This window comes from bacterium (genome assembly GCA_030685015.1).
In the GTDB taxonomy this organism is placed as follows: domain Bacteria; phylum CAIWAD01; class CAIWAD01; order CAIWAD01; family CAIWAD01; genus CAIWAD01.
Map to the genome: position 1 here is coordinate 1 of JAUXWS010000036.1, position 50,020 is coordinate 50,020.

Sequence of the window (50,020 nt, forward strand, 5' to 3'; positions counted from 1 at the left end):
GCGGGTGTCGCGCCGGGCGGGCGAGCTGTTGCCCCAGGTGGAGAGGTGGCCGGGGAGTGTCTGAGCCTACGAACAGGTGTCCGACCCATGGTCGGACACCTCGGCAAATGGTGCCGCCCCTGGAGGATGGTTCAGCGGCAGCGTAAGGTCAGAAGGATCCTGCCCTGGTGTCGCCCCTCTGCTTCACTTCATGGTAAGAGGCCAGGCTTTCCCGCATCGTGCCCATCCACGGCCCAATCACTCCCGCCGCAGCAGCGCCAGGACCTCCACGTGCTCCGTGCCCGGCATCATGTCCCAGGCGGTGAGGGACTCCAGGCGCCAGGCGGGATCCTGGCTGAGGGTCGCCAGATCGCGGGCGAGGGTGGCGGGATTGCAGGACAGGTAGGCGAGGGCGCGGGGCGGCCTCTGGTGCAGGTGGTCCAGCAGGGCGGGATCCAGCCCCTTGCGCGGAGGATCCACCAGGACCAGGTCCGGCTCGAAGAGTTCCAGGCTGGTCAGGCAGTCCTCCACCCGGCCACGCACCACCTCGATTTCGGCGCGGCCATCGGCGCGGGCCGCCTCCATGAGCGGGATCTGGCTGGCGTGCTCGCCCTCCAGCAGGAAGAGCGGCTCCGTGCGCGTCACCGAGAGGCCGATCGCCCCGCAGCCGCAGTAGAGGTCCGCCACCCGCGGCGGGGCGCCCCCCTCCGCCGCCCGGGCGCGGATCCAGTCCCGCAGGTCGGCCAGGATGAGGCGGAAGACCTCCAGGTTGGCCTGCAGGAAGCAGGTGGCGCTCACGGCCACGGGTGTCTCCAGGAAGAGGCAGGGCACCGACCACTGTCCCTCCAGCAGCTGCGTGTGGGGACCCAGCACGGCGTTGCCCCGCCCCGGATTGAGGTTCTGTGTCACGCAAAGCAGCGCCGGGAAGGCGGCGCGCAGCTCGCGGGCGAGGATGAGCAGTTTCTCCTGCCAGGCGCCCTCGGCCTGGGGCGTGACGAAACAGCAGAGCATGCGCCCGTCGGGCAGCACGCGCAGCAGCAGGTGGCGCAGGAAGCCCTTGGCGCGGCCCTCGTGGTAGACGGGGAGGCCGAGGCGCCCCACCGCCTCCGCGATGAAGGCGATGGGCGGGCCGAGGGCGGGGTGGTGCTCGCGGCAATGACCCAGATCAATCAGCTGATGGCTGCCCGGCCGGTAGATGCCCAGCGCCGCCCGGCGGGCCGCCTTGTCCCAGCCGAAGACCAGCTTGACCGTGTTGCGGTAGCCCTCCCGCGCCGGGGCGGGCCGCAGCTCCACGCGCTCCAGGTCCAGGCTGGCGCCCGGCCGTGTCGTGGCGCCCAACTCCCGGCGCAGCAGGCGGGTCTTGGCGGCCAGCTCTTCGTCGTAGGTCACGCCAGCGAAGGGGCCGGCGGCGCAGTGGGGACAGGCGGGTGTGGATGCGGGCGTCATGGGACCAAGGTAGGGTGAATCAGCGTGGGCGGCGAATGGCGGGCGCGGATGGGCGGTGCATCCTGTCACCCCAGCGGAAGCCGGGGTCCCGTGGGCGGGCCCTTGTCGAGACCTTCGCCACATGGCGGCTGGACATCCATGGACCAGGCGCCGCGCGGCGCCTGGCCCGCATGGTTCCGCCTTCCAGGGTGCGCGTGGGCATGCACGTGGGATGGCCCATGGGGTCCCAGCTTTCGCTGGGATGACATCAAGCGCGGCGGCGCTCCTGGCGCGGCTCCATGCTGGGCGTCGTGTTCAACTGCGGCGTGGCCGCCTCCTGGGGCTGGCGCGGGGTGAGGCGCGGACGGCGCTCGCCGCGAATGGAAGCCGGCGTCACCAGCACCTCGGCCACGTCCTCGCGCCCGGGCAGGTCGAACATCACGTCCATCAGGCACTGCTCGACGATGCCGCGCAGGGCGCGGGCGCCCGTCTTGCGCTTTTGGGCGTAGCGCACCACCTCGCGCAGGGCATCCTTGGAGAAGACCAGCTTCTGGTTCTCCATGGCGAAGAGGCGCTCGTACTGGCGGACGATGGCGTTGCGCGGCTCGGTCAGGATCTGGAGCAGGGCCTCCTCGGACAGCTCGTCCAGCGCCGTGACCACGGGCAGGCGGCCGATCAGCTCGGGGATGAGGCCGTACCTGAGCAAGTCCTCGAACTCCACCCGGCGCAGCACCTCGCCCACGCTCTTGCCCTCCAGCGCGCCGGCGCTGGCGCCGAAACCGATCTGGTTGCGGCCCAGGCGTTGCCGGATGATGGAGTCCAGGTTGTCGAAGGCGCCGCCGCAGATGAAGAGGATGTTCTTCGTGTTGATGTTGATCAGCTTCTGCTCGGGATGCTTGCGCCCGCCCTCCGGCGGGACGGAGGCGATGGTGCCCTCCAGCATCTTGAGCAGAGCCTGCTGCACGCCTTCGCCCGAGACGTCCCGCGTGATGGAGGCGCTGCCCTCCTTGCGGGCGATCTTGTCGATCTCGTCGATGTAGACGATGCCCATCTCGGCCGCCTGCACGTCGTAGTTGGCGGCGTGGAGCAGGCGCACCAGGATGTTCTCCACGTCCTCGCCCACGTAGCCGGCCTCGGTCAGCACGGTGGCGTCGGCGATGGTGAAGGGCACCTGGAGGAAGTGGGCCAGGGTCTGGGCGAGAAGGGTCTTGCCCGTGCCAGTGGGGCCGATGAGCAGGATGTTGGTCTTCTGCAGCTCCACGTCGTCGGTGACATCCTGGCTGCGCACCCGCTTGTAGTGGTTGTAGACCGCCACCGAAAGGGCGCGCTTGGCATCCTCCTGGCCGATCACGTACTCGTCCAGGCGGGCCTTGATCTCCTTGGGGGTGCCGAAGTTCTCCAGGGCGGGACGCTTGCCGCGGCCCAGGTTGCGTCGGACGATCTGCTGCGAGGCCTCGACGCACTCGTTGCAGATGTTGACGTTGGGACCCTGGATCATGATCTGCACTTCGTGGCTGGTCCGCCCGCAGAAGGAGCAGATGGCGATGGGGTCCTTGCGGCGCCGCTCGTCGGACATGGCTATTCCTTGTCCTTGTCCTTGCGGATGATGTGCGTGTAGGACTTGAAGACCTCGTCCACCAAGCCGTACTGCATGGCCTCGGTGGCGGACATGAAGTAGTCGCGGTCCGTGTCCTGGGCGATGACGTCCAGCTCCTTGCCCGTGTGCCGGGCGAGGATCTCGTTCAGCTTCCCCCGCATGAGGAGGATTTCCTTGGCCTGGATCTCGATGTCGGCGGCCTGGCCGTAGGCGCCGCCCGAGGGCTGGTGGATCATGATGCGGCTGTTGGGCAGGGAGATGCGTTTGCCGGGAGCCCCGGCCGCCAGCAGGAGGGCGCCCATCGAGGCGGCCATGCCGATGCAGATGGTCGACACCTTGGGTTTGATGTACTGCATGGTGTCGTAAATGGCCAGGCCGGCGCTGACGCTGCCACCCGGGCTGTTGATGTAGAGGTTGACGTCCTTCTCCGGGTCCTCGGCGGCCAGGAAAAGGAGCTGGGCCACCACCAGGTTGGCGATGTGGTCGTTGATGGCCGTGCCCAGGAAGACGATGCGCTCCTTGAGCAGGCGGGAATAGATGTCAAAGGCGCGCTCGCCGCGCCCCGTGGTCTCGATGACGGTCGGAATCAGCACTCAGGCCTCCGCTGGCTTCAGTGGGGACAGGATCAGCCCTGCGCCCCGTCCTCGTCGCTGATCTGGGCATGCTGGCGCAGGAAGCCCATCAGCTTGCGCTCCTGCAGCTCCCCGAAAAGGCGGTCGAGGGCGTTGGCCCTCTTCAGCTGCAACCGGGCGGCTTTGGGATCCTGCCCGGCCGAGGCGGCCAGGCGGGCGATCTCGGCGTCCAGCTCCTCGGGCGTCACCTCCAGCTTCTCGGCGCGGATGAGGGCCGTGCTCACCAGGCTCCAGGCCAGGTTGCGCGTCACCTCCTCGCGGTAGCTGCGGCGCACGATCTCCTCGTCGATGGGGTTGTCCGTGCCCTGGCGCGCCCGCTCGATGATGCTGTCGAGCTGCTGGGCGATCATCTTCTCCGGCACCTCCACCGGGTTCCGCTCCATGACGGCGGCGATGAGGCGCTGGTCCACCGTCTGGTCCAGGGCGCGGTCCAGCTGCCGGCGCAGGTCCTCGCGCACCCGCTCCTTCAGCTCGTCCAGCGTCTCGAAACCGGGCGGCACCTCCTTGGCGAACTCGTCGTCCAGCTCGGCCAGCAGGGGGCGCTTGATCTCGTGGACGAGCACGCGGTAGTACTCGACCTTGCCCGCCACCTCGGGATCGGGGTCGTCGGCGGGATTGGTGATGTCGAAGAAGCGGGTCTCGCCCAGGTGGACGCCGGACATCTTGCCGTCGAACTCAGCCCCGTACTGGCCCTTGCCCAGCTCCACCTGGATGCCGCGGTAGAGTCGATCGGGCAGCTCGGTGCCGGCGGGGTCCGTCTCCTGGATGTCGCACAGCAGCTGGTCGCCCTCGGCGGCGCCGCCCTCCTCGACCGGAGCCCAGTTGGCGTACTCGTGGCGGAGCTGCTCCAGGGCCTTGGCCAAATCCTCGTCCTCCACGGCGCGCACCGGCCGCTTGACGGCAAGGTTCTTGAACTCCTTCGGCTCGACGCGGGGGGCCACCTCCACCACGGCGACGTAGGTGAAGTCCCCGCCCGGCTCGTGGTCCATCTTCTCGATGCTGCCCTGGTCCAGGGGCCGCAGCTGCTGCCCGGCCAGGGCCTCGGGGTAGCTTTCGCCCAGCAGATCGTTGAGCGCCTCGCCCAGGGCGCGGTCCCCCAGCATGCCCTTGAGCAGGGTGGCCGGCACCTTGCCCGGACGGAAACCCTTGAGCTGCGCGCGCGCGCCCAGCTCCTTCAGTTTCTTTTCCAGCTGCGCCTCAACCTTGTTGGCGGGAATGGTCACCGTCAGCTCGACCTTGGTCGCTTCCAGCTCTTTGATCGTGACTTGCACCTGACTCCTCTTGCACTTCGGTCCTGTCGACGGCGGCTCCCCGGTGGCCCGGTGGATGCGGGAAGGGGGATTTGAACCCCCACGCCCAAAGGACACAAGAACCTAAATCTTGCGCGTCTGCCAGTTCCGCCATTCCCGCAGTCTGCGGTCTGTTGGAGGCAGAAAGGTAGGAAGAGACCGCCCGCTATGAAAACCGTGGGCGGGCACCGGATGCCGGGCCCGCCCACCTGGGTCGCTGCGACTCTCCCCCCAGCAGCGGCGCGCCGCGGCATTCCGCCGCTGGCGGCGCCACAGCGGTCGGCGAAACCGACCGTGGCCGCAGCCGACCCGCGCCGTCGTCCCGGGAGGGCGGGATGGCGGCTGTTCCGGAGGGCGCTCCTTCCACGCCGCGGGCTCCGCCGGGTCGCCCCCAGTGTGCGGAAGGCCCGGGCGGCGCGCCGTGCGCGCCGTCACAGCAAGGATGTGGAGGATGACAGGATCAGCGGCGGCGGAGCAGGCTGTCCAGCTCGGCCTGCCAGAGCGGCAGGTCCTCGTCGCGCAGCAGGGGGCTGTAATTGCGTTGGCGGATCGTTGCGGCCTCCGACCATTCCGCCACGAGCAGGGCTTCGTCTGCATGGTCCAGGCCGGCCTGGCGCAGCCCGTCCGCCCCCCACAGGCTGCTGCCTCCCCAGAAGCCCATGCCGTCGTCGAAGCCGACCCGGTTGCAGAAAAGGATGGGCGTGGCCTGCATTTTGGCATGGGCGGACAGCAGCGTGTACCAGACGCGCCCGTTCTCGCCGCCGGGACTCTCCATCCAGCCTGGGGCGCTGGCGGGGCGGGGGGTCAGCCCGCGCAGGGGGCTGGCGGCGGGGGCGAGGAGCAGGCCGGCGCCGTCCTGGACCAGCAGAAGGGGGCCGGCGGCGTGCCACCAGTCGTTGCAGATCATCAGGCCCAGGCGGCCCAGGGGCGAGTCGAAGGCGCGGAAATGCCGGCCGCGGGCGAAGAAGCGGCCCTCCTCGAAGAGGCCGTAGGTGGGCAGGAAAACCTTGCGGTGGACATGGAGCAGGCGGCCCTCGGCGAAGAAGGCCTGGGCGTTGTGGACGAGGCCTTCCGCCGTGCCCTCGACGAAGCCGGCGCAGATGGCCAGCCGGCGGCTGGCCTCGAGCAGGGGCTGGAAGAAGGGGTCGCCGGCGGGCAGGGCCAGCTGGGCGGCCAGGTCGCGCAAGGCGTAGCCCGTGAGGGACAACTCGGGGAAGAGGAGCAGGTCGGCGCCCCGGCCGGCGGCCTCCTCGGCCCATTCCAGATGACGGCGGAGGTTGGCCTGAAGGTCGCCCAGCACCGGGTTGAACTGCGCCGCCGCCACGTTCACGGGAGTCGGTCCATCAGTTCCTCAGGGCTGTGGTGGGGGCCGGGATGCGGCCGCCGCGGCGGATGAAGACGCTGCTGTCCTGCGGACGCACCGGCATGATGGGCGCGCTGCCCAACAGGCCGCCCCAGTCCACCACCTCCCCCACCCGCATGCCGTGGACGGGGATGATGCGCAGGGCCGTCGTCTTGCCGTTGACCATGCCGATGGCCGCCTCGTCCGCCAGGATGGCGGAGAGGGTGGTGGCCGGCGTGTCGCCCGGCACGGCCAGCATGTCGAGGCCCACGCTGCAGACGCAGGTCATCGCCTCCAGCTTCTCGATGGAAAGGACGCCCTCCGCCGCGGCGCGGATCATGTTGGCGTCCTCGCTCACCGGGATGAAGGCGCCGCTCATGCCGCCCACGTAGGAGCTGGCCATCATGCCGCCCTTCTTCACCGCGTCGTTGAGCAGGGCGAGGGCCGCCGTCGAGCCGTGGGCCCCGATCCGCTCCAGGCCCATCTCCTCGAGGATGGCCCCCACGCTGTCGCCCTCGGCCGGGGTGGGCGCCAGGCTGATGTCCACCACACCGAAGGGCACGCCCTCCAGCCGGGCCACCTGGCGGCCCATCACCTCACCGGCGCGGGTGATCTTGAAGGCCATGCGCTTGATCGCCTCGGCCACCTGCACGAAGTCCGCCTCCGGCCCCAGCTCGCGGATGGCGCTGAGCACCACGCCCGGCCCCGAGATGCCCACGTTGAGGGTGATGTCCGGCTCCGAGATGCCGTGGAAGGCGCCGGCGATGAAGGGGTTGTCCTCCACCGCGTTGCAGAAGGCGACGAGCTTGGCGCAACCGATGCTCTTGGCGTCCTTGGTCAGTTCCGCGGTGCGCAGGATGATCTCGCCCATCAGGCGCACGGCGTCCATGTTGATGCCGGCCTTGGAGGAGCCGATGTTGACGCTGGAGCAGACGTGCCGGGTGGAGGCGAGGGCCTCGGGGATGGAGAGGATCAGCTCCTGCTCGCCGGGGGTCATGCCCTTGGAGACGAGGGCGCTGTAGCCGCCCAGGTAGTCCACGCCGCACTCCTCGGCCGCCTTGTCCAGCACCTTGGCCAGCTCGATGAAGTCCGCCGCCTTCATCTGCTCCCCGGGAATGGAGAGGGGCGTGATGGAGACCCGCTTGTTGGCGATGGTGATGCCCCAGCGCTCCTCCACCTCGCGGGCCGCCGCCACGTGGCGGGAGGCCAGGCGCGTGATCTTGTCGTAGATCTTGCGCTTCATCGTCTCCAGGCTGTCGCTGGCGCAGTCGCGCAGGCTGATGCCCAGGGTGACGGTGCGCACGTTGAAGTGCTCGCGCTCCGTCATCTGGACCGTCTGCAGGATCTCCTCGTGTGACCAAGCCATCCCTAAACCCGGTGCATGCTGGTGAAGACGTCCTCGTGCTGGGCCAGCACGCGCACGCCCAACTTCTCCCCCACTTCGCCCAGCGCCTTCTTGAGGGCGGCGAAGCTGCTGGTCAAGCCGCCGATGTCCACGATGAGGATCATGGTGAACCAGTCCTGGAGGATCTTCTGGCTGATGTCGATCACGTTGCCATTGAAGTCCGCCAGGCAGCGGGCCACCTCGGCCAGGACGCCGGCCTTGTTCTTGCCGAAGACGGTGACGATGATCTGGGTGCCGCCGCCCAGGCTGAGATGGCTGGCGCTGAAGCCGGGGGTGCCCACCAGGCCGGGGGCCTCCTCCTGCATGCGGGCCAGGGCGTCGCGCACCACCTGGCGCACGTTGTCCGGGCTGGCCAGGGGGCCCAGCTCGTCGATGGCCTTGCGCGTCAGCTCGCGGATGGTGGCCTCACTGATCGCCATGGTCGGGCTCCTTCATGCCGGGGAAGCTGGGCGGCACCTTGCTGCGGAACTCCCTGGTAGTCTCCAGCTCGTCCACGATGCCGATCACGGCCGCCTCGATGCTGATGTCGCAGTCGTTCCCCACCGCCATGCGGGCGGCGTGGCCGTAGGCGCAGATGACCAGCTCCCCCGCGCCGGCGCCGATCACGTCCGCCACCACCACGAGGTGCTCGTTGGTGGCCTTGGCCAGATCCACGGGATGGACAAGGAGGAGGCGCAGGCTGCCCAGGTTGGCGACCCGCTTGGTGGACCAGACGGTTCCCACGACTTTGCCCAGAAACATGAGCTCTCCTTGCGCTCCCCGGGTTGGCCGCCCAAGCCACGATCCGCGGCGGCAGGCCGGTGCGTGCCCAAGGTAGCAAAGCGGCCATGCCATGCCTTGAGTCCGCCCGTCCGCGGTGGCCCCCTCTGCCATGCTGCGCGGACAACTCCACCACGTACTCTGGCACGGCGCCAGACACCGCCGTTGGCATTCGTCCAAGTGCGCCGACACACAGCTTCCATGGGACGTGCCGTGCCTGGTGGAAGAACGGTGGCGCCCAGGGGGGCGCCACGTGGCGATTTCAGCTGGGCGGGGGCTACTTGCCCTTCTTCTCGAGCCTGGCCAGTTCCTTGCGGGCGGTCTTGTTCTGCTTTTTGATGGTCTTCAGCTCGGTCTTCATGATGCGGGCGATGTAGGTGGGCAGGGATTGGGACATTTTGACGGACCCTGCGCCAGCCTGAGCCGAGTAAGTCAGGCGCCGATCGGTGAAAGCGCCGCTCTGCAAATCAAGGATATAGAAGGCCACATGACATTCACCGAACAAACCCCCTCCGCTCATCTCACCGCCTGACGCCCCCATCGCGGAAGCGGCAGCAGCCAGGGCGATGCCTTTAAGCATGCCCTTGGCTTCATCGCCTGCGGAGGCAGCCATGTTCTTGCTCAGGCCGAAGTATGAGGGGATCACCACCCAGCGCATGTCCGTATGGTCGGCGAGGGCCGCCGCCAGCTCGGTCTGCTTCGTCTCAGACACAACCTTGCGGATTTGCTCCATCTGCTTGTCGCGGGTCACTTCAGGTCGTTCATAGTGGTTTTTAGGTTTCCCCACTGGTGTGTCAACAGTGTTCGCTGCCCTCAATCGGGCAGCGACCAAGTCCAGCGTCAGCTTGGCGAGGACGTCCTGCACATGCGAAAGGCTGGATGCGAGAACCGGATCCGCCGCCAGCATTCCCGGATCCGCCATGGTCCAGGACAAGCCCAACGCGGCCATCTTGGCGACAATGTCGACCTGGAAGGCCGAATCAGCCACCGCTTCCATCATATGGTAGCGCTGCACTTCTTCACCCTCCTTGCGGAAGACACGCGCCCCCAGGGGCAGGCAGAGGGCCGGTTGTTCGGCCCATTCGTGCACCACCGGGCGGAGCTTGACCTTGGCAGTCGCGCCGGCAGTCGCCAGCAACAGGCCTGTCAGGATCAGGGCCAGCGTGCGGGAGCGGTCAGTTCTTGTCATTGGGCTTGTCCTTCAGCTTGGATTCCAGTCGGGTGATGGTCAATCTCAGGACGCCCCTGCGCCCAGAGTAGTCGGGATCCGCCTCCACCTGGCGGTACAGGTCCAGGGCATCGCTCTCACGCTTGAGCAGAACCAGGGCTTCGGCACGGAGCAGGATCAGTTCATACTCCCCAGGATTGAGCTGGGCGTTGGTCGCCATTTGCCGCTCAAACCGCTCCAGGCTGCCATCCTTCGTGCCGTGAAGCGTCAGGTCGCGCCGGGCCTCCAACAACCCGCACTGCCCTTCACCCAGCCCACATTCGCGGCCCCGCGCCACCAAGGTGTCCAGCAAAGGGGAAAGCAGGGCCTGCCGGGGACGCTTGACCGCAAGGTCCCGGTCCACGTGACGGCACAGGTCCTGGACCACGCCGGGGATGAGTCGGCGCTGCAGCTCCAGCAAGGCCGCGGAGCCATCCGCGGAGGGACCCGGCGCCTCCTCCCGGCCCACTTCCAAATGGGCGTTGACGCATTCCAAGGGGAGGTCGATGCCATCCAGGCGCGCACGGAGGCGGTTCATCGCCGTGGCATCGGCGCCGGCGCGTTGGAGCAAGTCCCGGCCGAGACTGTCCGCCCGATCCTCCAGCGCTGCCTCGTACATGGGCGCGAGGGTGATGCTGAGTTCAGGCCTGCTGGCGTTTCCGGAAACAAGTCGCAGGGCTTTGCGCAAGGGATTATCCCGGGCGGGCCGGGCAATCCGCCGATCCATCAGCATTTGATGACAGGGAAAGTGCCCGTCGAGCGGGTGCTGCATCAGATGGGCCAGGACCGCCTCAAGTTCGCGCATGTCCCGCATCAGGCAGATGGCCGCGGCATGCAGCAGCATGTCGCCGTTGGGCAGTGAGACCAGCCACGGGGCATCGCCCGAGGCCAGTTGGATGCGCAGCTCGGGACGAGGATCGGCGCCGCCCTCGGCGAATGGAAGCAGGCGCAGCAAGGTGGCCGACAACAGGCTGTCAACCTGGGCGCGACCCCGCAGCCTCTGCTCGTTCACGTACTCCCAGCTTTGACTCCAAGCCTTCTGCGCGTCCGCGCCCAGGTCAAGATCCGGATAGTGCGACCTGACCGTCGGTCTGGAACGGGCCAAGCCGGCAACAGACAGCAGGAGCACGCAACCGACACAGGCCAGGCAGCGGACGAGAACCAGTCGGAGTGGACGGCTCACCATGCGTTGGATGGGAACTGGACTGGGCGTGGCGATGGACGGGCAGACACGCAAATCCAAGCTTTCATGCAGGTCTCACGGATCGAAGGAATGGGAAACAAGCCTCATGTGAACGCCAAGTGAAAGAGTGTACAAAGGTAGAGGTTGTATAACAACAAACAGGTCAACATGGAAAGCCCGACCGGGGCCGGGCTTGATTGTCATCGGATGGGCGCGGGACTCAGGCGGCGGAACTCGCCACGCCCTGGTTCTCGGCAACGCGGTGGACGTAGTCGTTCACCACGATCAGGTTGTCGATCGGCATGGCCGAGAGATCCTTGAGCAGCTTCTTGATGATGACGCGCTTGACTTCGTTCTTGCGCAGCAGGGTTTGCAGATCCTCAAGCAGGAGCTGCTCGGGCGTGACGGCAAGGTAGAGCAGGCTGCTGATCAGCTCCGAAATCGTCTCGATACTCTGTCGATACGGCTTGCGTCCCGCCAGCCACATGGATACTGTTGCTTTGGAGACGCCGCACATCTTCGCCACATGCGCCTTGGTGATACCAAGGTTTGCAAAGATGTACTTCAGGTTCTCGATGAAAATGCCGGTTTCCATTCGCAAATCCCCTTGTCCTTTATATGCATTTCCGGTAGGAGCCCGCGTTGATCCAAACACTCATGAAGTGCATGCCTGCGTTGAACTTAGAATGAGCGCCGGAGATGCGCAATCCGAGTCAGGCCCTTTTCCTGCGCACCACAATCACGAATTATGATCATAAACACAAGGTCAATAGTTAATCATTTATCCGTACTCATGATTACTCGTTCACGTCTTTCGCCCTGATTCCCTGGCTCCCGTACCCGTCCACCCCGGCTCGGAACACTTTCATACCTTTTCCCAACAAGCCGCAGGAGCATGCATGTCGATCTTCAAGGCCTACGACATCCGCGGTGTGGTGCCGCAGGAACTGGACGAGGAAAGGGCCCGCCTGATTGGCCGCGCCGCCGGCGATTACTTCGGCGCCAAGCGCTTTCTGGTGGGCAGCGACGACCGGGCCAGCCGCGACGCCATGTTCAACGCCCTGGCCCAGGGTCTATGCGAGCAGGGCGTCCAGGTGGTTAGTATCGGCAAAGTCTCCACACCAATTCTCTACTACAGTGTGGCGGAACTGGGCTTCGATGCCGGCGTGATGATCACCGCATCCCACAACCCGGGCCAGTACAACGGCTTCAAGTTCTGCCGCAAAGGGGCGGCCCCCGTGCCCCAGGAGGAGCTGCAGGAGCTGCGCCGTCGGGTGGAGGCGCAGGACTTCGCGCCGGGGAAGTCGCCGGCCGGTCCCCCCGAGCAGCTGGATCCCTTTCCCGCCTACCGCGCCTTTTTGCGCCGCCAGGTCAACTTCACCACTCCCTACCGCGTGGTGGTGGACGCCGGCAACGCCGTGTGCGGGCTCTTTGCCCGGGAGAACATGGCCGTGACGCCGCTCCAGGTGGATCCCCTCTTCTTCGAATCGGATCCCAGCTTCCCCAACCACGAGCCCAACCCGCTGCTCGAGGAGAACACGGTGGAGTTGCGCCGCCGCGTGCGCGAGACGGGAGCCGACCTGGGCATCGGGTTGGACGGGGACGGGGACCGCATGATGCTGGTGGACGAGGAGGGCGCCTTCCTCCAAGGGGATCTCACCACCCTGCTCATCGCCCTGGGCCTGGCCGAGACCGGCCGGCGGGATTTCGACGTCGTGATCGACTGCCGGGCCAGCCGCGTGGTGGAGGAGCTGCTGCGCGAACGCGGCCTCTCCGTCACCAAGAGCCGTGTGGGCCACACCTTCATCAAGGCCCTCATGCGCCGCAACCAGAGCCTCTGCGGCGGCGAGCTGTCCGGCCACTACTACTTCCGTGACACGCACTACACCGAGAGCACGGACCTGGCCCTCTTCACCATCCTGGCCATGATGGAGCGGCGCAAGGCCACGCTGGCCGAGATCTGGCGTCCGCTGGCCAAGTATCCGCAATCCGGCGAGATCAACAGCCGCGTCGTCTCGGTGGCGGACACGCTGGATCGCGTCCGCCGCGCCTTCCACGACGCCCGCTTCAGCGAAATCGACGGCCTGACCGTGGAGTATGGCGGCTGGTGGTTCAACCTGCGACCCTCCAATACGGAGCCACTGCTCCGCCTCAACCTGGAGGCCTCCTCCCGCGACCAGATGGAGGAGATGCGCGACAAGGTGCTGGCCGTGGTGCGGGCCGAAGGCGGCGAAGCGGCCTGAGCGCGGCCCCGCGCCTTGACCGGTCAGGGCGCGGCGTGCAGCCTGTGCGGGTCGCCTGTGCCCGGCACCGGGTCGTGGCAGGCGGCGCAGGATTGCCAGGGATCATCCGCCAGACCTTCCCGCAGTTCCCCGCGGGTGTTGGTGTGCATGCTGGCGCGGCCGTGGCAGGCCTCGCACTGGACGCCCGAGAGATGGGGCGTCTCCTCCTGGCTCAGCCAGCCGCCCTTCTCCAGCCAGCCCGTCACCAGGCGGCGCCGGGCCAGCGGGTCCTCCGTGCCGTCCTCGCGCGGCGGCAGGGCGAAGGGCCCGGCGTGGGGGCTGGCGCGCCAGGCTTCCCACTGCTCCTGGTGGCAAGCGCGGCAGTCCTTCTCGCCCTGATACCAGGCCAGGGCCGCGTTTCCAGGCAATTGGTTGGACGGAATGCCCAGCCGGGCCAGCAGGACCAGACGCGCCCGCTCGCGCCGGCCGCGCTCCAGGCCCTGTTCGCGCTGGGTGTGCTCCCTGATCTGGTCGGCCACATGCGGATCCTCAATCAGGGAGTTGTCCACCGGCAGCAGGCTCCAGCTCCGCCGCAGCGCTTGTCCGCGCTTCAACTCCACCTCAAGCAGCCCCAGGTTGCGGCCGCGGTCCCCCACCGACACGACCCACACGCCGCCCATCTCCTGCGGCATGCTTCGCGCCTCGGCTCCCGTCACGAGCAGGACGTCGACCAGCCCGTCCAGCTCCCGCGCCAACACCTCCGGACCACGGGGATCCAACGCCGCCGCCACGATGAGCAAGTCACAGTGGGGCCGCAGCAGGCGGGCGCGACGCAGCAGGCCGTCATCGACGCGGTCGGCGGGCAGGCGGTTGGGTCCGTAGCCCGGATCCGCCGTGTCCAGCACGCCCACCGTGATGCCGCCGCGCGTCGCCACCCAGGCCGTGTCCAGCCCCAGGGCGGGCCGCGCGTTGCGATAAGCGCCGCCCAGCCAGGTGAAGGAGGCGCCGTTCAACATCTCCCGCAGGGCTGGCGCTTTCAGGGCGGCGTCCTGCGGACCAAGGACCGCCAGGTCGTAGCCGATCCGCCCCATGACGGAGACCAGCTCGCGGGCCGCGCGCAGATGCGGCTCGTCCTCCACGACGTGATGCAGGTTGCCGCCGTCCATGAGCAGAATCGGCGTGCTTTCCGCCGTGCGCAGCCGCCGCAGCAGGTCGGCGCGGCGGGCCAGCCCGCCCTGGGGCGTGGGTCCGCAGCCGCAGTCCTCCAGAAAGCCCCGCGTGTCGGCGCTGAGCACGATGCGCAGGCGGCCCTCATTCCCGCGGCAGCCGATCAGCAGAACAAGTCCCATCAGACACAGGGCGGCGACTCCACGCCAGATGGCCACAGTCCTCATGAGATTCCTCCCTCGTCGCTCCCACCAGTATGACCAAAGCCGCGGCAAAAGAAAAGCGGCCCGCATGCGGGCCGCCGTCCCTCAGTCTTTCTTCGGTCCCGCGCCGCCCGGTGGCGGTGGCGGAAACGTGGCGGGCATCGGCTTGACCGCTTCCGCATTGGGCGTCCCCTTTGGCTTGCCGTCGGGGGTGGTGCCCAGGTTCAGCTTGCCACCCGGGGCCAGGGCGGGAACCGGACTTTGCTTGCTGTCGCCAACCGGTGCCACCACCGGTGGGTGCGAGAGTTTCAGGCCGGCCTGGAGGTCGAACTCCGGCTGATGTTGCGGGCCATGACAGCCCAGACAGGTCGTTTCCGGCCTCACCAGCGTCTCCAGGGCGGCGCCCTTCGTCTTCACGTGCTCGCTGCCCCGACCGTGGCAAGCCTCGCACTGCACATTGTAGAGGTGCGAACTCTCGCGCCGGTCCACGAAGCCGCCCTCCTCCAGCCAGCCCGTCACCGCGCGCCGCACCTTCTCTTCCTGGTCGCTCTCGCGGTTGCGGATGAGATCGCTGAAAGCGCGTCCGTGCACTGTCTGGCGCCAGGAGTTGTACTGCTCCATGTGGCAGTCGCGGCAGTCCTTCTCCCCCGTGTAGGTCAGGCGGCTGCCCGCCCCCGGCATCGTGGCCGGATCGATCTTCAGCTCGGCCAGGCGCGCCAGGCGCAGCTTCTCCAGGTTGGCGGCCTTGAGCCGCGTCTGCTCGGCCTGGAAGTCCAGCAGGAGCTGGGCCACCTGCGGATCGTTCGGCATCTCGTGGGCCAGGACCACCACCTGGTAGTCGGCATTGACCAGCTGCTTCTCGCGGTTGAAAAGCAGGTCGAAGCGGGCCAGGTGCCGGCCGCGGTCCCCGCTGTTCCCGATGTGGACCGAGCCTTCCTGCTTGGCGTTCATCCAAGGGGAGTTGACTCCGCCCATGATCATCACGTCCACCAGGCCGTTGACCCGGCGGGCCAGGCTGTTGGGATCCTGGTGGCTGGTGAAGGCCACCATGGCCACCACGTCGCAGCGCTTGCGCAGGTCCTGGGCGATGGCCTCCAGGTTGTCCTGCAGCTCCTCGGTCTTCATGTTGTTGGCCTGCCAGGTGGGATCGATCCACGAGAAGAGGCCGACCTTGATGCCGTCCACCTTCTTGATCCACACCTCCTGCACGCCCTTGGGCCGCTGGGCGGGGTGGTAGTTGGTCCCGATCCAGGGGAACTCGGCCGCCGCCATCAGGAGATGCCGCGTGCTGTCCACCAGCGAGAAGTCCTTGGGACCCATCACCGCCACGTCGTACTTCTGGCGGTTCATCATGCGGATGATGAAGCCGGCCTCGGAGGTCGCCTGCTCCGTCTTCTGGAAACCGTGGATGTTGCCGCCGTCGACCAGCACCATCCGTTGCGCGCCGATCATCGTGCGCAGGCTGTCCACCGCGTATTGACGCCTGGCAAGACCGCCAAGCTTCTTGTTGTGTCAACCACAGTCCTCGAGGTAGCCCGTGCAATCCGATGTGAAGACCAGGGAGACCTTGTAGCTGTCCCGCGAGGCACAGCCTCCATTAAGGAATCCCATCAGCAGCAGGAGCACTGCCGCTGCCGGGAAAAGCCGTCGCATGTACACTCCGATCAATGGATACGGTTGAGCGTTTTCAAGGCGCAATGGTAATGCCTACCCGGCGCACCCGCAACTTATCGTCACGTGGCGCCGGCTTCCGCAGGCTGGCCGGGCCAGCGCGGCAGCAGGGCGACCCGGTCCAGGAAGTCGGCCAGGACAAGGGCCGTCATTCCCCAGACGCGGGCGCCGGCCAGGTGGAACTCCCAGACGGGCGTGCCCCGCAGCAGGGCGGGCCGCGCCACGGCCAACAGCTCGGCCAGGGGGCTGAACCAGGCCTGCGCCGTCTCCCGGGAGGCGGCGCCCGCCACCGTCCCCGCCTCCAGCCAGCCGACCACCGGCTGCACCCGATGGCGGGAGACGGGCACGGGCAAGAGGTCCAGGGCACCCAGCAGCGTCACGCGGTCAGGGTCGAGGCCTGTCTCCTCCCGCGCCTCGCGCAGGGCGGCGGCGCCGGGGTGGCCGTCCCCGGGGTCCATCCGGCCGCCGGGCAGGGCGATCTGTCCGGCATGCTCGTCCAGGTGGTCGGCCCGTCTCACAAGCAGCAGCTCCACGCCCCGCCGTCCCTCCCGCAAGGCCAACAGCACGGCGGCCGCCCGCTCATCCGGCTGACAGGGCGGCGCCTGCAGGGGGAGGGGATCCAGGCGGGCGGCCACCCGGCGGGGATCCAGGCGGCGCAGCGAGTCGGCCTCGTACTCCGGGGCGGCGAAGGGTGTTCCCGCGGGGCTCACCGGATCACCAGTCCGTCCCCTGGTCGTGGCGCTCCACGAGGATCACCTTGGGGATGGCGCGCAGGCGCTTGAGGATCTGTGTCAGGTGGCCCAGGTCCTTCACTTCCAGGACGTAGCGCCCAATGGCCAAGTCCTCCTGCTGGCGCATGGTGAACTGCATGATGTTGACGTCCATCTTGGAGAGGACCTCGGTGATGTCGCGGATGAGCTGCCGCCGGTCCTTGGCCACCAGCCGGATGCGCGTGTTGAAGTGGGCGTCCTTCTGGCTGTCCCAGTCCACCTCCACCATGCGGTCGGGGTATTGCAGCATCTGGCTGATGTTGGAGCAGTTGCGGCGATGGATCTTCACGCCGCGCCCGGTGACGATGAAGCCGACGATGTCGTCCCCGGGCAGGGGCTGGCAGCAGCGGGCGAACTGGATCACCATGTTGCCCATGCCCTGGATGCGCACGGCGCTGTCCGTGCCGCGGCTGCCCCGGCGGAAGATGCGCGTGAGCAGACCCTCGGTGGGCGGCTTCTCCTGCGGGGCGATCTTGCGCATGAGATTGGCCACGGGCAGGTCGCCGGATCCGATCGCCGCCGTCCCCTTCTCCCGCGTGGGGTAGCCCAGGGCCTGCATGGCGGCTTCCACGTCGGGCGACTTGAAGTTGATCCCGGACTTGTCCAGCTCCCGCCGCAGCACCTCCTCGCCCAGCTCCACCGATTGCTGCCATTGGCTCTCCTTCAGCCAGCGCTTGATGCGGCCGCGCGCCTTGGTGCTGCGCACGATGCGCAGCCAGTCCAGGCTGGCCGCCGGCGTCTTGGAGGTGATGATCTCCACCGTGCTGCCGCTGGCGAGGGCCTGGTCCAGCGGCACGATGCGTCCGTTCTCCTTGGCCCCGATGCAAGTCAGCCCCACGTTGGTGTGCACGGCGAAGGCGAAGTCGATGGCCGTGGAGCCGCGCGGCAGCTTGTAGAGATCGCCCTTGGGCGAGAAGATGAAGATCTCGTCCTGGTAGAGGTTGATCTTGAAGCCCTCGAGGAACTCGCGCGAACTCTCCTCCAGGCTCTCCTCGGCCAGCACCTGCTTGATCCAGGCGAAAAAGCGGTCCAGCTGCTCATCGCTGTCGCTGCCCTCCTTGTAGATCCAGTGGGCGGCCAGGCCGTACTCGGCGATGCGGTTCATCTCCAGCGTGCGGATCTGCACCTCGAGGGTGCGGCCGCGCGGCCCCACCACCTTGGTGTGCAGGCTCTGGTAGCCGTTGGTCTTGGGCGTGGCGATGTAGTCGCTGAAGCGCTCGTGGATGGGCATGTACTGGTTGTGGACCACGCCCAGGGCGAAGTAGCAGTCCTCCACCTTCTCCACCAGGATGCGCACGGCGAAGAGATCGAGGATCTCCTCGAAGGTCTTCTGCCGCTTGTGGATCTTGTTCCAGATGGAATAGAAGTGCTTGGGCCGGCCCAGGATGCGGAAGTTCTTGAGGCCGTAGTCGATCAGGCGCTGGCGCAGCGGAGCCACCGCCTCCTCGATCACCGCCTCGCGCTCCTCGCGCTTCAGCTCGATCTTCTCCACCAGCTCCTGGTAGAAGGCCGGCTCCAGCACCTTGAGGCAGAGATCCTCCAGCTCCCACTTGATGGAACCCATGCCGAAGCGGTTGGCGAGCGGGGCGTAGACCTCCAGCGTCTCGCGGGCGATGCGCTCGGCCTTCTCGGGCTTGAGCCCGTCCATCGTGCGCATGTTGTGGAGGCGGTCGGCGAACTTGATGAAGATGACGCGGATGTCCTTCGACATGGAGAGGAGCATCTTGCGGTAGTTGACGCTCTGCTGGTGCTCGAAGGAGCGGAAACTGAGGTCGCCGATCTTGGTGACCCCGTCCACCAGCATGGAGACATGCTCGCCGAAATGCTCGCGCAGGGAGTCGAGGGTGACGCCTTTCTCCCCGCAGTCCTCCAGCACGTCGTGCAGCAGGCCGGCGATGATGGTGTCGGGGTCCACCTTGAGATGGGCCAGGATGCGCGCCACCTGGATGGGGTGGTCGATGTAGGGTTCGCCCGTGAAGCGGCGCTGGCCTTCGTGCATGTGGTAGGCGAAGTCGTAGGCCTCGCGGATGCGCTGAAGCGAGGAGGCGGGCAGGTACTCGGCGGCGATCCCCGCCACGCGCTCGATCTCGGCGTCGAAGTGGGCGCGGTCCAGCGGCTCGTCCGGCTGGGCAGGATGATGGTCGGCCAGGCGCGGACTCATGGCTGCTCCGGGGCCGGCTGGCCGGCCGCCCGCGCCCGCCGCTTGGGCAGGTGCAGCTCCACGGGCGGGCCGGCGCCCTCCACGGCGTGGACGAGGTCCAACTCGCTGAAGAGGCCGATGTCCTTGTTGAAGTGCAACTGCATGATGCCGGTGGGTCCGTTGCGGTGCTTGCCGATGATCACCTCGGCGCGGCCGGCGGTGGGATTGCCCTGGGAATCCACCTGTTCGTACATCTCCGGCCGGTAGACGAAGAGGACGAGGTCGGCGTCCTGCTCGATCGCCCCCGAGTCGCGCAGGTCGCTCAGCATGGGGCGCTTGTCCCCGCCGCGCTGCTCCACCTGGCGGCTGAGCTGGGAGAGCGCCATGATCGGCACGCTCAGTTCCTTGGCCAGGGCCTTGAGCGCCCGCGAGATGGCGGCGATGCCCAGCTGGTGGCTCTCGGCGCGGGGCGGCAGGCTCATCAGCTGCAGGTAGTCCACCACCACCAGTTTGACCTGGTGCTGGGTGACGGCCCGCCGCGCCTTGGAGCGCAGCTCCGCCACCGAGATGCCCGGCGTCTCGTCGATGAAGATGGGCATGGCCCCCAGCTCGTCGATGGCCCGGCCCAGGCGCAGGTGGTCGTCCCGGCTCCAGCGCTTGCCCCGGATCTGGCGCGCCTCCAGCCCGCTGATGGTCGAGAGCAGGCGCATGGCCAGCTGGTCGGCGGACATCTCGAGGCTGAACATGAGGACGGGGTTGCCGGCGCGCGCCGCCTTGAGCAGGAAATTGAGGGCCAGGGCCGTCTTGCCCATGGAGGGCCGGGCCGCCAGGATGATCATGTCCGTGCGCTGCCAGCCGCTGGTGAGGTGGTTGAGCACGCTGAAGCCCGTGTCCACGCCCAGCAGGCTCTGGCCCGCCTCCAGCCGCTCCAGCATCACCACCGTGCGGTCCATCAGCGGGCGCATGGCGATGAAATCCGCCGCGGCGGCGCCCTGGTGCAACTGGAAGAAATCGCTCTCCGCCTGGTTGAGCAGGTCGGCCGGATCGGCGCCGGGGGAGGCGGCCTCCAGCTGCAGGCGGTCCGTCGTGCGGATGATCTGGCGCAGGAGGGACTTCTCCCGCACGATGCCGGCGTGGTACTCCACGTTGGCGGCGGATTCGGCCACCATGGCCAGCTGCTGCAGGTAGTCGAGCCCGCCCACCTCGGCCAGGCAGTCCACCTTGCCCCGGCCGCGCGCCGTCATGCGGCCCAGCTCCTGCTCCACGCTGATGAGGTCGCAGGGGGCGCTCTGGTCGGCCAGGGCCAGCATGGCGGCATAGATGTGGCGATGGGCGAGGAAGTGGAAATCGTCCGGCCCGCGTAGGACCTGGACCACCTTGTCCAGGGCGGCGGCGCTGATCAGGATGGAGGAAAGGACCGATTTCTCGGCGTCCTCGCTGTGCGGCAACTGGCCGGGGGCGCGCTCCATCCTGGCTCCTGGTTGAGAGTGGGGCGCCAAGATAGCACCCTCGCCGGGGAGCTGGCGACCGCGGCAACCCGCCGGTCCTTCTTGCGTTGTTCTGGATGGATTTGGATCTTGGGTCAAGCCAGGAGGAACCACGTATGGAACTGGACCCTGCGACCCCTGCCCCGCTTCCATTGCCAGATCCCGCACCCGACCATGGACAAGAGCCTGCGCCCGCCTCCGCCGACCCGCCCAGCCAGGCCTGGATCCGCGCCGGCTTCGTGGCGGGCGGCCTCTTCTACCTGCTGGGCGCGTGCCTGTTGGCGGCCCTGGCCATGATGCTGCTACGCCTGCCGGAATCGGCCACCATGCCCTTCGCCCGCTCGGCGGTCTGGATCCTCCTCTCCTATGTTCTGGCCCTTCTGGCGCTGGGCGTGGGCAGCCTGGCCGGCCGCCGCTGGGCGCGGGATCTCCTCGCCGTTGTCAGCGGCGTCATCTGCGTCAGTGGCGTGCTGGCCGGCGGCCTCATCCTGGCCCAGCCCATGCCCTCCGGCCTGCCCGATGTGCGCCTGTTCTCGGCAGGGGGGGTGGCCCTGATCCTGGGCGTGGTGCCCGGTCTGCTCTGGGCCTTCTATGCCGGCCGCCGCAGCGGCGACTGGTCGGCGGCCCGCCACCGGCGGCCGACCTGGACCATGCGCCACACTCTTCCTGAGCTGGCCCTCCTCATCGGCTTCGGCATCGGCGGGTTGTACAATGCCGTCTCCCTGGGATCACCCGCCTTCATGCAGTTCGCTCGCTTGAGCTGGTCAGGTCCATTGCCTTGGCCGCTCTGGACCGCGCTCAGCGCCGCGGCGGCCCTGCTGCTGGCCTGGGCCTGGTGGACCCGCCAAGCCTGGGCCTGGCGGGCCAGCCTTCTCTACGTGCTGGTCCTCTTCCCGGCCAACTCGTTCTTCGTCCAGATGCCGGAGGCGACGGAGTACCTGCGCAGCGTGGGCCACAGCGACGCCGCCGTCGGTCGCCTGCTGGCGGAGGACTACACCCTGCCCGACTTCCGCTGGCAGGGCTTGGCTGTTCTCCTGCTGGCCCATCTCGCGCTGCTGGCCTGGGTCCGCTGGCGCCGGCCGCAGGCGCGGAGCGAAGCGCCGGCCTGACCACCACATGAAAGAGGGGAGGCGGGCCGCGCCCGCCTCCCTCTTCGATGGCTGTCTGCGAAGACTACTTGACCAGGAGCAGCTTCTGCGTGGAGACCGCTCCCCCGGCGCGCAGCACGGCCAGGTAGGCGCCCGAGGGCAGGTTGCCCGCCTGGAAGCGCAGCTCCTGGGTGCCGGCGGCGACCAGGCCGTTCAGCAGGGTGGCCACTTCACGCCCGGACAGGTCGTAGACCTTGAGGCTGGCCGGACCCGTCTCGGCCAGGGTGATGGTCAGCACCGTCTCCGGATTGAAGGGGTTGGGATAGGCGGCGCCCAGGACGACGGCGCCCGGCAGCTCCTCCGCGCCCACCACACCCCCCGGCTCGCACTGGATGCTGAGCGACAGCATGTCCTCGTTGCGGCCAGTGGAGGAGGTGAAGTCATCATCAGGGCCGAGCACGACCAGGTGCGCCTCCAGGGCGGGATAGACGCCCTCTTCCAGATGGGCGCAGGCCTCATATCCCACCACGGGGGTGAGCGGATCACCCGCCGTCTCGTGGACCCAGGCGAAACTGTGCGCGAGGGTCCCGCCCTCGTTCCAACCATTGACGAGCAGATCGTTGGCGAGCCCCACGCCATAGAGCTTGACCCAGGCCTCGCTGGGGTCCGGCACCACCACCCGCCCGTCACCCGCCACATCCAGCACCAGGATGCAGAGGGTGCCGGTGCTGCAGTCGTAGCGCAGGTAGAGTTTCGATAGCACGGCATAGCCCGGCCAGTTGGGGTTGGCGTTGCCGGAGTTGTACATGTCGGCGGCGAAGTCGGTGGCCAGGTTCCAGTCGGCGGGGTTGCCGTCGACCGTGATGCCCGCCCCGAGGGCCGGCGTGGTGGCTTCGGACTGTGTCGCCAGGATGGCCAGGGCGCCCGGCAGGATCAGGCAGGCCAAGGCGGAGTGCTTCCAGTTCATGGGGTTCCCTATACATTTAATGAATGTTTGTCGTCAGGTTCGGGCACAATCACCCCTGCGTTTAGCAAGCCGCATGCCAGAATTTTGTTAGGCACGCCAATCATTGATTTTCATGCACTTAGCGTGCATCGCCCAGCTTGCAACCAATCCGTTTTCCGACGGATGTGCCCGATATTGCACACATTCCTGGTGACGCATTGGCCATCTTCATACACTTGAAGTCGAGAAGGAGGTGGAGGCGCGGGAGGAGCGAAACGTCAACGAAGCAGGAGGAGGGGCCGGACCGTGCGACGTTCCCCCGCGTCGAGCACGGCGAGGTAGAGTCCGCTGGCGAGCCGTCCTTCCGCGATGAAGGTGAGGTGGTGGGAGCCGGCGGGCAGATCCGCCTCAAGCAGCAGGGCCACGCGCTCCCCCGCCAGGTTGTGGATGGAAAGGGTGGCGGGACCGGCCACAGGCAAGGTCCAGCGCAGCAGGGTGCCCGGATTGAAGGGGTTGGGCTGGGCCGGGGCCAACCAGGGGCCGGCCGGCCGCTGGGGGAGGACGCGGCCATCCACCGAGACGCCATCGCAGTCCACGGCGAAGGCCCCGGCCACGCCGCAGGCCGTGCTCCAGGCGGGGGAGCCCGGCGAGAGACGCAGGTCCCCCTCCCCCAAGTCGCAGAAGAGGGGATTCTGGAGAAGGTTGCCGCCCAGATCCAGGCCGCACAGGTCCTCCCCGCCCGCGTTGCCGTGCAGCACGTTGCAGCCCAGGCGCGGTGCGGCCTGGTTGCACCAGAAGGCGCCTCCCGTGCTGGAGAAAGCGACGACACAGGCCTCGACCAGGGGCGTGCCCTGCAGGAAGTAGAAGCCGGCGCCTGCCTCCGCCCCGTTGGCGGCCAGGCTGTTGCGCTGGAAGATGACGGGGGATTCCCCTTCCCAGCGGCAACTGACGGCGCCGCCGAAGCGGGCCGAGTTGGCCAGGAAGACGTTGCCCCGCACCGTGGCGGCCGCCGCCTCGAGGGAGAGCCCGCCACCAAATCCGGCGCCCTGGGCCTGGTTGGCCACGAAGCGGTTGTTTTCCAGCAGCGGCGCCCCGCCCAGGGCATGGACACCCCCGCCCAGCTCCGCCGTGTTCAGCTCGATGACGTTGTCCAGCAGGCGGGCCGCGCCGCCGTTCAGGCAGACGCCGCCGCCCAGCACGGCGCTGTTGCCGCGGATGATGTTGCCGCGGATGAGGGGCGAGGCGTTCACGATGCGGATGGCGCCGCCGCAGACGCCACCCTCCGCCGGGGACGATCCGCTGCTGAGGGTGAAGCCCTCCAGTTCGGCGCCCGGCCCCTCGCCGCCGACAAAGCGCACGATGGCCCCCGGCCCGCCCGGCAGGATGGCCGTCTGGGTGGCTCCGGCCATGCTTGCCACGCGTACCTGCCGACCCAGGAAGTCCAGCGGCCCGGCATGCTGGCCGGGCGCGGCCAGCACGGTGTCGCCGTCCTGGCTGGCCAGCAGGGCCTCCTGCAGGGTGGGCCAGTCGCCCGGCACCTGCCAGGTGACGGCCCAGGCGGATGACAACAGCAGGGCCATGCTGAAGATGTGAGGCGAAAGCAGACGACCGATGGACATGTGGCACTCCAGCCTGGCTGCGGGGAAAAGCGCGGCTCAAAATAGGAAGTGCGCGTGACGGCGGGCACAAGCTCGGTGTGAGCTCGTCTGACCGATATGTTCAAATCCCAACAGGCAGGACCTCCCCTGCCATGTGACGCTCCGGCCGGGCCAAGTGATTGACGACAATTTATTTCCATGACAATCTGCGCCGCTTCGACCCCTCCGCCTCCAGCCATGCGACCCGATCTTGAACAGTTTGGAACGGTTCATTTTGTGAAACGCAGACGGGAACCCACTCCAAGTACCTGTTTTTCCTGAAACAGGGCAGTGCACCTGCCTGCTGGCATGATGCTTGCGTCCAACCCTGCACGCTCGTCCCGCTCTCCGGCTTGCCTCCAACAAGCTGCCGATCGGGTTCCGCGCCAAAGCCCCCCCCACGATCACACGCGCACCGGCGCCACGGCACCGGTTCGGGCAGTCGGCCGCTTGTGGCCGTCCATCGCGTTTGCGGCAGTCGACCTACACCCCCCGCAGCTTCAGGGAGCCCCACATGCGTACATACCAACGGCTCTTGCCGTGCCTGCCGGTGCTGTTTCTTCTGGCATCGGCGGCATGGGGCCAGGCCCTCGTCCGTCTGGTCCTGCCCCCCTGCGCCGAACCGGCCGGCACCGTCTGGCTGGACGTGCGCGTGGAGCTGGAGCCCGGCCAGACCTTCAAGTCCTATGACATCCGCATTCCTTTCGACCCGGCCCAGGTCACCCTGCAGCGCAACCAGATCCAGCAGGGCAGCTGGTTCACCGCGGGGGGACCCACCTTCTTCTGGCACGACATCATCGGCAACGAACTCTACGTCAACGGCGCCATCCTGGGGCCGGGCCTGCATGTGACAGGCAGTGGCGTCGTCTTCCGCCTGCCCGTGCTGCTGGCCGTGCCCGGCGTGGTGGACCTGCAGGCCACCACCCACCTCCTCTTCGACGTGAACGCCCAGCTCCTGCCCTCCTTCAGCATCCCGGCGGCCCTCCAGGCCCCCTGCACCTCCTTCAACCTGCGCATCCACTACGAGGAGGAGGGACAACAGGTCCTGCTCGAATGGGATCCCCAGGGCTGGACCCAGAGCTACCGCGTCTACGGCCGCGACTCGTGGAGCCTCCCCTGGCAGTTGCTGGGCGGCACGGTCGCCACCAATTGGCCCGAGCCCCTGCCCGGCCTGCGCCGCTTCTACCAGGTACGCGCCCAGTTCGTCGGCCAGTGACCCCGCAACCGGAAGGGAGTCCCGCATGACCACCCGCCCTGCCTTGTCCCTCTGTTTCGGGAATGCGGCCCTGGCCGCCACCCTGCTGTTGGCCGCCACTGCCGGCGCCGAGGGCGAGCGCGCCGCCTACCGCGCCTTCCTGGGGCCGGATGCCACCCTGGGCCTCTGGTCGGTGTGGGAGGTGGCCCAGAACAGGTACCTCCTCACCCTGAGCCTGGAGCCGGACGAGGCCTCGCCCCCGCTGCGCCTTTTCAATGCGGAGATCGCCTGGGACGCCCTCAAGCTGGTCCCGGCCGGCCCGCCCCAGCCGGGCACCCTCTTCGAGGGCCAGCCCGAGCAGTGGTTCGGCCACTACGACACGGGCGCCCGGCGCACCGTCACCTGGACCCTGCTGGGGGACGTGGTCGGCGTGGCGCCCGCCGGACCGGCCCTCCTCTTCAGCCAGCTCTTCCACGCCGTCGATCCCGCCGGCGGCGCGGCCCTGATCGACCTGGTCTCGCTGACACTGCGGGACCCGGACAACCTGCCCATCAGCGTGGCGGCCGAGGACGAGGTGCTGCTCACCCTCGACGTGACACCGCCCCAGGATTACCTCTTCGACATCGTCGCCCTTCTCCCCTCCGGCAATCAGCTGTGGACCGCCCAGACCCTGGTCGCCAGCTCCCTGGCCCCCGGGGACGGCAGCCTGGCCGGCCTGCTGCTGAACGAATCGCCCGCCCTGCCGGCCAACAGCGATCCCGCCTGGCAGGCGCCGCCCGCCCCCGCCACCTTCACCCTGTCCAGCGGCGACGGGCTGAAGACGGTGCGCGCCTGGCTGCGCGACGAGTACGGCAACCGCCTGGCGCTGGCGGACGACATCACCCTGGACACGCAGGCTCCCTTGTATCACGTGACCCAGCTGGACGCCCGGCCCCGCCACGAGGGCTGCCTCGTCACGTGGAACAACCCGGTCGCCCCCGACTTCGACCGTGTGCGCCTCTACCGGCGGGGCTGGTCGGACGACGGCGTGCCGCGCTACCCGGAGTACGACGACATCGACCCCATGAGCCCCTACCCCGAATCGGAGGCGGCCGCCCTGGCGGCGGGCTTCGCCCTGGCCTATGAAGGCGGCGGCCAGTCCTGGCTGGACCCCGTCGTGCCGCGGGACGTCTACCGCTACGTGGCCTTCTGCCTGGACCATGCCGGCAACGTGGGTCCAGGCCACGCCAGCGCCCGCGACCGCAGCACCAACTACATCCTGGGCGACACCTGGGTGGCCTGGGACGGCACCGTCTTCGTGCGGGACCTGGTGCGCCTCGCCGGCGGCTACGCCACGGCGGAGGGGGATCTCCTCTACGATGCGCACCTGGATTATGGCCCCACCGACGACCATCGCCGCGACGGCATCCCCCTCACCGACAACCTGGTGGGCTTCGATGACCTCATGATCTTCGCCATGAACTACGGTCCCTTCGGCCCGGTCCTGGCGATGGCGGGCGCCCCGGACAAGGATCCGGCGCTCCGCGGCGCGGACGGCGGAGCGGAACTGGCGCTGTGCTGGACGGGATCCCGCCTGGCCCTGGCCCTGGCGGGTGAGGCGGACTGGCTGGGCCTGCATCTGCTCCTGGAATGGGACGCGTCAGGGGCCGCCCCCACCGTGGAGGCTGGCGGCGAGGCGCGCATCGTGCAAGGCGGGGCCGGCCGGCTCCTGCTCGACCGCATCCTGCTCCCGGGAGAGGATCCGGCCGCCCTCCTGGCCGAGCTGGACTTCGGCCCCGCCGGTCCGCCCGCCGGCCTGCGCGTGGCGGAACTGGAGTTGCGCGACGGGGCCAACGCCCCCCTGACCGTGCGCGGTGGCGGCGGCCCCCGCCCGTCGACCCTCGCATTCCAGGGCGCCTGCCCCAATCCCTTCAACCCGGAGACCCTCCTCCGCTTCACGCTGCCCGCGGCGGCGCCGGTGGAGATCACTGTCTACAACGCCCTGGGTCAACTGGTGCGCCGCCTGGAGCCGGGCGAACTGGCCGCCGGCGCCCACGCCCTGCGCTTGTCCGGCGAAGGACTGGCCAGCGGCGTCTACCTGCTGGAGCTGCGGGCCGGCGCCGAGACGCGCCGGCAGCGGGCCCTGCTGCTCCGCTGACACATGACACACGCAAGCGACGGATTCACATCACCCACGGGACCCGGCCACGCTTTCACCCCATGCGCCGCCGGATCCGAAACCAGAGAGGGACCCATTATGAGTCGACAGCTTCTGACCCTGGGAGTGCTGCTCGGCCTGGCCGGCTCGGCCGGCTGGGCGGCCCCGCAACCGGCCATCCCCTTCGACGGGAGCATGCCGATGACCGTCACGGCCAAGGGCGCAGCCCCGGCCATCGACGCCTTCGGTGATCCGGGCGATTTCGGCGCCGCGGCTGCCGCTGCTGTGGACTACATCCTCGCGATGCAGGCCGACATCACCGAAGACAATGCCGGCAATGGCGATCCGGACGGCGACCCCGACGACGGGGGCTGGGACTGGTATCAGACCGATTTCTTCCACTCGTCCGCGATCAGCGCCCGCAATCTCTATGGCGTGACCGCCAACGGCATCTTGCGCAGCTACCTGAATGACCCTCGCCCGGAGTGGTTCACGGCCATGCAGGACGCCGCCGACGGCATGGTGGCCCGCGGGCCAGCCGACGTGCGGAGCGGCCCGGACGTCTGCTTCCTGGTCGATTTCGCCGCCCTTCCCGGCGTGGCCAACCCGGCCACCTACCAGGCTGCCGCCGTGGCCATCTGGAACTGGCGGATGGCGACCCACGGCAGCCCGACCGGGCTGGCCGAGGCCATTCGCAACCATCACGCCGGTTATGGCTACACCAACGGCGTCATCCCCTGGGACGTCGCCCCCTGGGTCAAGGCCGCCATGAAGCTGGACGGCCTTTATCCCATGGCCGGTTATGATGTGGCGGCGGCCCAGATTGCGCAAGTCCTATGGCAGGACAGCTTCGACGGAGCGCCTGGATACTACGAGCCCTTTGGCGACAATCAGGGCTATGATCCCAGCTGGGCCAACGTCGACTTCTACTACTACGCCTTGGGCCTGACCGGCTTGATCGACGCCTTCTGCGCCAGCGGCACCCACCTGGATGAACTGCCGGCCCTGGAGACGGCCCTGCTGGACTGCCAGTACCCCGGTGGCGCCTTCAGCCATCAATGGGGCGCCCAGGGCGACGACGAGGACTGGCAGACCACGGGCTATGCGCTGGGCAGCCTGGCAAGCTGCCTGTCCGGCAACGAGGCGGCCATCAACGCCGGCAGCTACTGGCTGGCGGGTGAGCAACACTCGTCCGGCGCCTTCGTCTATGACGACGACACCCACTATCCGCACATCGCCGGCGAGTGCGCGGCCGGCATGAGCTGGTCCCTGCCCTACACCGTGACCCAGACCCCGGCCTGGCAGCACATCGCCGAGAACGACGACCCGCCCTACGTGGATGAGGCGATCGTCCACTATGCGCTGGAGGGCGGCGCCGAGCCTTTCCGCTCGGTGACGGTCTTCATCGCCTACGACGACGCCGTGCTGACTCCCGTCGCCCTCACCTTCGACCCGCTCTGGGTGCCCGACTACGCCTCGATCATGTACAACCTGGGCACCAACCCCATCGAGGCGACGCTGGCCATCCTGGGACCCACCGGCGGCATCACCGGCCCGCTGGACCTCTTCGACCTCCACTTCGACGGCATCAGCGACGGCGTGGACGACATCGCCACCCTGGTCCACATCAGCCAGGTGGTGATGCGCAGCCCGGTCAACCAGCCCATCTACGCCGCCGGCGGCGACGACGCCATCATCGTGGTGGACGACCTGGCGCCGACTCTGGTTGTGAGCCACCCGACGGAGGACTGCCTCAACGCCGGCTTCTGGGTGACCCTGGACGCCGAAGACAACGTCAACCTGAACCGCATCGACTACGAGTTCAACAACGACGGCATCAAGCACCCGGCGGTCCCCCCGGACTTCCCGGCGGACAGTTTCTTCGACGTCTTCTTCGTGGACATCTCCCTGCTGGGCGAGGGGGACCACACCATCAGCTGGGATGTCTGGGACGACGTGGGTTACTCCTTCACGACCGACACCTGGACCTTCCACAAGGACACACAGGCGCCCACCGGCCCGACCAATCTGCTCGCCATGCCCGGCGACCATGAGGTCCACCTGACCTGGACCGCCGGCTCCAACCTGGACACCTACGAGCTGTGGCGGGCCAAGCGCGGCAGCGACTACCCCTACCCGGGCGGCCGTCCCCCCGCCACCGCCACCCCCTGGCCCGCGGGCTACACCCTGGTGGATGACGACATCAATGCGGGGGCGACCAGCTTCTTCGACGTCTTCCCGGCCGACACCTACGCCGACCGCGGCATCTACGACTACCTGCTGGTCGCGGTGGACTGCGTCAACGCCCCCGCCCTCAGCAACCAGGCCTCCGCCACCAACTACTTCCTGGGCGACTGGGCGGACCCGGCCGGCTACAGCGAGCCCTATGACGGCTTCGTCTGCATCTACGACCTGAACTTCCTGGGCACCGAGTACGGCAACGCCTCCGCTCCCGCCAACGAGGAGATGGATGTGGCGCCCACCCATGACTGGAGCCGCTTCGGCCTGCCCGGCCCCGACGGCCTGCTCAACTTCGAGGACCTCATCGTCCTCGCCATGAACTACCGGGGCGGCTGCTCCACACCCCTGTTGCAGATCCGCCGCGAAGGCGACGCGGGTGGACGCGGCCTGGACGCCGCCGGCGCGCTGACCCTGGCCGGCCACGGCGCCGAGCGCCAGCTCCTGCTGGACGGCGCCCTGCTGGGCCTGACCGCCGACCTGGCGACGGACGCGGAGCTGCTGGCCGCGACCAGCACCCACGGCACGGTCCTCTTCTACCGCACGGCCACGGGCTGGACGGTGGACGTGGTGGGCCTGGCCGACCTGCTTTCCAGCGACACGGTGGTCAGCCTGCGCTTCGCCGAGGGCGCGCAAGTGAGCCTGGCCGGCGCCGAGGGCCGCGACGAGGCCAACCAGATCCTGCCCCTGGCGGGAGCGACGAACGCGCCGCCCGTGCAGCCCGCCGTCTTCGCGCTGGAGCAGAACCATCCCAACCCCTTCAACCCCACCACCACCATCCGCTACAGCCTGGCGGCGGATGGCGCGGCCCGCCTGGCCATCTACAACAGCCTGGGCCAGCAGGTGGTCCTCTTGCAGGACGGCCCCCAGAGCGCCGGCGTCCATGAGCTGAGCTTCGACGGCTCGGCCCTGGCCAGCGGCCTCTACATCTACCGCCTCGAGGCCGATGGCCGCGTGGCGCAGCAGAAGATGATCCTGGTGAAGTGAACGAGCGAGGGACCGGCCGGCGCCGCGCGGCGCCGGCCGGTTGTGTCACCGCGCGGCGCGCATCTGCCACGAGAACGCCGCGCAACAACGGGAGAACATGATCATGAGAAAGTCCATGGCATTGGGCGTGCTGGCCCTGGTCCTCGCCCAGGGGGCGTTGGCCGCGACCATCAACGTGCCGGCAGACCAGCCCACGATCCCGGCCGCCTTCACTGTGGCAGGCGCCGGGGACGTGATCAACGTAGCCGCCGGTACGTACGTCCTGCCGTCAGTCGTCGCCTTCAATGTGCCCAATCTCACCCTGCAGGGGGCCGGCACCGCCACGACGATCCAGGTCTCCGGCACGGGCGATCGTATCCAGGTCTATGCCGCCGGCGCCACGATCCAGGATTTGCAAATCGAGAAAACGGACAAGACCGGCGAGCAGAACATCATCCGTGTCGCCGCCTCCGACTTCACGCTCCAGAACACGGAAATCTGGGGCCAATTCGTCATCGGCGACGGCGAGGTCAGCCGCGCCATGGTCTTCAATGCGGGAGGCAACTCCGGCATCCTGATCACTGGAAACACCTTCCGCGACCTGCGGCAACCCGCTTACATCAGCGGCACGCACACGGGCCTCATCTCCAACAACCACACCTACAACACCAAAGGCTGGGTGCTGGAAGGCGGCAACCTCACCTTCACGAGCAATACCTGGGGCCTGGGCGTCCAGGCCAACGTCTACGACGTCGCCATCCTCAGCAACGTTGGTCCTCTCTATTACACCGACATCGTGGCCATGGCCAACGCCAACAACGAGGCGGTGATCGAGGACCAGCGCGTCTCGCCGGCGGTTCTCTCCGTCGTCTATGTCGACGCCACCACCTCCTATGGCAGCGACCTGGGCGGCCGTTACCATCCCTACAGCACCATCACGCCGGCCCTGGCCCGCGTCGTCGGCGGCGGAACGGTCCACGTGGCAGCGGGCAGTTACATCGAGCCCGGACAACTGGCTGTGACGAAGAACATGACAGTCCTGGGCGCCTCGGCCGCCACAACCCTGGTCAAGCCCGGTACGGGTACCACCAACGGCGGCAACGTCCAGAGCGAAGCCTTCATTTATGTCGCCTCCGGGGTGACGGCCACCCTGCAGAACCTGGGCGTGGACTGCCTGGGCCAGACGGTCCACCACGCAGTCCAGACCCGCGGCAACCTGACTGTGATGGACTGCGCGATCCAGAACGTGCGCCACGGCCTGTACTACGGGCGCGGCGTCGTCTGCTACAAGGGCACGAGCCTGATCAAGAACACGACCTTCGCCAACATCGAGCGCATCGGCGTGCACGTCCGCGGCAACGTGGAGACCCCCAACCCGGTCGTCACCGTTGAAAACTGCACCTACACGGGCAAGGGCTCCGGCGACTGGCTGGACTACGGTGTGGAGTTCGGCGGTGGTGGCGGCGGCACCGTGACCGGCTGCACCATCACGAACTGCCTGGGTGTGGCCTCCACCGACGGCTCCACCTCGGCCGGCGTGCTGGTGACGGACTACTGGGGAACGGGCACCAGCGCCGCGATCTCCAGTTCCACCATCAACGGAAACACCACCGGCGTAGCCGTCGGGTACAATGCCACCGATGCTTCCGTTTGTTCGATCCACGCCTGCGACCTTTCCGGCAATGCTTACGGCGTCGAGGACACCTCGCCGCTGGGCACGACGGATGCCACCGGCAACTGGTGGGGCGATGCCACCGGCCCGCACCATGCGACCTTGAACCCGGGCGGTCTGGGTGTGGAAGTGAGCGACCATGTCCTCTTCGACCCCTGGCTGTCCGGCGCCACCATCGACCAGCGCGTCACGGCGGATTGGATCGCCCTGGACGCCCCGGGCAGCCCGCTGACCACGGACCTGACCGTGGCCTGCCTGCCCTCCGCCACCTGGCGCGGCGTCAACGTCAGTCTGAGCTACAACGAGGACCTGCTGGACCGGACCGCCTTCACCTTCAACTTCAGCCATCCCGACGGTCCGCTGATGTACTGGACCTCGTCCACGTCGGGCAGCTTCACCACCATCGACGTCTCCATCGCCATCCCCGGCGTCACCGCCGGGCAGACGACCCCGGCGGACCTCTTCACCATCACTTTCGACGGCGCGGCCGCAGGCCTGGCGACGATCCAGCTGAACTCCGCGCTGCTGCGCAACCTGAGCAACCAGCCCATCACGCCGATCACGCTGGATGGCGTCGAGACGGTCACCATCGACGGCGGCCTGCCCATCATGACCATCGTCGAGGGCACCGGCCCGGGCCACGAGTGCCTCAATACGAGCCACGTCTACTATGACTTGTCCGCCAGCGACGACATCGGCCTGGACAAGGTCGAGGTGCAGGTCAACGGCGGCGGCTGGAGCCCGGTGGCGACGGGCATTGGCGCCACCACCTGGAGCCTGGATGACTACGACGTCGCGGTCGGCACGGACGGCCTCTACACCGTCGAGTTCCGCGCCACCGACGGCGTGAACTACTCGGCGATCGCCACCGACCAGTTCATCCGCGACACGATGGCGCCTGACGCTCCGGCCGGCCTGGACGCGCGTCCGGCCTTCCACGCCTGCGACCTCTACTGGACGGCGGGCGGCGGCAGTCCCACCAGCTACACACTCTATTGGAAGAAGCGCCACGGCGTCGACCCGGACAACCAGTATCCCTATCCGGGCGGCTTGCCGGCGGCCTGGGATGGCCTGGGCGCCGGGGACGGCAGCACCACCGGCATCGCGCTGGGCGGGACCTACCACTTCGACACCGCCAACACCTTCGCGACGCGCGGCGTCTACGACTTCGTCCTGGCGGCGGTGGACTGCGCCGACAACGAGACGCGCAGCGCCGTGGCCAGCGCCACCAACTACTTCCTGGGCGATGTGGCAGGCGCTGGCGGCTACGATGGCGTGGTCCACACGGACGACTTGAACGTGCTGGCCCCCATCTATGGTACCACGCCCTCCACCAATCCCGAGATGGAGATGAACATCGGCCCCACGGACGACTGGTCGAGCTACGGTCTGCCCGCCACCGTCGAGAACACGGCGCTGGTGAATTTCGAGGACCTCATCATCTTCGCCATGAACTTCGGCCCCTCGGGTCCGCAGCTGCCCATCACGGCGGCAACGGGCACCGGTGAGCTGGCGCTGCGCATGCAGCCGGCCGATGAGGGCTACCACCTGGTGCTGTCCGGCCAGCTCAAGGGCTTCAGCGCCCGCATCGAGAGCAGCGACGCCCTGCTCGCTGCCACGGCGGACTTCCCCGTCTTCTTCTATCGCGACGGCGGGGCCTGGGTCGTGGACGCCGTCTCCCTGTCCGGCAACCTGGTGGACGGCAGCACGGTCGCCCTGCATTTCGCGGGCAAGACCACGCCGGTGCTGGCCGCCGTGGATGGCCGCGACGCGCGCAACCAGCCGCTGGATGTGGCGACGCTGGGGCTGGAGGCCCTGCTGCCCACCAGCTACGCGCTTGAGCAGAACTTCCCCAATCCCTTCAACCCCACCACCACCATCCGCTACGCGCTGCCCGAGGCCGCCGACCTGAGGCTGGTCCTCTTCAACGCGCTGGGACAGGAGGTGATGGTGCTGGCCAGCGGCTCCCGCGAGGCCGGCTTCCACGAGGCGCGGCTGGACGGCAGTGGCCTGGCCAGCGGCGTCTATGTCTACCGCCTCGAGGCGGGACGCTTCATGGACCAGAAGAAGCTGGTCCTCGTCAAGTAACACAGAGGAGGGTGGCCGGCCGGAGCCGTGGAGTTCCGGCCGGCCGCGTCACACACAGCGTGATTTCGATTACGCTGCAAACACCACTGGAGGATTCATGAACCGAGGGTGCAAAGCTTGCCTGGCCCTCATGACCGTCACCTTGGCTTTCTCAAGTGCCTTGGCGACGGATCGTCTCGTGCCAGTTCCTTACGCCACCATCCAAGCCGCGATCGATGACGCCGAGGACGGAGACGTGATCATGGTTGGACCCGGGCAGTACTACGAGACTGCCAGCAACAGAGGCGTCTTCGCAGAGACAGGCCCTTACCAGTTTGGACTGTACATCAACAAAGAAGTGACAATTGTGGGTGTGGACGACGATGGGGATCCCATCACCAATGCGGAAGACGTGGCAGCGGTGATCACCACCAACTCTACGGCGAATTTCGGTCCCTCCGGCATCTTCGTTCAGGCCAACAGCGTCACGCTGCAAGGTCTGGAGATCGGCGACAACATCGTCAACAATGTGGTGTCGAGTAACAAGACCATCGAAGTCGTCGGCGACGCCTTCACGATGACAGCCTGCAAGATCAATACCTCGGCAGACCAAGGCGCCTTCTACATGGGAGAGTGGGACGCCGCCCACGACATCATCCAGAGCTATCAGATCACCAACAATGTGTTCCACAACGCATTGGTTTCCATCAACAACGGCGCAGGCGACACGGGACTTCGCAGTGGCCGCATTGTCACGGGAAACGTGTTCACCGGCACGATCTATCCTTATGCCATGTGCTTCCGCGGATGGAACGGTGCCAACCCGGCGCAGGGTTGGATCCTTCATCCGGTTGGTGGCGCCATCATCACAGGCAATACCTTCGCCAACGCTACGGACCACTATTTCTGGGCCCGCGGCAACACCGGCGGCTATCTTAACGACGAGTTCGACTGGGAGGAGATCTGGACGAGCAACACCTTTGCCCATGGTGCGGTCACCTTGTCCGGTACGTTCAATCCACGCACTTTTTCTGATGCAGGCGGCTACCCTGAGAGCCGGGACATTGCTCCGCGCATCCAGGCGGCGATCGACATCGCCGCCAGCGGTGATGTGGTGCGGATTGGGGCTGGGACCTATGAGGAACAGCTCCACATCACCACAGACAACCTGATCATTCGAGGAGCTGGTGCGACAAGCACGACGGTTCTCTCGCCTGTTGATCTGGCCCTCGGTTACACCACATCGGCAGCAAACTATCCGATCGTCTTCATCGACGGATGCGATGGAACATTGATTGAGGGGTTGACCGTGGATGGTGACGGTCGGGGCAACTCCAACTATCGTTTCCAGGGTGTCGCCTTCTGGAACGCCAGCGGTGGTCTGACCGACGTACACGTTGTTGATGTCATGGACACACCCTTCAGCGGCGCACAGCACGGCGTTGGCGTATACGCATACAACAACACAGCCGGTCCCTACGAAGTGACGCTGACGGACGTGAATGTTTCAGGGTACCAGAAGGGCGGCATCGTCCTCAACGGCAACGGCAACCTCACGGCCAACGTCGTCGACTGCGAGGCAATCGGTGCCGGCGCCACCAATGTGACAGCACAGAACGGTATCCAGTTCTGGGGTACAACGTCTGGCACGATCGATGGCTGCAATGTCGCGGACAACATGTACACCGGCACCGGGTGGGCGGCTGCGTGCATCCTTATGATCTCGGCTGGCGACATTAACATCATGGATTCTCAGTTGACCAACGGCATGCCGGCCGTCTATTGCCAAGACACCAATGCCGATGCGACCGGCCTGACGATCATCAATTCCGATATTAACTCTGGCAACGGATTCTACGCGTCCGTCTTGAGTGGAATGTCCCTTCTGAACGATGGCGGGATGCATAGCGAGGCAGCGCCATCTCCATTCGGCGAGAGCAATGTAGCGGGTTCTGCTGCGCGTGGCGTCCTATCCGTTACGTTGGACGCCTGCGATTTCGGAGGCCAAGGCACCGGCTATGGCCTCTCCGCCTCGAGTTCGATCGCAATGGACCAGATCGACATCACGGCCGGAGCCTGTTCCATCCACGATTGGGGTTGGGGCGTGGTTGCCTACGGCTCTGGTGGCGAAATCGCCACACATCTCAATGACAACTCCTTCGCGGGAAATGACGGGTGGTACTATGCAGCCCCCGCCTTGACCAGCGTGCAGGATGCCCAATACAACTGGTGGGGATCGGTCGATCCAGATGATTTCGCCGCCGCTGTTATTGGTGATATCGACTTCTCTCCTTGGTTGGGCAGCGGCACAGACACAGAGCCTGGCACACCCGGTTTCCAGGGCGACTTCAGCACTCTGTGGGTCGGCCCCGGCAGCTCGATCCAGGACGCGATCAACATGGTCTCCGGCAGCACCGTCTACGTCCTGCCCGGCACCTATCCGGGCAGCCTGACCCTGCCCGCCAACCTGAATCTGGTCGCCACGGGCGGAGCGGCCTTGACGACCATCTCCGGCACCACCGACGTGGTTCTGAATGTCCAGGGCGACAACGTGACCGTGGATGGCTTCACCGTCACCAACCCGAATGGGCACTATGGCCTGACTGCGCAAGACAAGAACCTGCTGGCGGTGCGCAATTGCCACTTCAACGACATCGGTACAGGCACAACCAGTGCTTACGCCTACGGCATGACCATCGTCAGCAACGCCTCTGCCATCAATGGGATCACGGTCGAGGACAACGAGATCAGCATGGTGCATGGACACGCCAATGGCGGCGGCGGCGGAATCGCGGTAGGTTGGACGAACGCGACGTATGACGCGACCAATGTGGTGATCCAGCAAAATCACATCCATAACATCCGTAGCGCCGACAATCTCAAGGGTGCTTACGGCATCATCATGAACATGGGCGGCAGCTCGAATCCCATCTACACTGGTCGCTTGGTCAATCCACAGATCTTGAACAACACCATCCACGATCTGGAGGGCTTGTGGGCGCACGGCATAGGCTTGGAAGGCAACACCCCGGGTGCCATCGTCACAGGCAACGCGATCTATGATCTGGTGGACCACAAGGCAGAGCATGATGCTGTGGCGATCATGGTCGAATCCAATGATGACGCCGATGACCTCAACATCCACAACAACCAATTCTACGACACATACTGGGGCGTGGTGAACATCAGCGGCCCGGTCATGGTCAACGCCTCCGACAATTGGTGGGGATCTCCCAGCGGCCCCTACCACCCGACGCTGAACGTTGATGGGACGGGCGTCCGCGTGACGGACTACGTCACCTTCGAGCCCTGGATGACCAACACGGGTGACCCCGTTGTCACGATCTACCAGGCCCTTGACAACAGCCTGATCAGCGTGAACGACAACGGCGCACCCTATCCGGCGACGACAACCCTGCGGCTGAGCACGGGCGCGTCGAGTACCGCTTGGCGGGGCGTGAGCATCGAAGTAGTCTTCGATCCTTCTGTCCTGACCTTGCAGAGTTACACCGTATTGTTGACTGAGGCCGGCACCTTCGGCCAGGTCATCTCGCCATCGGCCGGCCACCTGCTGGCAGACTTCAGCATCCTGGGCGGCACGCGATATGCGGCAGCGGACCTCTTCGACCTGGTCTTCAACGCCACCAGCCAGCCTGAAGCTCCCTTCACGACCAGTTTCCACCTCCGTGAAACGACCTTGGTGCGCGACTTCAACAACCAGCCCTTGGAGTTCACCCTTGACACGGACGAGATCCTCACTATCGACGGCACAGTGCCCTCCACATTCACGCAGGATCCGACGCTGAGCGCAAGTTACGTGACGGCGGATCCCACCTGGACCTTGCACGGTGTGGACAGCCACCTGCTGGGCCACGTGGAGCATCGCGTGGACAGCGGGATCTGGACCCTGCAGGGCCCGGCCAGCGTGGATGACGACGACTACACCTGGTCCGTCGACGCCTTTGGCCTGGCGGACGGCTACCACACGGTGGATTTCCGCCTCTTCGACAAGGCGGGGAACCAGCATCCGACGGTCCTGGCCAATACCTTTTATCTGGACACGACCGTCCCCACGATCTTCGAGATCACCGATGGCCCGGCGCACAACGCCTGCCTGGCTGAGAGTCCATCCTGGACGCTGCACGCCGAGGACGACGTGATGCTGGGAACGATTCTTGCGCAGGTCGACGGCGGCGGTTACAGCACTGTCGTCACGGTCACGCCGGACAGCCCCACTTGGAGCGGAGTAGTTGGTCCCTTTGTGCTTGCCGATGGCATGCACACGGTGGAGTTCCAGCTCTACGACAAGGCTGGCTTCGTACATCCTTCTACCCTGACCAGCACTTTCATCTTGGACACGGCCCTGCCCCAGCCGGCGACAGCCCTGGATCTGGATCCGGGCCATGGGACCGTGCGGTTGGACTGGGCAGTGGCCAGCGGCCACGATGGCTACAAGATTTACCGGGCCCTGCGTCCTGGTTATCCTTACCTGGGAGCAGGCGTCACGACGCCGAAGGTTTATGGCGTCGATCCTTTCATGTTGATTGCGACCATCACCGATCCCAGTGCCACGGGTTACGACGACATTTATTGGGGCGGAGACTACGCGGTCAGCCGCGGCATTTACGACTACGCCGTGGTGGCCTACGATTGCGCCCATGGCGAAGCAGCGGCTGTGAGCGGCGCCGCCACCAACTACTTCCTGGGCGACTGGGCGAAACAGGCGACCCCGATCATTCCCGACGACTACGATGGGAAAGTCTTCTCCGCGGACATGACCGAACTGGCTGGATCCTACGGCACAACCAGTGGCCACCCGGCTTTCGATCCCGAGCACAACGTCGCGCCGACTTCAGGTTATTCGAACTACGGCCTGCCCCAACCGGACAGCCGCATCAACTTCGAGGACCTGATGATCTTCTCGATGAACTATGGCGAGGGCGGTCCCCAACTGGACTTCGACAGCCGCATTGCTGGCGGACCAGCCGAGCTGGTGCTGCGAACGGCGTCAAGCGGCCACGAGCTGACCCTGAGCGGCAGCGTCAAGGGCTTCAGTGCCCAAATCACCTGTCCGGGTACGCTGTTGTCGGCAACGGCCTCCTTCCCAGTCTTCTTCTACCGCGACGGCGGCGAGTGGGTCGTGGACGCCGTCTCCCTTAATGGCCAGATACCTGCCGGAAGCCAGATCCACCTTAGCTTTGGCGAGGGGAGTAATCCTGAGTTGGTTTCTGCCGAGGGTCGAAACAGCCACAACCAGACGGTGGCGCTGAGCGTCGTCAACGGCGAGGCCCTGCCGACCGCCTACGCTCTCTCGCAGAATTTCCCCAATCCCTTCAACCCCACCACCACCATCCGCTACGCGCTGCCCGAGGCCGCCGACGTGAGGCTGGTCCTCTTCAACGCGCTGGGACAGGAGGTGATGGTGCTGGCCAGCGGCTCCCGCGAGGCCGGCTTCCACGAGGCGCGGCTGGACGGCAGTGGCCTGGCCAGCGGCGTCTACGTCTACCGCCTCGAGGCGGGACGCTTCATGGACCAGAAGAAGCTGGTCCTCGTCAAGTAAAGGTTCATGTCCAGGCGGGGGCGGCGCGGGCCGTCCCCGCCTTTCCACCATGCAACGGCCTGCGGCGACCGACCCGTGGAAGGAGCCCCACATGCGCGCCTTGATCCTCCTCCTGACCGCCCTTCTCCTGGGCCTGCGCCCCGCCCTGGGGCAGTCCCTCCAGCTGCAGGTGGCACCCATCGTGGTGGAGCCCGGCCAGTTGGTCACCGTCGAGCTTAGGGTGGACGCGGCCGTCTCCGACCTGCGCGGCTACACGCTGGACTTCCACTACAACCGGGACCGCGTCACCATCCAATCCATCCAGCAGGGCGAGGTGATGCTGGCCCACACGCCCACCTTTTTCTACTGGGAGGATGCGGGCGCCAACGGCAACAGCGTGCTCACCATCGACCACGCCATCCTGGGCGGCACCGCGGGCGGCCAGGGGCCCGGCGCCCTCTGCTACATCATCCTCCAGGGCGAGGACTGCGGCATCGAAACCCTGTGGGTGGACAACGCCCTCTTCCGCGACATGGACAACGATCCCCTCTACATTACCCTTGGCGCCGGGGTGGAGCACCAGGTCTGCCAGGTGCCACCGCTTTATATCACCAATCTGGGCAGCGGCGTCATGCAGCTGGACTGGGACCGCGCCCTCAATGCCCTCGAGTACCACCTCTGGCACCGGGAACGCTGGTACCAGCCCTGGGAGTACCTGGCCACCACGACGGACACCTTCTGGGTGGATCCGGCCACGCCGGGGCCGGCCATGCGCCTCTACCGGCTCAGCCTCCTCCTGCCCTGATCCCGCCTGTCGCGCATCCCTGTGGGTGGGTCCGCCCGACGCGGACCATCCCCCGCGACTGCCGCAGACAGCCCCCGTCGGCTCCCGCCGGCGGGGGCAATTCTATCCGCCCACGCCCTTGACTTCCCCGCTGCCACCTCTTATCATTCAACCGCCTTAGTCGGTTGACTAAGGCATTTGACCAAGGGAGCGCCCCGTGTCCATCATCCCGCCACCCGGCGAGGCCATCCCCGCCGCCGACCAACTGCCCGAGTCCTGGCGCGAGCCGCCCGCCGACACGCCGGCCGGACGCCTCTTCCAGGCGGCGCGCCTGCGCTTCGCCGCCGACGGCTTCCACGCCGCCTCCACCCGCGCCATCGCCGAGGCGGCCGGCCTCAACCAGGCCCTTGTCCACTACTACTTCGGCAGCAAGGCCGCCCTCTACCGCCGCGTCCTCACGGTGGAGCTGCTCAAGGTGCTGCGCCACCAGACGGAGGGCCGCCTGGGGGTCCTGCCCCTCGAGGAGCTGCTCGCCACTTTCCCCGGCCGCCTGCACGCCTGGTTCCAGGATCACCCCGAGACGGCGCGCCTCCTGCGGCGGGAGATCGGGGCCGAGGGTGGCGTGCTCAGGGAGATTCTGCCCGAGCTGGGGCCGCACGGTCCCCTCGGCCTGCGCAAGCGCCTCTCGGCGGCGGTGAAGACGGCCGTCACCGATGGCCGGCTGCGGCCGGTGCCGGCCGACCACCTCCTCGTCCTGCTGCTTTCCATCAGCTACGGCCTGGTGCTGATGGAGCCCCTCTTCCAGGCCGTGCTGGGCACCAACCTGCGGAAGGAGGCCACCCGGCGCGGCCTGCAGGCCTCGATCGAATCCGTCCTGCGCGGCGGTCTCGCTCCGGAGGTGAAGCCATGAAGGGCCTGCTCATCGTCCTGGCGGCCGTTCTGGCCGCCCAGGCCCGGGAGATGCCGGCGGACAGCCTGGATCTGGCCTCCTTCCTCCAGCGCGCCTGGCAGACCGCGGAGAGTCCCGTCGCCGCCCGTCATGTCCTCGCGGCCGCGCTGGATGCCCGCCGCCAGGCCGCCGCCCGGCGCGCCCCGGTGCTCGGCTTCGATCTGGCGACGGGTTGGGTGAGTCGCACCCAGGAGCTGGACATCCCCGGCCGCTCCATCTCCTTCGGCGACGGTCGCACGGTGGACGCCGCCCTGGCCGCCAGCTGGACCCTCTACGCCGGGGGCGCCCTGCGCGCCGGGGAGGTGGCGGCGGCGGCCCAGGCCGTGGTCCGCGACCAGGAGTTGATGGCCGACAGCCTGCGTCTGGCCGGCGAACTGCGCGTCGCCTGGCTGGAGGCCATGGTGGCGCAGGCGGCCTGGGAGGCGACGGCCCTGTCGCTGGGACGCCTGCAGCGTCACCACGAGGAGTTGGGCCGCCGTCGAGCGGCGGGCCTGGGCGGCGAGGAGGCCGAGCTGCTCGCCGAGAGCCGCCTGCTCACCGTGCGCCAGGAGGAGGAGCGTCGCCGCGGCGCCATGACCGTGGCCCGGCTGGAGCTGGGCTCGCTCTGCGGCTCCCCCGGGCGGGCCGTGGTGCCGCGGGGCGATCTCGGGCCGTCGTGGCTGGATCCTGGCCTGCCCCCCATCCGTCCCGCCGCGCTGGGTGCCCTTGACGCCCGCCTCTCGGTGGCCGGCGCCGTGGAGGCGGAGCGCGCCGCCGCTTTGCGCCCGCGCCTGGAGGCCGGCGCCGCCTGGCACCTGGCGCGACCCGGCGTGGATCCCATCACCAATGAATGGATGGACTACGGCAGCGCCCAGCTGCGCCTGCGCTGGACCCTGTGGGATCATGGCCTGGGGCGTCTGCGGCGCAGCGAGGCGGCCTGGGAGCGGCGCGCGCTGGAGCAGCGCCTGGCCGAGGCCGAGCGTCGCCAGGTGGCGCGGCTGGCCGCCGTCCTGGAGCTGAGACGGAGCGAGGAGCTGGCCCTGGACCAGGCGGCGCGGCGGGTGCAGGTCGAGGAGCGGCGACTGGAGCTGGTGGAGAGCCGTTGGCGGGAAGGGATGGCCACCGAGCGCGAATGGCTGGACGCCGCGGATGACGCGCGGCAGGCCCGCCTCGAGGAGATCCTGGGCGCGGCCCGCCTGCGCCTGGCGGAGAACCAGCTTCGGCTGGCCAAGGGAAGGTGAGGCGATGATGAGCTGTTCACGCTGGACCCATGGGCGATGCCGCCAGGTCCTCCTGACTCTGGGGGCCGGCCTTCTGGCCGTTGGCTGTGGTGGCAAGGCGGGGGGCGGACGGCCCGCGGGCAGCCTCGAGGCGACGGATCTGCGGTTGGCGCCCTCCCTGGCGGCCCGCGTGCTGGAGGTGCGGGCGGTGGAGGGCGGGGTGGTGGCCGCCGGCGACACGCTGGTGGTGCTTGACCTTTCCCTGCAGCAGCTGCAGCGGGCCCAAAGCGCGGCCGGCCTGGCCACCCTGGCTGCCCGCCTCAAGCGGGCCAATGACGGCGGGCGGGAGGCGGAGACCGCCCTCCAACTGGCGGAGCGGACCCTGGAGCGCGTGACGGCCCTGCACGCCGCCGGCAGCGCCACCGACCAGCTGTTGGACGAGACCCGCGCCCAGCGCGACCAGTGGGTGGCGCGGCGCCTGGCCGCGACCCACGAGGGCGAGGCCCTCGCCGCCGAGCGTCTGGCCCTGGAGGCCACCCTCGCCGTGCAGGACCGTCTCCTGGCCGACGCGGTGCTGACCGCGCCGGGTCCGGGAACGGTGCTGGAGCGCTACGCCGAACCCGGCGAATGGCTGGCCCCCGGGCAGCCCGCCCTGCTCCTGGCCGACCTCTCGCACTTGGAGCTGCGTTTCTACCTGGGTGCGCCGGAGCTGGGCCTGGTGCGTCCGGGGCTGGCCCTCCAGCTGGAGGTCGACGCCTTTCCCGGCGAATCCTTCCCCGCCACCGTCTCCTGGGTCTCCTCCGTGGCGGAATTCACGCCGCGCAACACCCAGACCCGCGAGGCCCGCGCCCAGCTGGTCCACGCCGTGCGCGCCACCGTGGAGAACCCGGCGGGCCGGCTGCTCATCGGCATGCCGGCGGAGGTCATCCTGGCGGACACGCCATGAGTCCGCCAGTCCTGGCCGTCGATTCCCTGCGCCGCGCCTGGGCCGGACGCCCCGCGCTGGCCAGCCTGTCCCTGGAGCTGGGGGCGGGCGGAACGCTGGGCCTGATCGGTCCCGACGGCGCGGGCAAGACGACGGCCATGCGCATCGTCTGCGGCCTGCTGCGGCCCGATGGAGGATCGGCGCGCGTGCTGGGACTGGACTGCGCCACCCAGACGGCCCGCATCCGGCCCCTGCTCGGCTACATGCCGCAGCGCTTCAGTCTCTACCCCGATCTCAGCGTCGACGAGAACCTGCGCTTCTTCGCCGAGCTGCACGGCCTGCCCGCCGCCCTGTGGCGGCGGCGGCGCGAGCGCCTGCTCGCCTTCGCCCGCCTCGAACCCTTCACCCGGCGCCGGGCCGGCGCCCTCTCGGGCGGCATGAAGCAGAAGCTGGCCCTGGCTTGCACCCTGCTGCACGAACCGCGCCTCCTCATCCTGGACGAACCCACCACCGGCGTGGATCCCGTCAGCCGGCAGGAGTTCTGGCACTTGCTGGGCGAGCTGGCCGGGCAGGGCATGGCCCTGTGGGTGAGCACGCCCGCCATGGACGAGGCGGCGCGCTGCGACCGCATCCAGCTGCTCCATCAAGGCCACGTCCTGGCCGATGGTCCGCCCGCCTCCGTCGCCTCCGCCGTGCGGCGCCGGCTGCTGGTGGTGGCCGGCGGGGGCGGCCGGCTCATCGAGCGCGGGTTCAGCCGGCTGGAGCTGGGCGATGTGCGCCGCGTGGGCAACGACCTGCGCCTGGCCTGCGACACCGAGCAACAGGTGGAGGAGGCGAGGCGATTCGCCCAGACGCAGGGTTTGACGGCGCTGCCCAGTCCCCCCGGGCTTGAGGACGCCTTCTTCGAGCTGACCTCCCAGGGGAGGGAGGCGGCGTGAGCCACCGCCCGGCACCCTGCCTGTCAACCGCGCCCGGCGGGAGCACGCTGGCCCTCCATGCCAAGGGGCTGACCCGGCGCTTCGGCTCTTTCACGGCGGTGGAGGCGCTGGACCTGGAGGTGGCCCGCGGCGAGATCTTCGGCTTCCTGGGCGCAAACGGGGCGGGCAAGACGACGGCCATCCGCATGTTCTGCGGCCTGCTCGCCCCCAGCGCCGGCGAGGCCTGGGTGGACAGGCTGCCCGTGTCCAGCCGGCCGGAGGAGGTCAAGCGGCGCATCGGCTACATGAGTCAGCGCTTCGGTCTTTACGAGGATCTGGCCGTGGGGGAGAACTTGCAGTTCTATGGCGGCATCTACGGGCTGCCCCCGGACGATCTGCGCCAGCGGGGCGACGAGCTGCTCGCCCGCCTTGACCTGACGGACTGGCGCACGGCGCGGACGGGGGCGCTGCCCCTGGGCTTCAAGCAGCGTCTGGCCCTGGGCGTGGCGCTGCTGCATCGGCCACCCATCCTCTTCCTGGACGAACCCACCGGCGGGGTGGATCCGGTGGCCCGGCGCCGTTTCTGGGATCTCATCTACGAGGTGGCGGACGAGGGGGCGACCGTCCTCGTCACCACCCATTTCATGGAGGAGGCCGAGTACTGCGGGCGTGTCTCGATCATGGTGGAGGGGCGGCTGGCCGCCCTGGGCACGCCGGCCGGGCTCAAGGAGCAATGGGGCGCCGCCAGCATGCAGGAGCTTTTCCTGCGGGTGGTGGCGGCATGATGGGGCGGCGCGGGGACATGGGTGGCGAGTTCCTTGAGGCCGCCGGGGCCGAGCGACGGCCATGGCCTGGATCGCTGGCGGCAGGGTCGTCCATCGATGAGGACATGAGGCGCGCGCCAGCCTCGTGCCGAAGCGGCCCTTGTCAAGGGAATGATCCGGTCCAGCAAGAAAGTGGTGGATGGACGGGGGGATAGGGGGATCATTTTTCACTTGTCCGAGTGCCCCGGGTGGGTGGGGGGTGGTGGGAGGGAAAACCGCCATTCACTCGAACATGTACGACCTGCCACGATCCTTTTCCACCATTCCTTTTCCATGGAAGTGGTGGGGCGCAGCCAGGGAGGCTGCCATGAGGCGGGTCCTCGCCATCGCCGCCAAGGAGTTCCTCCACATCCTGCGCGACCCGCGCAGCCTGCTGGTGGCCATCCTCATGCCCCTGGCCATGGTCTGGCTCTACGGCACGGCCATCGACATGGAGCTGCGCCAGCTGCCCATCGCCGTGCTGGATCAGGACGGCGGCCCCGCCGCCCGCTCCCTGGTGGCGGAGATCGGCTCCAGCGGCTTCATTCAGGTCGTGCAACACCTGGAGAAGCGGGATCAGATCGAGGCCGGCTTCCGGCGCGGCCATTTCCTGGCCGCCCTCGTCATCGCGCCGGGCTTCGGGCGCGGCCTGGGTCGCGACGGCCAGGGCGAGCTGCAACTGGTGGTGGACGGCGCCGACGGCTCCACCGCCGCCACCGTGGCCGGCTACCTGGAGCAGGCCCTGCGCCTCCACGACCAGCGGCTGGCCGGCGCGACCGGGCACGCGGTGCCGTCCGGCCTCGCCCTCGAGTCGCGCACCTGGTTCAATCCGCAGCGGGTCAGCGCCTGGTTCATCGTTCCCGGCCTCGTCGCCATCGTCCTCATCATGATCTGCGCCCTCCTCGCCAGCATCTCCATTGTGCGCGAGCGGGAGACGGGCACCCTCGAGCAGGTGCTGACCGCCCCCGTGACCCCCCTCCAGGTCATCCTGGGCAAGATCCAGCCCTACCTCCTCATCGGCGTGCTGAACACGGCTGTCATCTTCGCGGTGGGACGCTGGGTCTTCCAGGTGCCCATGGCCGGCTCCTGGCTCGCCCTCTGGGGCTACACCCTGCTCTACTTGTGGGTGGCGCTGGGCCTGGGCCTGCTCATCTCCGCCCTGGCGCGCACGCAGCAGGTGGCCATGATGCTGGCCCTCGTCGTCACCCTGCTCCCCACCCTGCTCCTCTCGGGCTTCATCTTCTCCCACGCCAGCATGCCCTGGCCCCTGCAACTGGTGGGGCAGCTCATCCCCGCCACCTGGTACCTGCGCATCATCCGCGGCGTGATGCTGGCCGGCGTCAACGCCTGGCCCCTCGAGGGCTCCATCCTGGGCGCCATGGGCCTGCTGCTCGGCCTGCTGGCCCTGCGCCGTTTCCGCACGCACCTGGACGAGTGAGGAGGACGATGGACGCGCTGCGCAGCCTCATCGTGAAGGAGTTCCGTCAGATCTTCCGCGATCCCATGATGGTGCGGCTCATTGTCTTCATGCCCATCATCCAGCTCTTCGTGCTGGGCTACGCTGTCAGCTTCGACCTCAAGGGCGTGCGGCTGAGCGTGCTGGACGAGGACGGCAGCGCCTCGTCGCGCCGCCTCGCCGCCGCTGTCCTGCAGACCGAGACCTTCCGTCCCGGGCCGGTGGCGGCCCATCCCCGGGAGATCGAGCACCTGCTGGTGACGGGCCGGACCGACATCGCCCTTCATTTGCCCGCCGGCTTCCAGCGCGACCAGGAGCGCGGCCGGGCCGTCTTGGGACTCACTGTGGACGGACGCAACTCGGCGCAGGCCGGGCAGGCCCTGGCCCAGATCCAGGCCATCCTGCAGCTGGAAGCCCGGCGGGCGTCCCGGGAAGCGACGGGCCGCGCGCCGGCCGGCGGCATCCGCCTGGCCACGCTCTTCCTCTACAATCCGGAGCTGGTCAGCCGCTTCCAGATGGTGCCGGCCATCGTCGTCGTGCTGGTCACCGTCATCTCCGCCATGCTGACCAGCATGACCGTGGTGCGCGAGAAGGAGCTGGGCACCCTCGAGCAGCTGCTGGTCAGTCCCCTCACGCCACTGCAGCTTGTCCTCGGCAAAACCCTGCCCCTCGCCCTGCTCAGTTTCGGCGAACTGGCCCTGGCCACCACCGTGGCCGTCCTCTGGTACCAGCTGCCCCTGGCCGGCTCCGTCCCGCTGCTGGGCGGCGCCTTCCTGCTCTACCTGCTCGTCACGCTGGGGGGCGGCCTGCTTGCCTCAACCGTCTCCGGGACGCAGCAGCAGGCCATGTTCACCGTCTGGTTCTTCCTCGTCTTCGCCATCCTCCTCAGCGGCTTCTTCTTCCCGGTGGCCAACATGCCGGAGGCCCTCATCTGGCTCACCTGGCTCAATCCCATGCGCTTCATCATCGAGATCGTGCGCGGCATCTTCCTGAAGGGGAGCGGCGCCGCCGACCTCTGGCCGCAGCTGGCCATGCTGGCCCTGCACGGCACCGCCTTCTTCAGCCTGGCCATCTGGCGCTTCCGCAAGCGCCTCGCCTGATGCCCAGCGACCGCCCGCTTCGCCCTGGGCTGACCCAGTCTTGACGAAGCGCCGGCTCCGTGGCCTCGCCCGCCGGCAGCCAGCCTCGCCGTCCTTGACCCGGACGCGCCCAGTCAGATTGGGCTGCAATTGGCGTTAGGCACACAAGCAGTTGCAACTCCAGCGCGGTATGAATATATTGCATACCGGAGGACCAAATGCCAAAAACCAAGATCGCCATCGCGCTTAATCCCGCAGTTCTCGCCCGTCTCGACGGGCTTGTGATCGAAGCAGGCTTCCCAAGCCGCAGCCAAGCTGTGGAAGCGGCCATCGAAGAGAAGTTAGAGCGTCTTGAGCGAACACAGCTGGCGCGGGAATGCGCCAAGCTGGACCCGGCCTACGAAAAAGCCATGGCTGAGGAAGGCCTGAACGAGGATCTGGCAGAATGGCCCACCTACTGAGAGGTGAGATCCGCTGGGCGGATCTGAATCCCGTGCGAGCCCATGAGCAGGCTGGGTTACGGCCCGTTCTGATTCTAAGTCATGATGTGTTCAACGAGCGGTCAGGAACGGTAATCGCTGTCGCGCTGACCAGCCAGGTTCAGCGAGCAGGCTTTCCACTCACACTGGAGATCGAGGGAATTCCATTACCCAAACCGTCTTGGGTCAAGATCAGTCAGATTCGAACACTTGCCGTTGAGCGAATCGGCGACAGACTGGGTCGAATTTCGCCGGAGCAGTTGGCCCGGGTCGTAGAGGGTCTAAATCAGATAATAGGTGCCTAACAGCGGCTGAAGCCAACGTTGGGCGGACCTGAGGTAGCAGGGGCGGGAGCGTGGAGGCCTCTAGCGGTGCAGACCGACGAGACTCCTCAACGGCAATAACAGGGAGAGGACACGATGGATTCAACGAGAACAACGGCACGAGTCGCAGGATTGCTGTACCTGCTCGTCGTACTCACAGGGATGTTCGTCCTCATTTACGTTCCTGGCAGGTTGTTCGTCCGGGGAGACTCCGCCGCGACGGCCGGTAACATCTTGGTCCACGAGTCGTTGTTCCGAAGCTACATTGTTGTCGGGCTCGTCTCCGAGTTCCTCTTCATCTCGCTCGTCCTGGCCCTTTACCGACTGCTGAAGGGAGTGAACCAGCAGCACGCCGCGCTCATGGTGATGCTGGTGCTCATGACTGCTCCGTTGGCATTCGTGGGCACGGCGAACCAAGTGGCCACCCTCGGATTTGTGCGCGGTGCTGAGTCCCTGACGGTGTTCGACAAGCCCCAGCGGGACGCCGTCGCAATGCTGCTCTTCAATGCGGACAAGGAGGGGACTCTTGTTGCACAGATCTTCTGGGGGCTGTGGCTCCTTCCCCTCGGGCTGCTTGTGTTCCGGTCAGGCTTTCTTCCTCGCATCTTGGGCGGCTGGCTGGTCATCAACGGCTTCGCCTATGTAGCCATCAGCCTTACGGGGCTGCTCTTGCCACAACGCGTGGGAATGGTCTCGAAGATCGCCATCCCCGCCCTCCTCGGGGAGGTGGTGTTCACGCTTTGGCTACTAATCGTAGGTGCAAGAGCGCAGCAGTTGGACGCGGCTGCGCGGTCACCGAGCTGAAGACCCGAGGCGCTTGTGCTTGGGGGCTCGCCTGTCACGCTGCTTGCGGAAAGGGCGCGAAGAGCTAGCAGCCTGTCGGGCTTGGGCCTTGGATGGGATTCGCGCCCAAATCGAGGCCGGTTTTTCGGAATTTTCGATGAGCATACTGGTGGTCTGTTCAAGAAAATTGCGGAAAATCCGGACCGATTGGGGCGATGAAGACCGCCAAGTGGCTAAGAGCCTATCCGTGAATAATATTTACGTCTCCCGGCACCATGCGGAAAACAATGATGGCTGCGGCAAGCATGACCAGCGCGATGTAGCTGCGGTCGAGTTTTTCATACCGCACCAGAAGCTTTC

The 50,020-nt window shown here is 67.5% G+C and carries 38 protein-coding genes and 1 tRNA gene; 18 read left to right on the top strand and 21 right to left on the bottom strand.

The window, feature by feature from the left end:
* Positions 1–237: 237 nt before the first annotated feature.
* The 12 genes from Q8O14_04170 to Q8O14_04225 form a co-directional block, all read right to left on the bottom strand.
* Positions 238–1,425, bottom strand: a complete 1,188-nt coding sequence (locus tag Q8O14_04170) for a hypothetical protein (protein ID MDP2359934.1) — start codon at positions 1,423–1,425, stop codon at positions 238–240.
* A 247-nt stretch (positions 1,426–1,672) separates the two neighbouring features.
* On the bottom strand, positions 1,673–2,980 hold the full coding sequence (gene clpX, locus Q8O14_04175) for an ATP-dependent Clp protease ATP-binding subunit ClpX (protein MDP2359935.1): 1,308 nt from the start codon (positions 2,978–2,980) through the stop codon (positions 1,673–1,675).
* 2 nt (positions 2,981–2,982) lie between these two features.
* Positions 2,983–3,591 (bottom strand): ATP-dependent Clp endopeptidase proteolytic subunit ClpP, encoded by a 609-nt coding sequence (gene clpP, locus Q8O14_04180; protein MDP2359936.1) that lies wholly within the window; start codon positions 3,589–3,591, stop codon positions 2,983–2,985.
* 35 nt (positions 3,592–3,626) lie between these two features.
* A complete protein-coding gene (tig, locus tag Q8O14_04185) occupies positions 3,627–4,904 on the bottom strand; it encodes a trigger factor (protein ID MDP2359937.1) in 1,278 nt (425 codons plus the stop codon).
* Positions 4,905–4,960: 56 nt separating this feature from the next.
* Positions 4,961–5,043: transfer RNA gene (locus tag Q8O14_04190), tRNA-Leu, on the bottom strand.
* A 339-nt stretch (positions 5,044–5,382) separates the two neighbouring features.
* Positions 5,383–6,252, bottom strand: a complete 870-nt coding sequence (locus tag Q8O14_04195) for a nitrilase-related carbon-nitrogen hydrolase (GenBank protein MDP2359938.1) — start codon at positions 6,250–6,252, stop codon at positions 5,383–5,385.
* Between the two features lie 13 nt (positions 6,253–6,265).
* A complete protein-coding gene (locus Q8O14_04200; GenBank protein MDP2359939.1) occupies positions 6,266–7,630 on the bottom strand; it encodes a PFL family protein in 1,365 nt (454 codons plus the stop codon).
* 2 nt (positions 7,631–7,632) lie between these two features.
* The gene (locus tag Q8O14_04205) at positions 7,633–8,088 is read right to left on the bottom strand and encodes an ACT domain-containing protein (GenBank protein ID MDP2359940.1); all 456 of its coding nucleotides are present in this window, start codon (positions 8,086–8,088) and stop codon (positions 7,633–7,635) included.
* On the bottom strand, positions 8,075–8,410 hold the full coding sequence (locus Q8O14_04210) for a EutN/CcmL family microcompartment protein (protein MDP2359941.1): 336 nt from the start codon (positions 8,408–8,410) through the stop codon (positions 8,075–8,077). The genes Q8O14_04205 and Q8O14_04210 overlap by 14 nt, the downstream gene beginning before the upstream one ends.
* Positions 8,411–8,705: 295 nt before the next feature.
* Complete coding sequence (locus tag Q8O14_04215; GenBank protein ID MDP2359942.1) at positions 8,706–9,617, bottom strand: hypothetical protein; 912 nt, start codon at positions 9,615–9,617, stop codon at positions 8,706–8,708.
* Positions 9,604–10,647: a hypothetical protein gene (locus Q8O14_04220; protein MDP2359943.1), complete on the bottom strand. Its 1,044-nt coding sequence runs from the start codon at positions 10,645–10,647 to the stop codon at positions 9,604–9,606. Before Q8O14_04220 ends, Q8O14_04215 begins: the two co-directional genes overlap by 14 nt.
* Before the next feature lie 391 nt (positions 10,648–11,038).
* On the bottom strand, positions 11,039–11,413 hold the full coding sequence (locus tag Q8O14_04225; GenBank protein MDP2359944.1) for a helix-turn-helix transcriptional regulator: 375 nt from the start codon (positions 11,411–11,413) through the stop codon (positions 11,039–11,041).
* A gap of 304 nt (positions 11,414–11,717) precedes the next feature.
* Here Q8O14_04225 and Q8O14_04230 point away from each other — a divergent pair, with 304 nt between their 5' ends.
* Positions 11,718–13,061, top strand: coding sequence for a phosphomannomutase/phosphoglucomutase (locus tag Q8O14_04230; protein MDP2359945.1), 1,344 nt, complete (start codon positions 11,718–11,720; stop codon positions 13,059–13,061).
* A gap of 23 nt (positions 13,062–13,084) precedes the next feature.
* Here the strand turns inward: Q8O14_04230 and Q8O14_04235 are convergent, their stop codons facing one another.
* The 6 genes from Q8O14_04235 to dnaB form a co-directional block, all read right to left on the bottom strand.
* Entirely contained in the window at positions 13,085–14,434 is a 1,350-nt protein-coding gene (locus tag Q8O14_04235; protein MDP2359946.1) for a multiheme c-type cytochrome, read from the bottom strand.
* 81 nt (positions 14,435–14,515) lie between these two features.
* Positions 14,516–15,880: a multiheme c-type cytochrome gene (locus Q8O14_04240; protein MDP2359947.1), complete on the bottom strand. Its 1,365-nt coding sequence runs from the start codon at positions 15,878–15,880 to the stop codon at positions 14,516–14,518.
* A gap of 42 nt (positions 15,881–15,922) precedes the next feature.
* Positions 15,923–16,063, bottom strand: coding sequence for a hypothetical protein (locus tag Q8O14_04245; protein MDP2359948.1), 141 nt, complete (start codon positions 16,061–16,063; stop codon positions 15,923–15,925).
* 80 nt (positions 16,064–16,143) lie between these two features.
* The gene (locus tag Q8O14_04250) at positions 16,144–16,791 is read right to left on the bottom strand and encodes a CoA pyrophosphatase (GenBank protein ID MDP2359949.1); all 648 of its coding nucleotides are present in this window, start codon (positions 16,789–16,791) and stop codon (positions 16,144–16,146) included.
* A 4-nt stretch (positions 16,792–16,795) separates the two neighbouring features.
* Entirely contained in the window at positions 16,796–19,012 is a 2,217-nt protein-coding gene (locus Q8O14_04255) for a bifunctional (p)ppGpp synthetase/guanosine-3',5'-bis(diphosphate) 3'-pyrophosphohydrolase (GenBank protein MDP2359950.1), read from the bottom strand.
* Entirely contained in the window at positions 19,009–20,460 is a 1,452-nt protein-coding gene (dnaB, locus tag Q8O14_04260) for a replicative DNA helicase (GenBank protein ID MDP2359951.1), read from the bottom strand. Before dnaB ends, Q8O14_04255 begins: the two co-directional genes overlap by 4 nt.
* Positions 20,461–20,594: 134 nt before the next feature.
* Here dnaB and Q8O14_04265 point away from each other — a divergent pair, with 134 nt between their 5' ends.
* A complete protein-coding gene (locus Q8O14_04265; protein ID MDP2359952.1) occupies positions 20,595–21,587 on the top strand; it encodes a hypothetical protein in 993 nt (330 codons plus the stop codon).
* A 64-nt stretch (positions 21,588–21,651) separates the two neighbouring features.
* Here the strand turns inward: Q8O14_04265 and Q8O14_04270 are convergent, their stop codons facing one another.
* Both Q8O14_04270 and Q8O14_04275 read right to left on the bottom strand, forming a co-directional pair.
* Entirely contained in the window at positions 21,652–22,533 is an 882-nt protein-coding gene (locus tag Q8O14_04270) for a T9SS type A sorting domain-containing protein (protein ID MDP2359953.1), read from the bottom strand.
* A 257-nt stretch (positions 22,534–22,790) separates the two neighbouring features.
* Positions 22,791–24,131: a hypothetical protein gene (locus Q8O14_04275; GenBank protein ID MDP2359954.1), complete on the bottom strand. Its 1,341-nt coding sequence runs from the start codon at positions 24,129–24,131 to the stop codon at positions 22,791–22,793.
* A gap of 532 nt (positions 24,132–24,663) precedes the next feature.
* Between Q8O14_04275 and Q8O14_04280 the strand changes: the two genes are divergently transcribed.
* The 16 genes from Q8O14_04280 to Q8O14_04355 all read left to right on the top strand — a co-directional run bounded on the left by Q8O14_04280 (position 24,664) and on the right by Q8O14_04355 (position 49,681).
* On the top strand, positions 24,664–25,365 hold the full coding sequence (locus Q8O14_04280; protein ID MDP2359955.1) for a cohesin domain-containing protein: 702 nt from the start codon (positions 24,664–24,666) through the stop codon (positions 25,363–25,365).
* A 25-nt stretch (positions 25,366–25,390) separates the two neighbouring features.
* The gene (locus Q8O14_04285) at positions 25,391–27,481 is read left to right on the top strand and encodes a T9SS type A sorting domain-containing protein (protein ID MDP2359956.1); all 2,091 of its coding nucleotides are present in this window, start codon (positions 25,391–25,393) and stop codon (positions 27,479–27,481) included.
* Positions 27,482–27,580: 99 nt separating this feature from the next.
* Positions 27,581–30,706 (top strand): T9SS type A sorting domain-containing protein, encoded by a 3,126-nt coding sequence (locus tag Q8O14_04290; GenBank protein ID MDP2359957.1) that lies wholly within the window; start codon positions 27,581–27,583, stop codon positions 30,704–30,706.
* Between the two features lie 103 nt (positions 30,707–30,809).
* Entirely contained in the window at positions 30,810–34,445 is a 3,636-nt protein-coding gene (locus Q8O14_04295) for a T9SS type A sorting domain-containing protein (protein MDP2359958.1), read from the top strand.
* A gap of 97 nt (positions 34,446–34,542) precedes the next feature.
* Positions 34,543–39,984 carry a T9SS type A sorting domain-containing protein gene (locus Q8O14_04300; GenBank protein ID MDP2359959.1) on the top strand — a complete coding sequence of 1,814 codons (5,442 nt, stop codon included), beginning with the start codon at positions 34,543–34,545 and terminating at the stop codon, positions 39,982–39,984.
* Between the two features lie 91 nt (positions 39,985–40,075).
* Positions 40,076–40,768, top strand: coding sequence for a hypothetical protein (locus Q8O14_04305; GenBank protein ID MDP2359960.1), 693 nt, complete (start codon positions 40,076–40,078; stop codon positions 40,766–40,768).
* Positions 40,769–40,964: 196 nt separating this feature from the next.
* Complete coding sequence (locus Q8O14_04310) at positions 40,965–41,657, top strand: TetR family transcriptional regulator (protein MDP2359961.1); 693 nt, start codon at positions 40,965–40,967, stop codon at positions 41,655–41,657.
* Positions 41,654–42,916, top strand: a complete 1,263-nt coding sequence (locus Q8O14_04315) for a TolC family protein (GenBank protein MDP2359962.1) — start codon at positions 41,654–41,656, stop codon at positions 42,914–42,916. Before Q8O14_04310 ends, Q8O14_04315 begins: the two co-directional genes overlap by 4 nt.
* A 4-nt stretch (positions 42,917–42,920) precedes the next feature.
* Entirely contained in the window at positions 42,921–43,841 is a 921-nt protein-coding gene (locus Q8O14_04320; GenBank protein ID MDP2359963.1) for an HlyD family efflux transporter periplasmic adaptor subunit, read from the top strand.
* Entirely contained in the window at positions 43,838–44,758 is a 921-nt protein-coding gene (locus tag Q8O14_04325; GenBank protein MDP2359964.1) for an ABC transporter ATP-binding protein, read from the top strand. Before Q8O14_04320 ends, Q8O14_04325 begins: the two co-directional genes overlap by 4 nt.
* A complete protein-coding gene (locus Q8O14_04330; GenBank protein ID MDP2359965.1) occupies positions 44,755–45,522 on the top strand; it encodes an ABC transporter ATP-binding protein in 768 nt (255 codons plus the stop codon). The genes Q8O14_04325 and Q8O14_04330 overlap by 4 nt, the downstream gene beginning before the upstream one ends.
* Before the next feature lie 346 nt (positions 45,523–45,868).
* Complete coding sequence (locus Q8O14_04335; protein MDP2359966.1) at positions 45,869–46,978, top strand: ABC transporter permease; 1,110 nt, start codon at positions 45,869–45,871, stop codon at positions 46,976–46,978.
* Positions 46,979–46,986: 8 nt separating this feature from the next.
* On the top strand, positions 46,987–48,096 hold the full coding sequence (locus Q8O14_04340) for an ABC transporter permease (protein ID MDP2359967.1): 1,110 nt from the start codon (positions 46,987–46,989) through the stop codon (positions 48,094–48,096).
* A gap of 197 nt (positions 48,097–48,293) precedes the next feature.
* Positions 48,294–48,536, top strand: coding sequence for a ribbon-helix-helix domain-containing protein (locus Q8O14_04345; protein ID MDP2359968.1), 243 nt, complete (start codon positions 48,294–48,296; stop codon positions 48,534–48,536).
* On the top strand, positions 48,521–48,859 hold the full coding sequence (locus Q8O14_04350) for a type II toxin-antitoxin system PemK/MazF family toxin (GenBank protein ID MDP2359969.1): 339 nt from the start codon (positions 48,521–48,523) through the stop codon (positions 48,857–48,859). Before Q8O14_04345 ends, Q8O14_04350 begins: the two co-directional genes overlap by 16 nt.
* A gap of 150 nt (positions 48,860–49,009) precedes the next feature.
* The gene (locus Q8O14_04355) at positions 49,010–49,681 is read left to right on the top strand and encodes a DUF4386 domain-containing protein (GenBank protein ID MDP2359970.1); all 672 of its coding nucleotides are present in this window, start codon (positions 49,010–49,012) and stop codon (positions 49,679–49,681) included.
* Positions 49,682–49,901: 220 nt separating this feature from the next.
* Here Q8O14_04355 and Q8O14_04360 read toward each other — a convergent pair.
* Positions 49,902–50,020, bottom strand: a 119-nt coding sequence (locus Q8O14_04360; GenBank protein MDP2359971.1) for an IS5/IS1182 family transposase, incomplete at its 5' end; no start/stop codon positions are given.

Bases quoted from the DNA above. Each gene is read 5' to 3' on its own strand.
- Q8O14_04170 (MDP2359934.1), bottom strand. From the start codon at position 1,425: ATGACGCCCGCATCCACACCCGCCTGTCCCCACTGCGCCGCCGGCCCC.
- Q8O14_04315 (MDP2359962.1), top strand. From the start codon at position 41,654: ATGAAGGGCCTGCTCATCGTCCTGGCGGCCGTTCTGGCCGCCCAGGCC.
- Q8O14_04345 (MDP2359968.1), top strand. From the start codon at position 48,294: ATGCCAAAAACCAAGATCGCCATCGCGCTTAATCCCGCAGTTCTCGCC.
- Q8O14_04305 (MDP2359960.1), top strand. From the start codon at position 40,076: ATGCGCGCCTTGATCCTCCTCCTGACCGCCCTTCTCCTGGGCCTGCGC.
- Q8O14_04255 (MDP2359950.1), bottom strand. From the start codon at position 19,012: ATGAGTCCGCGCCTGGCCGACCATCATCCTGCCCAGCCGGACGAGCCG.
- Q8O14_04280 (MDP2359955.1), top strand. From the start codon at position 24,664: ATGCGTACATACCAACGGCTCTTGCCGTGCCTGCCGGTGCTGTTTCTT.
- Q8O14_04320 (MDP2359963.1), top strand. From the start codon at position 42,921: ATGATGAGCTGTTCACGCTGGACCCATGGGCGATGCCGCCAGGTCCTC.
- Q8O14_04235 (MDP2359946.1), bottom strand. From the start codon at position 14,434: ATGAGGACTGTGGCCATCTGGCGTGGAGTCGCCGCCCTGTGTCTGATG.
- Q8O14_04350 (MDP2359969.1), top strand. From the start codon at position 48,521: ATGGCCCACCTACTGAGAGGTGAGATCCGCTGGGCGGATCTGAATCCC.
- Q8O14_04215 (MDP2359942.1), bottom strand. From the start codon at position 9,617: ATGACAAGAACTGACCGCTCCCGCACGCTGGCCCTGATCCTGACAGGC.
- Q8O14_04230 (MDP2359945.1), top strand. From the start codon at position 11,718: ATGTCGATCTTCAAGGCCTACGACATCCGCGGTGTGGTGCCGCAGGAA.
- Q8O14_04200 (MDP2359939.1), bottom strand. From the start codon at position 7,630: ATGGCTTGGTCACACGAGGAGATCCTGCAGACGGTCCAGATGACGGAG.
- Q8O14_04325 (MDP2359964.1), top strand. From the start codon at position 43,838: ATGAGTCCGCCAGTCCTGGCCGTCGATTCCCTGCGCCGCGCCTGGGCC.
- Q8O14_04285 (MDP2359956.1), top strand. From the start codon at position 25,391: ATGACCACCCGCCCTGCCTTGTCCCTCTGTTTCGGGAATGCGGCCCTG.
- Q8O14_04210 (MDP2359941.1), bottom strand. From the start codon at position 8,410: ATGTTTCTGGGCAAAGTCGTGGGAACCGTCTGGTCCACCAAGCGGGTC.
- Q8O14_04205 (MDP2359940.1), bottom strand. From the start codon at position 8,088: ATGGCGATCAGTGAGGCCACCATCCGCGAGCTGACGCGCAAGGCCATC.
- Q8O14_04300 (MDP2359959.1), top strand. From the start codon at position 34,543: ATGAACCGAGGGTGCAAAGCTTGCCTGGCCCTCATGACCGTCACCTTG.
- Q8O14_04340 (MDP2359967.1), top strand. From the start codon at position 46,987: ATGGACGCGCTGCGCAGCCTCATCGTGAAGGAGTTCCGTCAGATCTTC.
- Q8O14_04265 (MDP2359952.1), top strand. From the start codon at position 20,595: ATGGAACTGGACCCTGCGACCCCTGCCCCGCTTCCATTGCCAGATCCC.
- Q8O14_04295 (MDP2359958.1), top strand. From the start codon at position 30,810: ATGAGAAAGTCCATGGCATTGGGCGTGCTGGCCCTGGTCCTCGCCCAG.
- Q8O14_04245 (MDP2359948.1), bottom strand. From the start codon at position 16,063: ATGCGACGGCTTTTCCCGGCAGCGGCAGTGCTCCTGCTGCTGATGGGA.
- dnaB (MDP2359951.1), bottom strand. From the start codon at position 20,460: ATGGAGCGCGCCCCCGGCCAGTTGCCGCACAGCGAGGACGCCGAGAAA.
- Q8O14_04225 (MDP2359944.1), bottom strand. From the start codon at position 11,413: ATGGAAACCGGCATTTTCATCGAGAACCTGAAGTACATCTTTGCAAAC.
- clpX (MDP2359935.1), bottom strand. From the start codon at position 2,980: ATGTCCGACGAGCGGCGCCGCAAGGACCCCATCGCCATCTGCTCCTTC.
- Q8O14_04275 (MDP2359954.1), bottom strand. From the start codon at position 24,131: ATGTCCATCGGTCGTCTGCTTTCGCCTCACATCTTCAGCATGGCCCTG.
- Q8O14_04335 (MDP2359966.1), top strand. From the start codon at position 45,869: ATGAGGCGGGTCCTCGCCATCGCCGCCAAGGAGTTCCTCCACATCCTG.
- Q8O14_04290 (MDP2359957.1), top strand. From the start codon at position 27,581: ATGAGTCGACAGCTTCTGACCCTGGGAGTGCTGCTCGGCCTGGCCGGC.
- Q8O14_04270 (MDP2359953.1), bottom strand. From the start codon at position 22,533: ATGAACTGGAAGCACTCCGCCTTGGCCTGCCTGATCCTGCCGGGCGCC.